This window comes from Sphingomonas aracearum (assembly GCF_003345355.1).
GTDB classification, from domain to species: Bacteria; Pseudomonadota; Alphaproteobacteria; order Sphingomonadales; family Sphingomonadaceae; genus Sphingomonas; species Sphingomonas aracearum.
In genome coordinates this window covers 1-57,671 of sequence record NZ_QQNB01000004.1, presented here as the reverse complement: position 1 = coordinate 57,671, position 57,671 = coordinate 1, and the positions used below count along the sequence as shown (strand labels likewise).

At 66.2% G+C, this 57,671-nt stretch carries 49 protein-coding genes (1 of these 49 running past the window's edge); 24 read left to right on the top strand and 25 right to left on the bottom strand.

Translation table 11 applies throughout. From position 1 onward, the window contains the following. From DVW87_RS15940 to DVW87_RS15925, 4 genes are all read right to left on the bottom strand, one after another. A protein-coding gene (locus DVW87_RS15940; RefSeq protein WP_114688827.1) for a phospholipase D family protein crosses the window boundary here: on the bottom strand, positions 1-410 show its 5' portion. 1,432 nt of this gene lie to the left of the window's left edge; only the first 410 of its 1,842 coding nucleotides appear in the window; it begins with the start codon at positions 408-410; its stop codon lies off the left edge, out of view. Further along, on the bottom strand, positions 407-1,600 hold the full coding sequence (locus DVW87_RS15935; protein ID WP_078462367.1) for a DUF6361 family protein: 1,194 nt from the start codon (positions 1,598-1,600) through the stop codon (positions 407-409). Before DVW87_RS15935 ends, DVW87_RS15940 begins: the two co-directional genes overlap by 4 nt. A 73-nt stretch (positions 1,601-1,673) precedes the next feature. After that, complete coding sequence (locus tag DVW87_RS15930; RefSeq protein WP_063690326.1) at positions 1,674-1,994, bottom strand: helix-turn-helix domain-containing protein; 321 nt, start codon at positions 1,992-1,994, stop codon at positions 1,674-1,676. A gap of 11 nt (positions 1,995-2,005) precedes the next feature. Next, positions 2,006-2,359: a type II toxin-antitoxin system RelE/ParE family toxin gene (locus tag DVW87_RS15925; protein WP_114688826.1), complete on the bottom strand. Its 354-nt coding sequence runs from the start codon at positions 2,357-2,359 to the stop codon at positions 2,006-2,008. Between the two features lie 306 nt (positions 2,360-2,665). Between DVW87_RS15925 and DVW87_RS15920 the strand changes: the two genes are divergently transcribed. Both DVW87_RS15920 and DVW87_RS15915 read left to right on the top strand, forming a co-directional pair. Then, the gene (locus DVW87_RS15920; protein WP_239017959.1) at positions 2,666-5,224 is read left to right on the top strand and encodes a PD-(D/E)XK nuclease family protein; all 2,559 of its coding nucleotides are present in this window, start codon (positions 2,666-2,668) and stop codon (positions 5,222-5,224) included. Then, positions 5,224-8,592, top strand: coding sequence for a UvrD-helicase domain-containing protein (locus DVW87_RS15915; RefSeq protein WP_114688824.1), 3,369 nt, complete (start codon positions 5,224-5,226; stop codon positions 8,590-8,592). Before DVW87_RS15920 ends, DVW87_RS15915 begins: the two co-directional genes overlap by 1 nt. Positions 8,593-8,961: 369 nt before the next feature. Here the strand turns inward: DVW87_RS15915 and DVW87_RS15910 are convergent, their stop codons facing one another. The 4 genes from DVW87_RS15910 to DVW87_RS15895 form a co-directional block, all read right to left on the bottom strand. Beyond that, the gene (locus tag DVW87_RS15910; protein ID WP_207774271.1) at positions 8,962-9,615 is read right to left on the bottom strand and encodes a recombinase family protein; all 654 of its coding nucleotides are present in this window, start codon (positions 9,613-9,615) and stop codon (positions 8,962-8,964) included. A 276-nt stretch (positions 9,616-9,891) separates the two neighbouring features. Continuing rightward, on the bottom strand, positions 9,892-10,320 hold the full coding sequence (locus tag DVW87_RS15905) for a DUF421 domain-containing protein (RefSeq protein ID WP_239017958.1): 429 nt from the start codon (positions 10,318-10,320) through the stop codon (positions 9,892-9,894). A 30-nt stretch (positions 10,321-10,350) separates the two neighbouring features. Further along, positions 10,351-11,778, bottom strand: a complete 1,428-nt coding sequence (locus DVW87_RS15900) for a L,D-transpeptidase family protein (RefSeq protein WP_114688823.1) — start codon at positions 11,776-11,778, stop codon at positions 10,351-10,353. Between the two features lie 43 nt (positions 11,779-11,821). Continuing rightward, the gene (locus DVW87_RS15895; protein WP_114688822.1) at positions 11,822-12,709 is read right to left on the bottom strand and encodes a mechanosensitive ion channel family protein; all 888 of its coding nucleotides are present in this window, start codon (positions 12,707-12,709) and stop codon (positions 11,822-11,824) included. A 160-nt stretch (positions 12,710-12,869) separates the two neighbouring features. Here DVW87_RS15895 and DVW87_RS15890 point away from each other — a divergent pair, with 160 nt between their 5' ends. The 3 genes from DVW87_RS15890 (at position 12,870) to DVW87_RS15880 (ending at position 17,052) form a co-directional block, all read left to right on the top strand. Next, entirely contained in the window at positions 12,870-13,250 is a 381-nt protein-coding gene (locus tag DVW87_RS15890) for a YidH family protein (protein WP_114688821.1), read from the top strand. A 64-nt stretch (positions 13,251-13,314) separates the two neighbouring features. Beyond that, positions 13,315-15,111, top strand: a complete 1,797-nt coding sequence (locus DVW87_RS15885; RefSeq protein ID WP_114688820.1) for an SLC13 family permease — start codon at positions 13,315-13,317, stop codon at positions 15,109-15,111. Between the two features lie 81 nt (positions 15,112-15,192). Next, positions 15,193-17,052, top strand: coding sequence for a glycoside hydrolase family 97 protein (locus tag DVW87_RS15880; RefSeq protein ID WP_181814874.1), 1,860 nt, complete (start codon positions 15,193-15,195; stop codon positions 17,050-17,052). A 5-nt stretch (positions 17,053-17,057) separates the two neighbouring features. Here the strand turns inward: DVW87_RS15880 and DVW87_RS15875 are convergent, their stop codons facing one another. Next, a complete protein-coding gene (locus DVW87_RS15875) occupies positions 17,058-18,017 on the bottom strand; it encodes a potassium channel family protein (RefSeq protein ID WP_239017957.1) in 960 nt (319 codons plus the stop codon). A gap of 297 nt (positions 18,018-18,314) precedes the next feature. Here DVW87_RS15875 and nhaA point away from each other — a divergent pair, with 297 nt between their 5' ends. From nhaA to DVW87_RS15845, 6 genes are read left to right on the top strand one after another with little or no spacing between them, the layout of a single operon-like run. After that, complete coding sequence (gene nhaA / locus DVW87_RS15870) at positions 18,315-19,496, top strand: Na+/H+ antiporter NhaA (protein ID WP_114688817.1); 1,182 nt, start codon at positions 18,315-18,317, stop codon at positions 19,494-19,496. Between the two features lie 33 nt (positions 19,497-19,529). Continuing rightward, positions 19,530-21,092 carry a DUF389 domain-containing protein gene (locus DVW87_RS15865; RefSeq protein ID WP_114688816.1) on the top strand — a complete coding sequence of 521 codons (1,563 nt, stop codon included), beginning with the start codon at positions 19,530-19,532 and terminating at the stop codon, positions 21,090-21,092. Next, positions 21,089-22,360, top strand: a complete 1,272-nt coding sequence (locus DVW87_RS15860) for a cation:proton antiporter (protein WP_114688815.1) — start codon at positions 21,089-21,091, stop codon at positions 22,358-22,360. Before DVW87_RS15865 ends, DVW87_RS15860 begins: the two co-directional genes overlap by 4 nt. Continuing rightward, entirely contained in the window at positions 22,357-23,763 is a 1,407-nt protein-coding gene (locus DVW87_RS15855) for a DUF2254 domain-containing protein (RefSeq protein WP_114688814.1), read from the top strand. Before DVW87_RS15860 ends, DVW87_RS15855 begins: the two co-directional genes overlap by 4 nt. After that, positions 23,760-24,968, top strand: coding sequence for a hypothetical protein (locus DVW87_RS15850; RefSeq protein WP_114688813.1), 1,209 nt, complete (start codon positions 23,760-23,762; stop codon positions 24,966-24,968). The genes DVW87_RS15855 and DVW87_RS15850 overlap by 4 nt, the downstream gene beginning before the upstream one ends. A gap of 37 nt (positions 24,969-25,005) precedes the next feature. Beyond that, positions 25,006-25,587 carry a DUF305 domain-containing protein gene (locus DVW87_RS15845; RefSeq protein ID WP_239017956.1) on the top strand — a complete coding sequence of 194 codons (582 nt, stop codon included), beginning with the start codon at positions 25,006-25,008 and terminating at the stop codon, positions 25,585-25,587. A gap of 43 nt (positions 25,588-25,630) precedes the next feature. Here DVW87_RS15845 and DVW87_RS15840 read toward each other — a convergent pair whose 3' ends face one another. Continuing rightward, positions 25,631-26,347 (bottom strand): recombinase family protein, encoded by a 717-nt coding sequence (locus tag DVW87_RS15840; protein WP_476712795.1) that lies wholly within the window; start codon positions 26,345-26,347, stop codon positions 25,631-25,633. 201 nt (positions 26,348-26,548) lie between these two features. Here DVW87_RS15840 and DVW87_RS15835 point away from each other — a divergent pair, with 201 nt between their 5' ends. Both DVW87_RS15835 and DVW87_RS15830 read left to right on the top strand, forming a co-directional pair. After that, the gene (locus DVW87_RS15835; RefSeq protein WP_239017955.1) at positions 26,549-26,803 is read left to right on the top strand and encodes an AbrB/MazE/SpoVT family DNA-binding domain-containing protein; all 255 of its coding nucleotides are present in this window, start codon (positions 26,549-26,551) and stop codon (positions 26,801-26,803) included. Then, complete coding sequence (locus tag DVW87_RS15830) at positions 26,796-27,194, top strand: type II toxin-antitoxin system VapC family toxin (protein ID WP_181814873.1); 399 nt, start codon at positions 26,796-26,798, stop codon at positions 27,192-27,194. Before DVW87_RS15835 ends, DVW87_RS15830 begins: the two co-directional genes overlap by 8 nt. 110 nt (positions 27,195-27,304) lie before the next feature. Here DVW87_RS15830 and DVW87_RS15825 read toward each other — a convergent pair whose 3' ends face one another. Beyond that, the gene (locus tag DVW87_RS15825; protein ID WP_114688810.1) at positions 27,305-30,247 is read right to left on the bottom strand and encodes a TonB-dependent receptor; all 2,943 of its coding nucleotides are present in this window, start codon (positions 30,245-30,247) and stop codon (positions 27,305-27,307) included. Positions 30,248-30,442: 195 nt separating this feature from the next. On the opposite strand from DVW87_RS15825, the gene DVW87_RS15820 reads away from it, so the two are divergent. The 3 genes from DVW87_RS15820 to DVW87_RS15810 all read left to right on the top strand — a co-directional run bounded on the left by DVW87_RS15820 (position 30,443) and on the right by DVW87_RS15810 (position 33,561). Continuing rightward, entirely contained in the window at positions 30,443-30,961 is a 519-nt protein-coding gene (locus DVW87_RS15820) for an RNA polymerase sigma factor (RefSeq protein WP_114688809.1), read from the top strand. After that, positions 30,958-31,926, top strand: a complete 969-nt coding sequence (locus DVW87_RS15815; protein WP_114688808.1) for a FecR family protein — start codon at positions 30,958-30,960, stop codon at positions 31,924-31,926. Before DVW87_RS15820 ends, DVW87_RS15815 begins: the two co-directional genes overlap by 4 nt. A 69-nt stretch (positions 31,927-31,995) precedes the next feature. Continuing rightward, complete coding sequence (locus tag DVW87_RS15810) at positions 31,996-33,561, top strand: alkaline phosphatase D family protein (RefSeq protein ID WP_181814872.1); 1,566 nt, start codon at positions 31,996-31,998, stop codon at positions 33,559-33,561. On the opposite strand, the gene DVW87_RS15805 is transcribed toward DVW87_RS15810, so the two are convergent. From DVW87_RS15805 to DVW87_RS15785, 5 genes are all read right to left on the bottom strand, one after another. Then, positions 33,533-34,006 (bottom strand): hypothetical protein, encoded by a 474-nt coding sequence (locus tag DVW87_RS15805; protein ID WP_147276290.1) that lies wholly within the window; start codon positions 34,004-34,006, stop codon positions 33,533-33,535. The two genes, DVW87_RS15810 and DVW87_RS15805, sit on opposite strands and share 29 nt — an antisense overlap. A gap of 62 nt (positions 34,007-34,068) precedes the next feature. Then, the gene (locus DVW87_RS15800) at positions 34,069-34,905 is read right to left on the bottom strand and encodes an NPP1 family protein (RefSeq protein ID WP_114688805.1); all 837 of its coding nucleotides are present in this window, start codon (positions 34,903-34,905) and stop codon (positions 34,069-34,071) included. Between the two features lie 98 nt (positions 34,906-35,003). Further along, a complete protein-coding gene (locus tag DVW87_RS15795) occupies positions 35,004-37,991 on the bottom strand; it encodes a TonB-dependent receptor (protein WP_114688804.1) in 2,988 nt (995 codons plus the stop codon). A gap of 210 nt (positions 37,992-38,201) precedes the next feature. Beyond that, positions 38,202-39,065: a FecR family protein gene (locus tag DVW87_RS15790; RefSeq protein WP_114688803.1), complete on the bottom strand. Its 864-nt coding sequence runs from the start codon at positions 39,063-39,065 to the stop codon at positions 38,202-38,204. Next, positions 39,062-39,631 (bottom strand): RNA polymerase sigma factor, encoded by a 570-nt coding sequence (locus DVW87_RS15785; protein ID WP_181814871.1) that lies wholly within the window; start codon positions 39,629-39,631, stop codon positions 39,062-39,064. Before DVW87_RS15785 ends, DVW87_RS15790 begins: the two co-directional genes overlap by 4 nt. 109 nt (positions 39,632-39,740) lie before the next feature. Here DVW87_RS15785 and DVW87_RS15780 point away from each other — a divergent pair, with 109 nt between their 5' ends. The 3 genes from DVW87_RS15780 (at position 39,741) to DVW87_RS15770 (ending at position 44,073) form a co-directional block, all read left to right on the top strand. Then, on the top strand, positions 39,741-40,811 hold the full coding sequence (locus DVW87_RS15780; protein WP_114688801.1) for a phosphatidylinositol-specific phospholipase C1-like protein: 1,071 nt from the start codon (positions 39,741-39,743) through the stop codon (positions 40,809-40,811). Then, a complete protein-coding gene (locus tag DVW87_RS15775; protein WP_114688800.1) occupies positions 40,811-41,527 on the top strand; it encodes an acid phosphatase in 717 nt (238 codons plus the stop codon). Before DVW87_RS15780 ends, DVW87_RS15775 begins: the two co-directional genes overlap by 1 nt. 296 nt (positions 41,528-41,823) lie before the next feature. Then, positions 41,824-44,073, top strand: a complete 2,250-nt coding sequence (locus DVW87_RS15770) for an AAA family ATPase (RefSeq protein ID WP_114688799.1) — start codon at positions 41,824-41,826, stop codon at positions 44,071-44,073. Between the two features lie 56 nt (positions 44,074-44,129). Here DVW87_RS15770 and DVW87_RS15765 read toward each other — a convergent pair whose 3' ends face one another. The 7 genes from DVW87_RS15765 to DVW87_RS15735 all read right to left on the bottom strand — a co-directional run bounded on the left by DVW87_RS15765 (position 44,130) and on the right by DVW87_RS15735 (position 51,013). Next, positions 44,130-46,754: an AAA family ATPase gene (locus tag DVW87_RS15765; protein WP_181814870.1), complete on the bottom strand. Its 2,625-nt coding sequence runs from the start codon at positions 46,752-46,754 to the stop codon at positions 44,130-44,132. Then, complete coding sequence (locus DVW87_RS15760) at positions 46,751-47,866, bottom strand: metallophosphoesterase family protein (RefSeq protein ID WP_114688797.1); 1,116 nt, start codon at positions 47,864-47,866, stop codon at positions 46,751-46,753. The genes DVW87_RS15765 and DVW87_RS15760 overlap by 4 nt, the downstream gene beginning before the upstream one ends. 45 nt (positions 47,867-47,911) lie before the next feature. Continuing rightward, the gene (locus tag DVW87_RS18250; RefSeq protein ID WP_220149837.1) at positions 47,912-48,217 is read right to left on the bottom strand and encodes a DUF5818 domain-containing protein; all 306 of its coding nucleotides are present in this window, start codon (positions 48,215-48,217) and stop codon (positions 47,912-47,914) included. Positions 48,218-48,223: 6 nt separating this feature from the next. Beyond that, on the bottom strand, positions 48,224-48,613 hold the full coding sequence (locus DVW87_RS15750) for a hypothetical protein (RefSeq protein ID WP_147276288.1): 390 nt from the start codon (positions 48,611-48,613) through the stop codon (positions 48,224-48,226). A 659-nt stretch (positions 48,614-49,272) separates the two neighbouring features. Beyond that, positions 49,273-49,770, bottom strand: coding sequence for a hypothetical protein (locus DVW87_RS15745; protein ID WP_037447094.1), 498 nt, complete (start codon positions 49,768-49,770; stop codon positions 49,273-49,275). A 34-nt stretch (positions 49,771-49,804) separates the two neighbouring features. Continuing rightward, on the bottom strand, positions 49,805-50,440 hold the full coding sequence (locus DVW87_RS15740; protein ID WP_037447097.1) for a zinc metalloprotease: 636 nt from the start codon (positions 50,438-50,440) through the stop codon (positions 49,805-49,807). Between the two features lie 12 nt (positions 50,441-50,452). Further along, positions 50,453-51,013, bottom strand: a complete 561-nt coding sequence (locus tag DVW87_RS15735) for a hypothetical protein (RefSeq protein ID WP_114688795.1) — start codon at positions 51,011-51,013, stop codon at positions 50,453-50,455. 552 nt (positions 51,014-51,565) lie between these two features. Here DVW87_RS15735 and DVW87_RS15730 point away from each other — a divergent pair. From DVW87_RS15730 to DVW87_RS15710, 4 genes are all read left to right on the top strand, one after another. Then, on the top strand, positions 51,566-52,162 hold the full coding sequence (locus tag DVW87_RS15730) for a recombinase family protein (RefSeq protein WP_062127319.1): 597 nt from the start codon (positions 51,566-51,568) through the stop codon (positions 52,160-52,162). Further along, a complete protein-coding gene (locus DVW87_RS15725; protein WP_114688879.1) occupies positions 52,155-53,807 on the top strand; it encodes a DDE-type integrase/transposase/recombinase in 1,653 nt (550 codons plus the stop codon). Before DVW87_RS15730 ends, DVW87_RS15725 begins: the two co-directional genes overlap by 8 nt. Beyond that, on the top strand, positions 53,807-54,787 hold the full coding sequence (locus DVW87_RS15720) for an ExeA family protein (protein WP_114688794.1): 981 nt from the start codon (positions 53,807-53,809) through the stop codon (positions 54,785-54,787). The genes DVW87_RS15725 and DVW87_RS15720 overlap by 1 nt, the downstream gene beginning before the upstream one ends. A gap of 343 nt (positions 54,788-55,130) precedes the next feature. Beyond that, entirely contained in the window at positions 55,131-55,571 is a 441-nt protein-coding gene (locus DVW87_RS15710; RefSeq protein WP_239017954.1) for a DUF411 domain-containing protein, read from the top strand. A 31-nt stretch (positions 55,572-55,602) separates the two neighbouring features. Here the strand turns inward: DVW87_RS15710 and DVW87_RS15705 are convergent, their stop codons facing one another. Together DVW87_RS15705 and DVW87_RS15700 are read right to left on the bottom strand one after the other, a co-directional pair. Continuing rightward, positions 55,603-55,824, bottom strand: a complete 222-nt coding sequence (locus DVW87_RS15705; RefSeq protein WP_058733717.1) for a hypothetical protein — start codon at positions 55,822-55,824, stop codon at positions 55,603-55,605. Between the two features lie 415 nt (positions 55,825-56,239). Next, entirely contained in the window at positions 56,240-56,992 is a 753-nt protein-coding gene (locus DVW87_RS15700; protein WP_041043302.1) for a MauE/DoxX family redox-associated membrane protein, read from the bottom strand. A 62-nt stretch (positions 56,993-57,054) separates the two neighbouring features. On the opposite strand from DVW87_RS15700, the gene DVW87_RS15695 reads away from it, so the two are divergent. Continuing rightward, on the top strand, positions 57,055-57,462 hold the full coding sequence (locus tag DVW87_RS15695) for a MerR family transcriptional regulator (RefSeq protein WP_114688792.1): 408 nt from the start codon (positions 57,055-57,057) through the stop codon (positions 57,460-57,462). Positions 57,463-57,671 lie beyond the last annotated feature (209 nt).

Here is a 57,671-nt window from a genome sequence, read left to right as displayed (position 1 = left end):
TTGCGGCTGCCGACCCAAAGCCGCCAGAACCGTCGCGGTCCCTCCGCTTGGTAGCAGATAAGCGCGGCTTTCGGGTGCCAGCTGTTCGCGCTTTCCCGATAGGGCATCTCCACCACGAACTGGTCGAGCACGGCCGCGATCTTCGGGAGCCTCGGTCCACGATGGATGCGGCCACGCTGGACAATGAAGCGTACCCGTTCGCGCAGCGCTTCGATCGCACCGGCGAAGTCGGACTTGTTGCCGCTCGCATTGTCGCGGCCGCGGGCGTGGAGGTTCAACAGGGCGCCCCCAAGAACGATCGGGTCGGCGGAGTAGGCGGCGAACAGAGCGAAGTGGGTTCTGGTCAGCTTGGGTGGCCGCAGGAGCTCAAGAAAGGCCTGGCCAGGGAAGTCCTTCGGCGCCGTTCTCATGCGCCGACGAGGTCCTGCAGCAGCATCTGCACCCGATCCCAGCGGTAATGAAGCGGCGCACCCTGCGGATGGTGATCATTGTCCCAGTCCGCACGCTGATCGACGCCGAATTGGCTGCGTGAGAGCCGCGCTCGTCGCCCCTTTCGCGCCTCTTCGGCGTCACGGTACACGCGCTCCAACCGCATCGGATCGGTGTGTCCGGCGCGTACCCATGCGAGCGTGTCGTGAAGTGCAACAGAGACGACGGGAGCCAACTCGGTCCGGTCCCTCATGTCGTCAAGAAAAGCTGGCCAGTCCAAGCGAGCAGCCTGGGACTTCCAGCGCTGGACGATGCCGGTCAGTGCCGCGCGTTGCGTATCTGAGCGCTTGCTACAGTCTAGCTCCTCGCACAGGGTCTCCACCTGAGCGGCGTAAACTCCGCGGCCGATCGCGGCGAGAGCAGCGGCGTGGCCGGACCGCTCAAGCGCTGGCCGTTCGGTTTCCGCAAGGTCCCGGACTTGTGGACCCCAAGCAGTACGGCTCGACGACACGTCGTGCCCGACCAGCAGCGAGAAGATCGATCTCGCCCCGGGATTTCTGGGCGACGTCAGGCTTCGCAGGCGTTTGGCGAGGAACTTCCGCTCGCTACGAGTGAGATCGAAGCTCAGCGTACCCTCGCCCTCCCCGTACCAATCGTCGGCCGGTTCCGGAACGACGAACGGCCAGGATCCTCCTCCGAGCGGCGTCCCTTCGTCGTCCTTCAGTAGCGCGCCCGGCTTACCCGCGACCATCCGCTCGACCTGATAGCGGCTAAGCGGACCGCTGCCTTCCTGCTCGCGCACCAGCCCCCAGCGTTGCAGCGCACCCCAATAGACCTGGCTGGGACGCTGCTCGACCGGAGAGGGATAGTTGCGGCTGCCGATCACACCGCCCGGCTCGTTGATCAGGCGCCCGGTAAGCAAATATTCGCGCCGCTTCACGCTTTCCTGTGCGCGTTGCCCCTTGGCTGGTTTGAGGTGCTCATCGCGGTAGAGCCAGGGCACGAAGAGGACATAGCGCAAGCGGGTATGCAGGACTGACGTGCCGGGAAAGAACCGATCGGCGTAACGCTGGTGGACGATCAGGAACCCGATCTCGTCCCGAATCCCTTTCTGGTCCGAGTTCATGAATTTGCGCGCCTCGCGCATCGCGTCCGGCGACAGATAGGTCATTCCAAAAGACGCCAAGCGTCACCCCCAGACTCTCTAGCCGCCCACAAGGAGAGCCGCTCACAGATCGACGCGGTTAGGCTGTTTCCAGCACCCGCACCGCGCCGATCCCCTCATGTCGCGGCCGGACCCAAATCTCGACATCGTGGCCGAGTTTCCGGAGCCCGTCGGTGATGTAAGCTTCGCTGATGCCGTCGAAACGGCCGCGGAGGATCTTGGAAAGCTTGGGCTGTGGCATGCCCATGCGAGCAGAGGCAGCGGTCTGCGTCAGCCCCAGTTCGCCCATGCTTCGCTGAAGAGCGGCGGCGAGCTTGGACTTCACCAAACGACCTTCCGGATCCGAAAGGCCGAGATCCGCGAAGACGTTGCCACTGGAGGTCACATGCTCGACTGCCATGTCGGGGTCCTTTATAAGGCTTGTTTGCGTAGCGCTCTCTTCTCGGCAGCCAATCTTTGAGCCGCTTTCAGTCGAGCTTCGATCGTTTCCTTCTGGTGCTTCGGAACGGCGATGCCGCTCGTCGACTTTTTCTGGAAGGCGTGGAGAACGTAGATATCGTCGTCGATCTTGACGTTGTAGATGCAGCGATAGGTGTCGCCGTCGTACCGCTCAATTAGCTCGATACTCGAGCCGTACGACTTGGCGTTGACGTGTCTCATTCCAAGCTGGGCTAGGTAGAGGCCGTGTCCAAACTCGCTTCGGACATCCTCGGGCATGTCGACCAGGTCGTCCCTGCTACTACCCATCCACTCCAGTTCGCGCATTCTCCATCTCCGTTGACGATGGAAGAAGGCCTATATCCATTTAGGTATAATGTCAACCGGGCTGACGGCAATCCGCTTGTTCAGGGCCCCGGACCTCGTCCGTTCTGAAGCCTTCAGTCCGCCTCGGGGCAGTTGGCGTTGATGCTATGTTCCGCTGCCGCTAGACTGCCGGGAACGGCGAAAACGCCGATAGCCGTAAAAGTGGGGTGGTCAGTGCAGCGCCAAACATTCGTCTCCCATGGCAGGCTGGCTGCTCGTGAGATCAGATTGGAAGCCGCGCGTGCCCAGCGGCACGGCGTCCAGGTCATGACATTGGAGCAGCTTGCGGCTCGACTGGCGGGTGGGTTCATCACCGGCATCGATCCGGAGGCGTTGCGCGACGCGATCCAGGCGTCGGTGACCGACAGCGACCTGGGCGAGCTCGACAACATCAAGGCCCTGCCCGGCTTCGTCAGTGCCGCGGCTGACACGCTGCACAAGGCATGGCGCGCTGGTGTGGATCTCTCGGCTCGTGCGGGCGAGGACCCGCGCCTCGCCGCCATTGCCGCGCTGGAAGACGCCGTCATCGGCCGTCTCCCCCACTCGATGCTGCGGCCCTGCGATCTCGTCACGCGTGCAACCGAGCGCCTCGCTCATGCCCCTGCCCTGTTCGGGAGCATCGACATCGTCGGTCACTCCGAACTCTCGCCCTGCTGGCGCGAACTGCTGTTCCTGTTGGCCGACGCGGTAGCGGTCCGCTGGCATGCTGGCCCCCGTTCGGTGCCAGACTGGCTTGCCGGGTCCGCCATCGAGGTGCTCAGATCCGACGCCGCCAGTCCGAGCCTTGAAGCGGTGACCTGTGCAACCGGTCATCATGAGGCGGTCGAGGCGATGCGCTGGGCACGCGAGCTGATTGCCAGCGGTGTTGCCCGCCCCCACGAGATCGCCATCGCGTCCGCGGCGCCAGCCGCCTATGACGATGTCTTCCTCGCGCTGCGCGCCGATGCCAATCTCGACCTCCACTTTGTTCATAGCGTTCCCGTTGTATCGACCCGGCCGGGCCAGGCAGCGGCCGCCCTCGCCGATGTCCTCGTGCGCGGGTTGTCGCAGGCGCGCATCCGCCGGCTGGCGTCACTGCTCGGCAGCGAGGCGGGACCGGTGGCCCAGCTGCCCGCGGGCTGGACGCGGCTGCTCCCGGGTGAGGCGCCGCTCAACTCGACCGGTGCCTGGGACAGGTTGATCGACCGGCTTACAGCGGAAGACTGGCCCGACGGTGTCGACCATGCGCCTGAGTTACGCGACATCATCGCGATGTTGGCCAAAGGTACGACGCTTGCGGCGGACACGGGCGAGAAGCTGCTTAGCGGTCCGGCACGCCGCATCTGGCGGCGCGCGCTTGGTCTCGGCAGTCCGGCCGCCATCGATATCACAATTGCGCAACTCCGCCTCGAGGACGAAAGCGAGCCCTGCTCATCGGTCGCCTGGATGCCGGCTGAGGCGCTCGCGGCATCACCACGGCCTTTCGTTCGCCTGCTGGGTCTGACGTCAACTCAGTGGCCGCGGCGTATCAGTGAGGATCGACTCGTGCCCGACCACGTCGTGCCGCTGGCAGACCTTGATCCCCTGCCCGTCTCTGCTGCTGACCGGCGTGACTTCGAAACGATCCTGGCCACCACCGCCAGCCAGGTCGTGCTCAGCCGGGCGCGGCGTGATGAGGAAGGACGCCTGGTAGGGGCCAGTCCGCTGCTTCGGGGAACTCCGCCGCCTGCCTATCTGCGGCGGAACCGGCGCCCCGACCACGCCATGAGCGAGACGGACCGGCTCGGAGCCCGACCGGGCGATGCTTCAGAACTGGCGCAGGCCGCCTCCGCTGCAACCTGTTGGACGAACTGGCGCTCGTCGCACGTGACGCCACACGACGGACAGGTCCGCCCGGATCACCCCGCGCTGGCCGCAGCGCTGGACCGCGTTCAGTCGGCCAGCTCGCTCAAGCTTCTCCTGCGAAACCCGCTCGGCTTCAGCTGGAAATATGCGCTCGGCCTCCGCGGTCCGGCCACAGCCGACGAAGCGCTCGTGCTTGATGCCCGAGCGTCGGGCGAGTTGCTGCACCACCTGCTCGACAACGCCGTGCGGCGGCTCGAGGCCGGTCAGGGGCTGGTCAGTGCCGACGAACAGGCCTGCGTGTCAGCGCTCGATGCGGCCTGTGCGGACGTCGCGGCGATGTGGGAGGCGGGTCAGGCCGTGCCGCCCGGTATTGTCTGGCAGCGGACCTTGGCGGACACCCGGCAAGTCGCGCTCGCTGCACTCGAGGGCCGACCCGAGCCCCTGCCCGGCCAACGCTCCTTTGCCGAAGCGCCGTTCGGCGGCCAGACCGCCAAGTCCGATGGTGCCCTGCCCTGGGCGGCCGACACGGTCGTGGAAGTCGCTGATACCGGCTTCCGGATCTCCGGCTACGTGGACCGATTGGACCTGTCAGACTGTGGCACAAAGGCGCGTGTCACCGATTACAAGGGCGGCAAGTGCCCGAAGGACGCTGTAACGCTGGGCGGCGGAAGCGAACTCCAGCGTTGTCTATACGCCTATGCGGTTCGCTCGCTTCTGGGCGATGACATGGAGGTGGAGGCGGCGCTCGTCTATCCGCGCGCGGGGGTGACCCGGCCGCTGCAGGACGCGAACGGCACGCTTGCCACGCTGGCCGGACATCTGCGCGCGGCACGTGCCAACCTTATGGCCGGGCGAGCGCTGCCGGGCCCGGATACGGGCGGCGACTATGATGACCTCGCCTTCGCTCTGCCGGCAATGGCGGACAAGGGTTGGTGCCGCCGCAAGCAGGAGGCGGCGACGGTAGCTCTCGGCGATGCCACCCTCGTCTGGGAGGCGGAGTGATGAACGTGATGGCACCCGTGCTTGCGGATGACCAGGCAAGGCTGACCGCGCTTACCGCTCACGACCGATCGCTGCTCGTCGAAGCCGGCGCAGGCTCGGGCAAGACCGCCGTGATGGCAGGGCGAGTGGCGCTGATGCTCGCCGCCGGCGTCGCGCCGAAAAGCATTGCCGCAGTGACCTTCACCGAACTCGCCGCCAGCGAACTGCTCGCGCGCGTGCAGGACTTCGTGGAAGAGCTGCTATCCGACCGCATCCCGCGCGAGTTAAGTGCGGCGCTCCCTCACGGGCTCTCGGACGAACAGCGCCAAGCGCTGACCGGTGCGTGCGAGAACCTCGATGAGGTCACCTGCTCGACCATCCACGGCTTCTGCCAGCGCCTGATCAAACCCTACCCCGTCGAGGCCAACATCGATCCGGGCGCGAGCCTCGTGGACCCGGTCGAAGCGGAACTTGCGTTCGGTGACACGTTGGATCGCTGGCTGCGTGCGACGCTGGACGGCGCTCTGCCAAGCCTAATTTCGGAGCTGGTGTACCACGAGCCGGTGGGGGGACTCGCTCTGGTGCGAGAGGTTGCCGACAGGTTGCGTCGACATCGCGTGCTGACAGGACCGCCGTCTCCAGCCCTCCCGCCTCTGATCGACGCCGCACGCGACGCGGCCGATGCCTACAAAGACTTCGTCACCACCACTCCCGCGCGGGAAGAAGAGAGCATCGCGGCAGCGGAAGCGTTCGCCGGCATGAGCGAACGGCTTCTGGCGGCCGGGCAAGGCCAGGACTTCAGGTCGTTGGTGGCGCTACTCACCGCCGAGCCCGACGCTTCGCTCCTCACCGGCTCCGGTTGGCGCAAGTATCAGAAGAAGGGGAAGTGGGAGGCTGCGGTCAAGCTGAAGGGCCTGCCCAAGGCACGCGGTGGCGAGTTGAACACCGAGGCTGAGCGTCTGCACAACGCTGCGCGTGATGCCTGGATCGACCTCAAGGGCGCGGTCGCAGCGCGGGTGCTTTCGGAGGTGTTGACCGCGGTCGCGCCCGTGGCGGACGGGTTCCGTGACTACAAGCGCGCAGCGGCCTTGCTCGACTTCGATGATCTGATTTTCGCCGCGCGTGACCTGCTGCGCGATCATGAGCCTGTCCGGCAGGCACTCGCGTCGCGGTATGCGCATGTCTTGGTGGACGAGTTCCAGGATACCGACCCGCTACAGCTGGAGATCTTCTGGCGCCTGTGCGGCAACCCGATGGACGGAGCCGATCCCGCCGACTGGCAGGCGTATCGGATCAGGCCCGGCGCATTGTTTCTCGTCGGTGATCCCAAACAGGCGATCTACCGCTTCAGGGGTGCCGATGTCGCCGCCTATGTCCGGGCACGCGACGCGATCCGCGCTCAGGGCGCGCAGGATCTGCTCAGCATCTCGACCAACTTCCGGTCCTGTGCGGGTATCCTTTCCTTCGTGAACGAACGGTTCGAACCGCATATGGGCGAGGACAAGGGGCAGCCGGGGTTCACCGCGCTCGATCCCTTTCATCCCGATCCCGCCCACGGCCTGTGCGTCACCGCCCTGCCGGTCGCGTGCGCGGGCGAGGACGGCAAAGCGTCGGCCGATCGGAAGCGCGACTGTGAGGCCGAGGCCCTCGCGGAGCTGGTCGCACGCCTGATCGGCAGCCATGAGATCGCCGACCGTCGGGCCGGGGTGCAGCGTCCGTGCCGACCCGGCGACATCGCTCTCCTTGCGCCAACCGGCAAGGACCTGTGGCGCTACGAGCAGGCGCTGGAGCAACGCGGGATCGCGGTCGCCACGCAGGCCGGCAAGGGCTTCTACCAGCGGCAGGAGGTGCAGGATCTGGTCGCGATCGCGCGCGTGCTCGCTGATGGCCGAGACACGCTCGCATTGGGTGCGCTGCTCCGGGGACCTCTGGTCGGGCTGACCGAGGAGGAGCTGCTCGACCTTGTCTGGACGCAGCCGCGCGCACCGGAGCGACCGGACGCTCTTCCTCGCCTGCACGTCAACATGGACCTGGACGCGATCGCGCATCCCCTCGCGAGGGACGTGCTGGGCAAGCTTCAGGGGCTCAGGCGCCGGATCAACGCGACCACCCCGCATCAACTGATCGCCGAGGCGATCGACACGCTGAACGTACGCGCGATCCTGCTGCAACGCCATCGCGGCCAAGCCGAACGTCCACTCGCCAACGTCGACCTGTTCCTGAGCCTCGCCCGGCCTTTCGGCGTTCGCGGCCTGAGGGCGTTTGCACAGTCGATGGCAGACGCATGGGCCGGGGAGGCGCGCTCGGCCGAAGGTCGGCCCGACGCACAGGAGGAGTCGGTGTCGCTCCTCACGGTGCACGCATCCAAGGGGCTGGAATGGCCGATTGTCGTCCCGATCAACTGCATGACGGCGACGATTGCGGTCGACAACACCGTCATCGATCGCGACGCCGGCATCCTGTTCATGCCGGTGCTGGGCAACCTACCCTCTGGCCACGCCGACGTGCACAGTGCTGAGAAGGCCGAGCAGGACCGCGAACGCACGCGCCTGTGGTATGTGGCTGCTACCCGCGCGCGCGAGCTGCTGGTGTTTCCACGGCTCGACGTCGCGGCAGGCTCGAACAGCTGGTCGGGGCTGATCGACTTCGGGCTTAATGAGCTCGAGGTTCTCGACTTCGACGCTTATCCCGACCAAGCGCCTTCCGGCATCCACGAGGACGACAATCAGCAGACCCGGGAGCGCTTCGCGGAAGAAGCAACCGCGATCGTCGACGCTACCGCGAAAATCGCTTGGAGCGCGCCGAGCAGGGACGAAGGGCGCGGAGTAGATGACCACTCGCAGGCTGAACCCGAGCTGGTGTTCGGAGAGGTGGCCGGTGCTGCTCCATCGGGACCGGTTCAAGGCGGGCGCGAGCGGGGGCTGATCATCCACAAGCTGTTCGAGGAGGTGCTTACGGGTGAAATCTTGGACGAGGAAGCGCACCTCGCAGACCGGGCACGCGAGCTGATCGTGCAACTCGGGCTTGAGCCGGCCGGGGCCGCGGCTACCGGCATCTCCGAACAGGAGGTGGCACGGGTTGTTGTGCGCACGCTGGCCCTCCCCGAGATCGTAGCGATGCGTGACCGCCTCGTGCCGGAGCTTCCGGTTCTCGCTTCGGAGGAGGTCGACGGCATAGAAGTCGTCACCGCCGGGATCGTAGATGCGTTGCATCTTGATGAGTCCGGACAGCCGCGCGCGGCGATCGACTGGAAGAGTGATGTCGATCCGGATCCCGCCGCCACCGAGCAGTATCGCGGTCAGGTGAAGCGCTACCTTCATGTAACCGGCATCTCGGAGGGTATGATCGTGTTCGTGACGCGCGGAACCGTCGTTCGAGTCTCGGCCTGATAAAACCAGCTCGCGCTTGCAGCTGCCGAAGTCAGGTCGGCGGAGCTGACTTCCGGCGAACTGTAGGTGTACGGTTGAGGGCGAAGCACCTTCCTGAAGTTCTGCGGCTCCGTCCTGACGATAATTCCAAACGGGACGGCCACCGTGCTCAGCGTACGACTTTTACCATCCTCTCACCGGCATCCTCATTGTTTCCTCTCTTGCTCACGTTCGAATCACGCAGCAAGGCGTTTGCACCCTGCAGGACCGCGACTAAGCATGGGACCAGAATTGGGCGAAGCACCGCAGTCGAAGTACATCGCGTACTCCGGATTGTAGACTACGGCTTCAACAGGGGAGGTTGAGCCATGGATACATGGTCCATTCGGTTCATGAGGTCGGCGCGACCGCAGCTGTCTTTGCACGGTGGAGCGCGGTCACTCTCTTGACGTGGGCGATACTGCATCCGGCAAGGACCGCCGTCTTCGCGATGCTCATGCCCGCCTCGCGCAGCCCAACTATCCGCCTGTGATGGGCAAGATCGGGCTTGCGGCCGGTGTACCGGCCTGCCCGCTTGGCGATCTCGATGCCCTCCCGCTGCCGCTCGCGCCGCGTTTCATAGTCATCCCGCGCAGTCTGGAGCGCGACGCGCAGCAGCATGTCTTGCACCGCTTCTAGCACGATCCGCGCGACGCCGGCGCTGTCCGCTACCAAGTCGGTGAGGTCCACAATGCCCGGCACCGCGAGGCGCGCGCCCTTCGACCGGATAGTCGCGACCAAGAGCTCGGCCTCAGACAGAGGCAGGCGGCTGATCCGATCGATCTTCTCGGCGATCACCACCTCGCCCGGCTGCAGGTCCGCCACCATGCGCAGCAGCTCCGGCCGGTCGGGTCGAGCGCCGGACGCCTTCTCCCGGTAGACGGCAGCGATATAGAAGCCGGCCGCTCGAGCACCGGCGACGATGCTTTCCTGCCGCGTGAGGTCCTGCTCGTCCGTGCTCACCCGCAGGTACACCCGCGCCGCTCGCACACCGCCATCTACCATCAGTTCGTCGCTCCTATGAGGCGTTTTTGGATATACTCAAATGAGCGATGGGCTAATTTGCCAGCTACGAAATCGACGGAGCCGAGAACAAAGTGGGACTCGTTGCTCTTTACTTCTGAACAGCTGGGTCAGCTGTTCAGGGTTACCGCTAGCGTCTATCCTGCATCGAATTAGCCGCTCACCTGTATCACTCGTGCTTTTGGGTGCGATCGGGATCGAGGGCGTGCTTCCGAGCAACGACGCTCATGCTGCCGTCCGTTTCCAGAACCACCAGGGCTATAGCGTCAAGACCATCGAACCCGGCACCCCGAACGGCGGCTTCAACCTCGTCCCCGAAGTGACTCTCTCGCGTTTCATGGCATCCGAAAGCATGATCCCCTTTTCGACCAGGATTGTCGGTTCGGCCTTGACCCAACTTCGGAAGCGCTTCGACCGCGTCGAGAGCCACGTGACGGCAAGCTGCGCGCCCGCCAGCATAACGAAAGCGGTTACACCTTCGGCAAGCGCGACGTCCTTGGACAGGATCACGGTGGCCAGGGTGGATCCAAGCGCTACGGTGACGATCAGGTCGAACGCGTTTATCTTCGACAGCGTTCGCTTGCCCGTCGTCCTCAGGACAAGGATGAGCAGGACGTACGCACACAGCCCCACCAACAGTGTTCGCCACACGCCCGGAGCTCCAGCGAAGAACATCTGCTCGCTCATCATGGCGCCCCCGTCCTCTGCGCAGAAGCGTCATGGACCGACATCGATTGCTTCCGGCTTTGCTACCGACGCCCCTTTACCGGAGAAGCCGAGGGCTGCCGCTATGGGCGCGTTCCAGCCGTACGGGTCCGTCCGATAGGCGACCTGGCCTTCGGATGCGACGAAGACGTTATGGTAGAGCATGCGCACCGGGATTTCTCGTGGCAAAGCGACGAACCGCTGCCGCCCGGTATCGCGGGCGCGCTGCCACTCGCTTGCCACGCCCTCCTGCTCGGCGAGCATCTCGGCGAAGCCAAGCGCATCGGCGACCCGGACGCACCCGTGGCTGAGATGGCGCTGACTACGCTCGAAGAGATGACGGGACGACGTATCGTGGAGGTAGATGGCGTGCTGGTTGTGCATGTCGAACTTGACGAGGCCGAGCGCATTGCCGCGTCCCGAACGCTGCACGATCCAGCCGCCCCGGCGAAACATGTTGTGCGCGCGTAGATAGCGCCGGCTGACCCCTGCGAGTTCGCCGTGCTGGATCGACTTTGGGATGGTCCATGTTGGATTGGCGACCAGCCGGTAGATGGGCGACGACAGCGCGGGTGTTTCCTTTCCTGACTCACCCACGATCACCTTGCGTTCGTCGACAAGTGCGCCGTCCCGGTAGTATCTCAACGTGGCCGCCGCGGTGTTGACGTCGATGCGGGTCAGCGGCGGATTGCGGGACAGCCAGCGTCGGCGCTCCAGTGCGACAGCCAAGGCTCGGGCGTGGTCACCGGGCCCGAGGTTCAACACCGCCAGGGTATCGGGGCCGACGATCCCGTCAGCCGCGATGCCGTAATCCCGCTGGAGCCGGGTGACGGCGTCCGCAAGCGCCGGATTGTAGGTCGATCCCGAGTAAGGCTGATCGAGATAGCCCTCTGCATGCAACTGCGCCGCAATCGGTATCACGGCTTTGCTTTCATCCCCGATGCGGAGCGGTTCGGCACTTTCCAACATCTCTGATCGACCTACCCCGCGCCGATCATTGGCAGCCATGTAGGCATCACTCAGGGCGTGATAGGCCGCATCTTGTGGTGCCAGGCCGTTCAGCCAGGCCGCAAGACGGTTTTCCTGAAGCGCGCGGTGGAGCTCTGCGGCGAGCTGCCTGTCTGTAGGTCGTGGGACGGTATAGATCGCGTGCAGCGAGGTGGGATCGACCACACCATCTGCCAGTGCGTGGGCATAGCCGAGCGCCGCCTTGTCGAGGCTTGTGGGTGAACCGTCCGGAACCGGAAATTGCAGGTGATCAAGACCGTGTCGGGCGCGGGCGGCAAGGGCGTCCCTAAGCGCCTCGCGGTTCTGCGACGACCAAAGGCTTTCCGCATCTGCTGCAGCGGATGGACTGCTGATCGGTGATGCCGCGGAAGCGGCTGAAAGGGAGGCAAGAAGTAGGAAGGCGGAAGAAGCAAAAAGTCCTGGTTTCGTCATGCAATGTCAACGATCGGGGACGTTGATCGGTCCTCCCGGAGGGTCATCCGACGGTACTGTCGGCTTGCCCCTCCGGCTTTGCTCGTGTGAGCGGCAACGGTTCCTTGAAGGTGAGCGTTCGATAGGGAAACGGGATTTCCATTCCGGCACCATCCAGCGCTCGCTTGATCGCGCGTACCACCTCGTCGCGGGACTGGTGCGCGTCGACCGGCTTCGAACCCGCCCACCAGCGTACGAGGAAGTTGATGGAGCTGTCGCCGAACTCCTTGGCGTACACTTCCACTGGCCGGTCCTCCTGCACGGGACCGACAGCGGCGATCGCGTCGCGAATCACCGTGCGGGCAGCGTCGAGATCGACGTCATAGGCCACGCCGACCTCCACCTCGTGACGCCGCTGCTGGCTGTGCGTGACCACCTCTACGGGGTTCTTGAACAGATAGGCGTTGGGCACGACGACGAGTTCGTTGCTGAGGTGGCGCAGATGCGTGTCTCGGAGGCTAATCATCTCGATCCGCCCCTCGACGTCCTGGCAGCGAATGAAGTCGCCGATCCGCATCTGCTTGCGCAGCATGATCAGCACACCGGCGAGGAAGTTCTCGAAGATGTCCTTGAAGGCGAAGCCGACCGCCACGGAGCCGAGCCCCAGCACTGCGAGGATGTTCGCGGGGGTTACCCCGGGCAGCACGATCGACATCGCGATCAGAAGGCCCAGAACCCAGATTGCCACGCCCACCAGTGTTTCGACCAGGTTGACGAGGGTCCCGCGCAGGTCGGTATGCGACAGCAGTCGCTCGGCGATCCGCCGGGCAGATTTTGCAATGAAGAAGGTTGCGACGAGCAGCAGCAGCGCGATTCCGAGCTGTGGAAGAATGCGGACGAACTCGGTCCCCATGTCCCGAACACGGCGGAGGAGGATGGCAACGATATCCATGTTCCCCTGGTACCCCGCTTGGAGCTCGTCTTGCAAAGGCGGATCCCACAACCGCACCGCTGCCATGCGCGGGCGATCGCCTAAAGACCGGACCTTACCTCGCGAACCATAGCGTCAGAAGCCGTTTGCCGAGGGTTCGGACTTCTCCCATGATGACGGCATGGGGAATGAGGAAAAATCCGTCCGCACTGACTTGGCCGAGGATCGCACCGACCTGGCGGAAGACCGCACCTTGCTCGCGAATGAGCGGACGTTCAGCGGGTGGGCGCGCACGGCCACGGCCTGTATCGGCATCGGCCTGGGCTTCAGCGCATTGTTCAAGCCGGTCGAGCCGACCTGGGTGGCGAAAGCGATCGCCACCTTATTCATCCTAGTTGGTATCTTTTTGGTGATCGCCGCGGAACGTCGGGCGCGCGGACTGCACGAACGACTGACGGCACACCACATAGCGGGCGTTTCTCCTATCAACTTCAGGGTCAGGGCCGTCGCAATCTCGGTTGCAGCCGTGGCGCTCATCGTTGCAATATGGTGGCTCACGTGACCCGCTGGCTGCGGCATCGCAAGGCGTGGAGCAATGATGCCGGCCTTGTTAAGGGCGCGGCACGATGATCGATGCTCCTTCCGCCCACGCCATTGCCGCCATGCTGGTCACGGTGGCGATGTTCTACGGCTTCGCATCGGGGCGGCTGAAGGTCGAGATCATCTCGCTGCTGACGATCAGCGTCATCGCGCTTGGCCTTTACTTGTACCCGTTGCCGGGAGAGCGACCAACAGATGGCTTGAAGCTCGCTTTCGAGGGCTTTGGTCATTACGCCCTGATAACGATCTGCGCACTGATGGTGATGGGTCGGGGGCTGGTGGCGACTGGTGCGCTCGATCCAGCCGCGCGCCTGCTGACCAGGCTTTGGCGCTTCAATCGGGGCCTCGGTTTCCTGACCACCCTGGTGCTCGCCATGATCATGAGCATGATGGTGAATGACACGCCCGTTCTCGTGCTGCTGCTCCCAATAATGGTGACGCTGGCGTCGCGCGGCGGGATGGCGGCGTCGCGTACGCTGATCCCCATCAACAGCGCGGTGCTGATCGGGGGCATGTCGACCACGATCGGCACCTCGACCAATCTCTTGGTCGTCTCGATCGCGACCGATCTCGGCATGCGGCCGATGGGGGTGTTCTATTTCACCCCGCTGGTCGTCATCGCGGCGCTGGTGGCGCTGCCTTTCATCTGGCTGGTCATGCCGCGGCTGCTTCCAGATAACTCAGTGCAGACCGGCCATGCCCCTCGCCGCTTCTACGCGTCGCTTCGGCTCGGGCCGCGCTCCCCCGCGCTCGGGCAGTTGCCGGCCGCTTTCCTCGCTCGCACCGCGCCGCAGGTCGAACTTGTCGGCGCTCCCGAAACGCCCGCGGCGGTCGACGATCGGATAGCCGTGCTCGCGCCGCACGAGGCGCTGGAGGACGCGATGCGGGCACTAGGAGCAACGACGGCACCGGCCGCGCTTCTGGACCGGGTCCATGCCGCGTCGCGCCGCAGCCGCGAAGACCTCGCGGTAGTGGAGATGTCGATCGGTGCTGACTCTACTTTGATCGGCAAGCGGATCGCCACATCCGGCCTTGCCGAAACCCATGACGTTGCCGTCATGGGCGTTCATCACGCCCGAACGGCATGGGAGTGGCGGGACGACAACCTGCTGGAAGCACCGCTCGATGAAGGTGACATCCTCCTGGTGACCGGCACAATGGCTGACATCACCGCACTCGCGCGCTCCGAGAGCCTGCTGATGCTGGACGGCGCCAAGGAGGTGCCGCGGACCGCGAAAGCCTCGCTCGCGCTGGCGATCATGGCCGGATCCGTCGGGCTTGCCAGCGTCGGACTGCTACCAATCGCGATCTCCGCGCTCGCTGGCGCTATCCTGATGTTCGTCACCGGCTGCGTGCGCTTCGACAAGGTCGGGCGGGCACTGTCGGCCAAGGTCATCGTCCTGGTCGCCGCGAGCATTGCGATCGGGCGGGTGATCCTGGAAAGCGGCGCTGCGGAGTGGCTCGGCCAGCTCATCGCACTAGGTCTGCATCATCTCCCTGCAGGCGGCGCGCTGGCAGCGGTAATGGTGTTCGTCACGATCCTCACCAACTTCGCCTCGAACACGACCGCCGCCGCGGTAGGCACCCCCATCGCCTTCAGCCTAGCGCAGAAGCTGTCCATCCCGGTTGAGCCCTTGGTCCTCGCCGTGCTGTTCGGCTGTAACCTCTGTTATGCGACGCCCGTGGCCTATCAGACGAACATGCTCATCATGACCGCAGGCGACTACAAGTTCGGCGATTACACCCGAACCGGCATCCCGCTGGTGCTCCTCATGATCGTCACGCTGTCGGCCCTGCTCGTCTTCAAATACGGGCTGTACTGAACGTTGCGCCCACTGGTGAAGCGCTGGTGGATCATCGCGCCAGCCTTTGCGGCGGGCTGTTCGCCTGCGCCCAGCAATCCTTTGGCGGCGCGCTCGCCGGACGGACAGGTCGAGATCGTGGCGGGCACCCTCTCCAATGGTAGCTTGGCGATACGGATCAGGCATCACGGCGCGGACGTGATCGCGCCCTCGCCGGTCGGCCTCGTCCTGGCGGACCAGCCGCTCGGCCCTATGCGGATCGAGCAGTCGCGACGTCCCGCCGGTCAGGCCGCGCAGCCCTACCGCGAACTGCTGGTCCAGGCACGCGAGACCGGAGGCAGCAGGCGCCCGCTTCTGCTGCACCTGCGCGCTTACGACAGCGGCGCCGCCATCCGGATCGAGCAGCCCCGCACTGCCACCACGCGCGAGACCCGGCTGACCGGGGAGGCAACGTCATTGCGCTTCCCGCGCAATTACCAGTGCCTCGCGGTGAGCCACACCGAATATCTCAATTCGCACGAAGGCGATTACGCTCCCGTGCGCGCCAGCACCCTTCGGTCCGGCACTCTGTACGACCTGCCGCTGAGCTGCCGCACCGGGCGGAGCGGCGAAGCCATCGCGCTGACGGAGACCGACGTCGAGAATTACCCTGGCGCGTATCTGGTCAAATCGAAGGATCTGGGCGTCGATCTGCGGCTTACGCCTCTGCCCGCGCGTGACCACCTTGCCGCGATCCTGCCCGAGAGCGGCCCTGCGCTCAGGACACCGTGGCGCGTGGTCATGATCGCCGACCGGCCCGAAAAGCTGATCGAGAATGACCTGGTGCAGCAGCTCGCGTCCCCCTCGCGCATCGGGGATGCGCGGTGGGTCAGGCCCGGCAAGGCGGCCTGGGCCTGGTGGTCGGGCATCAAGGCGTCCGGAGTGCCGAATGCCGGGTTCAACAACGCAACCTATCGACATTATGTCGACTTCGCCGCGCGGTTCGGCCTGCCCTATTTCGTGATCGACTGGGGCTGGGCTGCGCGACCCAATGGAGACAAGGGATTGGCGGACGTGACCGGCTTCCGGCCGGGCGTCGATATCCCAGCTCTCTCCCGCTACGCCGCGTCGCGCGGCGTTCGCCTGTGGCTGTGGACGAACTGGGACGCGATCGGACCCGACATGGATCGGGTGTTCGCGCTCTACCATGCGTGGGGCGTCGCCGGGATCAAGGTCGATTACGTCTACCGCCAGGATCAGGTTGCAATCGCCTACTATCACCGGCTGCTCGCGGCTGCCGCGCGCCACCAACTCATGGTCAACATCCACGGTGCGCCGGTGCCGCGCGGGCTGGAGCGCACCTACCCCAACCTGTTGACGCAGGAAGGCGTGATGGGGGCGGAGTACAACAAGTGGAGCCGCAAGGTGACGGCCGGCGCCAATGTCCGCCTTGCCTACAGCCGCGCGACCATCGGTCTGATGGACTACACGCCCGGCGGCTTCCGCAACGTCACACCTGCGCAGTTCAAGGCCCGACACGTTCTGCCGCTTGTGATGACGACGCGGGCGCAGCAGCTTGCCATGTTCGTGGTCTATCCGAGCCCGCTGCAATCACTGGCGGATGCACCGCAAGCGTATCTGGACGAGAGGGGCGCGCCGCGGCCCGGAGCGGGCTTCCTGCGCCTCGTGCCCGCATCCTGGGACGAGACGCGCGGGGTCGCAGGCGACTGGGGTCAGTGGATCGCGGTCGCGCGGCGCAGCGGCAAACGCTGGTTCGTGGGAGTGATAAACGACGAACAGCCGCGCACGGTGTCGCTCCCGCTCGCCTTCTTGACGAACGGGCGATGGCGCCTTCGAGCGCTGGTCGACGGCGCCACGCCTACGGCCGTCAAGGCGCATGGCGGCGTTGTACGTGCCGGCACCAGCCTCCAGGTGCCGGTTGCCGCCGGCGGCGGTGCAGTGGTCGTCCTCGAACCCGAATAAGGCGATCAGGCTCCGTCCTGCGGCAGGACCTCGATGACGGTGTCGCCCTCATGAACGATCGCGTCTTCCTCCCAGAAGCCGATCGCACGTCCGTCGCGATAAAGCCGGAGCCCCTGTCCGGGTCGCAGCTCCCGCAGATGAAGGCCGATATCCTGCGCTGCTGCAGCTCGTTCGCGCAGGGCGATACGGCCATGCGAGGTGACCAGATCGGAGACATAGTCTGCGATGTGCGCGCCGCGGCTTGCTCCGGCGAGCAGCTGCCCGCCGAAGCTCACGGGATTGACGATCACCGTCGCACCCGCATCGCTGGCCAGCACCTCGTTCTCCGTCGCCTGGATCGCCACGGCAACTGGCACGTGCGCCGCGAGCCGCCGCGCGGTAAGCGCAATGAGCACGGCGGTATCGTCGCGCCCGGGCGTGACGATCAGCGACCGTGCCCGCTCGATCCCCGCGGCCGCCAGGACGGCGTTGTGCGTGGCATCGCCGTGCACGGTCGCCAGCTCCTGGTCCACGGCCTCCTCGAGAGCGCTCTCCGACTGATCGACCACCACGATCTCACCAGGTGGACAACCGCGGCGCACCAGCTCGTCCGCGGCCTCCCGCCCGGTCGCGCCGAAGCCGCAGATGATCGTGTGATCGTGTAATCGCCGTTGGATGGCCGCCATGCGCCAACGCTCCCAGGTGTTGCGGAGAAGAAAACTATAGGCCGAGCCCAGAAAAATCAGCCAGACGAACACGCGTACCGGCGTCACCACGAATGTGTCGAACATCCGCGCCCGGTCGGTCACTGGCACGATGTCGCCGTAACCGACCGTCGTAACTGTGATCATGGTGAAGTAGACGACGTCCAGGAACGACACCACGCCATCCGTGTTGTCGCGCAGCCCCTCCCGATCGAACCAGTGTCCTGCCAGAGCGATGCCTACCAGCACCAGCGCGGCCGCAACCCGTGCGAGCAGGGTCACCGACGGTGAAAGAACGCTGCGGCGGTAGAAACGCGGCGTCGTGCGCGCACCTGGCTTTGCTGATCTCATTGCGAAGGCAGTAGATCATCGTTGGTCGCTTGTCGCTTGGGGGCAGTAGCCTGCCGTGACTTGCCCGCGCCAACCTCGCGTGGGATAGAGGCACAGGGTGTCCGGACGTTTGATCGGGCAGGTTGAAGCGCTGGTCGGGCCGCCAGCGCGTGTTGCTGCGCCCGAGGCCCATTCTTGTCAGATCTTCCCGCGCCTGCTGCGCCGGCCGTTGCCGTCGCCAAGAAAATCGTGGACACGGTGGTTCGTCCGCGATCTGCAATGCGCGCCTTCCTGCGCAGCGGTGCGTCGGGCGGAATCGTCCTGATCGTCGCGGCGCTCGCCGCAATGGCGATCGCCAACAGCCCGCTTGCCCCCACCTACTTCGCGGTGTTGGCGCAGCATGTCGGCCCGCTGTCGATCCTGCACTGGATCAACGATGGGCTCATGACGCTGTTCTTTCTGCTCGTCGGGCTCGAGATCAAGCGCGAGCTGGTCGACGGTCATCTGGCTTCCTGGTCTGACCGGGCGCTGCCGGCGGTCGCGGCGTTGAGCGGCATGATTGTTCCGGCTTTGGTCTACCTCGCCGTAGCCGCATCAACCCCGGGCCTCGCGCGCGGCTGGGCGATCCCGTCGGCAACCGACATTGCCTTCGCGCTTGGGGTGATGGCACTGCTCGGCAACAGGGCGCCGCCATCGCTCAAGCTCTTTCTGACCACCGTGGCCATTGTCGACGATATGGGAGCAGTCGCTGTTATCGCCGTCGCCTATACAAGTGCGGTGAGCGGCCCTGCCCTCCTCGCTGCGGCGCTGATCCTAGGTCTCATGTTCGTCTTTAACCGCTTCGGCGTTGTGCGGCTCTGGCCCTACCTGATGCTCGGCCTGCTGCTCTGGTTTGCGATCTGGTCATCGGGCATTCACGCCACGATCGCAGGCGTACTGACCGCCAGCCTGATCCCGATCCGCCGCTCGCCTGGCGCACCGGATGCGCGGGACTCTCCGCTTCACCGGCTTGAACATGCGCTGCAACCTTGGGTCGCCTACCTCATCGTTCCCGTCTTCGGCTTTGCCAATGCCGGCTTAACGCTCGTCGGCATCGGGCTTGCCACCTTGCTGTCACCCCTGCCACTCGGCGTTGCCGCCGGCCTGTTCGTCGGCAAGCAGGTCGGCGTGCTTGGCGCCGTCTGGGGAGCGGCGCGCCTTGGATTCGCCCGGCCGCCAGGCGGCGCGTCGTGGCCCCAGGTTTATGGTACGGCCCTGCTGTGCGGCATTGGCTTCACCATGAGCCTCTTCATCGCCGGGCTCGCATTTGCCAATGCTGACCTGGTGGACGAGGTGAAGGTCGGGATTATCACCGGCTCATTGCTGTCCGCCTGTGCAGGCTACGGCGTCCTTCGCCTTTGTGGATCCAGGTCACGGCAAGTCGAAGCGTGACCGCGTGCCTCATCTTGCCCATAAGACCGCACCATGGCTGAAGCACTCGGAAGCACCTCGGATCTGACCACGCGGTTGGCACAGCTTACGCTGTATCGCTGGTGGCGGCGTTCGATTGTTGGCCGCGTCGATCACGAAGCTGTGGTGGCCCGCATCGTGGAGGATAGCGGCTGGTCCGCGCGCTTCGCCTTCATGACCATGATGTCGGCAGGCATCGCGGTGCTTGGGCTGCTGCTTTCCTCCCCCGCCGTTGTGATCGGCGCGATGTTAATTTCGCCGCTGATGAGCCCGATCCTGGGTTTCGGCTTCAGCCTGGCGCTGTTCGATTTCGCAGAGCTGCGCCGCTCGCTGAAGGCGCTGGCGATCGGCGCGGGTGCGGCGGTCGCCTTCACGGCGCTTATCGTGCTGTTCTCCCCCTTGCAGGCGCCCACGGCGGAGATCGTCGCGCGTACGCGTCCCAACCTCTTTGACCTGGTGGTCGCACTGTTCGCCGCGCTGGCCGGCACCTTCGCAATCATCCGCGGGCGGGGCGAGACGATCGTGGGCGTCGCGATCGCGACCGCGCTGATGCCGCCGCTCGCGGTCGTCGGCTATGGCCTTGCCACCCGCAACGTTCCGGTAGGCGCCGGGGCGCTGGCCCTGTTCATCACCAACTTCATCACCATCGCGCTTTCGGCTACGGCGATGGCGCGCTTCTACGGCTTCGGGCACCATCTCTCCCGACGTCAGAGCTGGGCGCAGACGCTAGTCCTGATCCTCGTGTTCGTGGCGATGGCGGTGCCGCTCGGCATCTCGCTCAACCGCATCGGCCGCGAAGCCCTTGCCGTGTCGCAGACACGCGCGCTGCTAAACGAACGCTTCGGGGAGAAGGCGCGCGTCACCCAGCTCGACCTCGACTTCGCGGCCGCCCCGCTGCTCGTCCGCGCCGTGGTTATCACGCCGCGCGGCTCCATGCAGAAGACGCCCGCGCTCCAGGCGGCGCTGCAGGAGAAGCTCGGACGGCCGATCCGGCTCAATCTCGATCAGATCCTGCTCGAGGCGGGCGCAGGTGCCCTGGAAGCGCAGCGCGAAGAGTTGCGGCAGGCCGGGGATATGGCCGGTCAGGAGGCGCAGCGCATGACCGCGCTGAGCAAGATGATCGCTCTTGTAACAGGCGTTTCGGCCGATGACGTGACGATCGACCGCGATCACCGGCGTGCGACAGCAGCTGCCGCCGTCCTGCCCGGAGCCACCGTCGCTACCTATCGCACGCTTGAGGCCCGCGCCGCAGCCGAGACGGAGGGCTGGTCGGTCGTGATCGTACCGCCCCAGACCCCTCTGCCGGAGATCGCATTCGCCGATAATGTCGATACGCTCGACGCCGCTGCGCAAAGCGCTGTGCTGACGTCTGCCTGGGCTGCCCGCCGCTGGAACATGCCGGCGCTCGGCGTGCCCGGCCTTCCGCCCGGAACGCCGCCCGACCGGCCCAATCTGTCGCAGCGCCGTGCGCTGGCGATCGCCGCCGTGCTGAAGGCGAACGGCCTGGCCGCGATTGCGGCGCCCTCTGCCGGGCAGCGCTTCGCGCTGCTGACCGGTGTCTCGGTGCCCGCACCATGATTGGCGGTCTTGCGCTCACGCCGTTTGATGCTGCGGCGATCCTGATCGTGCTGGCGGCGGCGCTCGGCTATCTCAACTACCGTTTCCTCAAGCTGCCCTCCTCCATCGGCCTCACCATCATGGGCGCGATCGCATCGCTGATCGTCGTCGGGCTGGACGGCCTCTTTCCGGGTGCCGGGCTCGGCCACGACATCGTCGGCTTCATCGCGGGCATCGATTTCCATACAACGCTGATGGAGGGCATGTTGTCGTTCCTGCTCTTCGCCGGCGCGCTGCACGTCGATTGGCAGGAGATGGCCCGCGGTCGCTGGCCCATCTTGGTCCTCAGCACCATCGGGGTGGCACTCTCGACGGTGCTGGTCGGCAGCGGTTTCCTGTTTCTCTCGCGCCTGGTCGGCTTCGAACTGCCCGCAATCTGGTGCTTCGTTTTCGGCGCGCTCATCAGCCCGACCGATCCGGTTTCGGTCATGGGCGTCCTCAAGCGCGCCAACGTCTCGCCTGCGCTGGAAGCGACGGTCGCCGGCGAGAGCCTGTTCAACGATGGCGTGGGGGTGGTGATCTTCACCATTCTGCTGTCCTCCGCCATGTCCGGCGAACCCTTCTCGATCGCGCATGCGGCCGAGCTGTTCGCGGTTGAAGCCGGGGGCGGCGTCGCGCTTGGGCTCGCGATCGGATGGATCGCGTTTCGCGCGATGCGCTCGATCGACGAGTACAAGGTCGAGGTGCTGATCAGCCTCGCCGTGGTGATGGGCGGATATGCAGTCGCCCGCCCGCTCCATGCCAGCGGACCGGTGGCTATGGCCGTGGCGGGTCTCATCATCGGTAATGCTGGCGTCGCGCATGCAATGAGTGAGACCACCCGTGATTATCTCCACAAATTTTGGGACCTGATCGACGATATCTTGAATACCGTGCTGTTCCTGCTGATCGGGCTGGAGGTGGTCACAATCCCGGGCGACCTGCGCCTGCTCGTGCTCGGCTTGGCCGCCATTCCGCTGGCGCTTGCCTGCCGCGCGCTGTCGGTCGTGCTCCCCTTGCGCGCGATCCGGCCGACGCATCGTTACGGGCTTATTGCACCGGTGACGCTGATCTGGGGCGGCCTGCGCGGCGGAATCTCGATCGCACTCGCGCTCGGCCTGCCGGATGGGCCGGCGCGCAGCGTCATCCTCGCCGCCACCTATGTGGTGGTGCTGTTCTCAGTGATTGGTCAGGGCGGCACTATCAAGCGCGTGCTGGAGCACCTGACCGCGCGAGAGGCGCGGACGTGAGAGCCCGGCTCACCCGCTTCGCCAACACGCTGAGCGAGAGCTACTGGTTCGTTCCCACGATCATGGCGCTAGCGGCGCTGCTACTCGCCGCGGCGATGATCTGGCTCGACAGCCACCACGCGACAGGCTGGATGGACCGCCTGCCTTGGCTCTATGCGGCCCGGCCGGATGGAGCTCGCAGCCTCTTGTCTTCGATCGGCGGGTCGATGATCGGGGTGGCGGGCACGACCTTCTCCGTAACCATCGCGGCCGTGGTCTATGCCTCCGGCCAGTACGGACCGCGCCTGCTCAGCAACTTCATGTCCGATCGTGGCAATCAGGTTACGCTCGGCACCTTCATTGCGACGTTCCTCTACTCGCTCGTCGTGGTGCGCACGATCCGCTCCCCAGGCGAGACACCTGGAGAGCCGGGCTTCGTGCCCCAGCTCGCGGTGCTGGTCGGCGTGCTGCTGGTGCTCTGCTCCATCGCGGTGTTGATCTACTTCATCCATCACGTGCCCAGCCGCATCCATATCAACAGCGTGATCGAGCGGATCGGCGACCGGCTGCTGGCGGAGATCGACAGCCGCTTCCCGATCTGCCTCGGCGAGCCGCTCGACGACGATGCGGACGACGATCGCGTCATCTTGGCTTTCTGCGCCGACGCAACCGCTGCCGACGCTGCCAAGCGGGCCGGCGTGCGCGCAGAGAAGACGGGCTATGTCCAGCTGATCGACGCCGGCGCGATCATGGAGGTGGCGGGCGACCGCGGGACCATCCTCCGCCTGCAATATCAGGCGGGCGATTTCGTGCACCGCGGCAGCGTGCTTCTGGAGGCTTCTCCGCCCGAGGCGCTAGATGACGATGCGGAAGCGAAGCTGCGCGACGCCTTCGCCGTCGGCGCGCGCCGCACCGCCTTGCAGGACTTGCGGTTTCTCATCGACGAGCTGGTCGAGATTGCAGCGCGTGCGCTGTCGCCCGGGGTCAACGATCCGTTCACCGCCAATTCGTGCCTCGACTGGCTGGGCGCCGCGCTGGCCGATCTCGCGCGGCGCGACTTGCCCTCGCGGCTGCGCGCGGACGAGGACGGCACGCTGCGGGTGATCGCGCACCCGGTCTCCTTTGCAGGCTTCGTCGACCGTGCCTTCGGCGCGCTCGCGCAATATGCCAGTGCCGATGCGCTGGCGGGCAAGCGCTTCATCGCGGCGCTGGGCGACGTCGCGCTCGGTTGCGACGCGCCGGCCAGGCTCGGCGTGCTGCGCGGTCAGACACGCGCGTTCCGCGATCTCGCCGATCGCGCGCTGGTGGGCGCCAGCCGCGATGCCGTGCTGGCGCGGGCCGATGTACTGCTGCGCGCGCTGGCCGAACCGGATCACAAGCGCAGGCTGCGCGATGGGCAGGCCTGGATGGGGGGAAGTGCATGATCGTCGCCATCGCGCTCGTCGTGGCGCTCGCCGTCACCTTGGCGCTCACCTTTGGACGGTTCGCGCGCAGCGACAGCTGGCGGGCGACGGTGACGCCGCTCGCCTCGATCATTGGTTCCGGCTTCCTTATCTGCGGCCCGCTGCTCGCGCGCGAATTTGGGAGCGCGGCGATCCTCGCCATGGCCGCGCTGCTGGCCATCGCTTATGCGGCCGGCTGGGTAATCCGCTTCAACATCCTCCATGTCGAGGATCACCTTGCCAGCGCCCACTTCCACGACCGGATCGCTTGGACGGCCCGCATCACCCAAGGGGTGCTCGCCCTCGCTTATGCCGTGTCCGTCGCCTATTATCTGAAGCTGCTCGCCGAGTTCTCGCTCAAGCCGATCGCGATCGAGCCCGCTTGGCAACCATGGGCGGCAAACGTGATCGTCACCGTCATCATCGGGCTGATGACGCTGCTGGCGCTGGGTGGCAGCCTGCGCCGGGTCGAGCATCTCGCCCACGGCACCGTGTCGGTGAAAATCGGGATCATCGCCGGTTTGCTGGTGGCGCTAGCGATCGCCTGGGCGCGCCGCGGCATTGTCGATCCCCTGCCCCCGGTGCGCATGTCCTTTGCCAGCATCCCCATGCTGCTCGGCCTCATCATCACCGTGCAGGGCTTCGAGACCTCGCGCTATCTCGGCCATGATTATCCGGCCGGCCTCCGGATCCGCACCATGCGGCATGCTCAGTGGATCGCCTCGGCAATCTACCTCGCCTTCATCGCCCTGCTCACCCCCTTCCTGTCACGCGCCGCGGCGACCGAAGGGGTGGCGGGCATCCTCGACATCATGGAGCTGATTGCGCCGGCCCTCGGCATCTTCGTGCTCGCCGGCGCGGTGTCCAGCCAGCTGAGCGCGGCCGTGGCGGATTCGATCGGCTCGGGCGGGCTCGTCAACGAGGTGTCGCGGCGCCGGATCAGCGTGCCGCTGGCCTTCACGGTGGCGGGGGCGCTGGCGGTGCTGGTGGTCTGGCTGACTGACCCGTTCGAAGTCGTGGCCCTGTCATCCCGCGCCTTTGCCCTGTTTTATGGGCTCCAGTGCGCGTTGGCGGTGATGGTGTCGCTGCGGCACCGCAGCGCCACCAGGGCGCAGCGCGTCGGCTTCGTGCTGATCGGGCTGATCTGCCTGGTCGCGGTGTTCGTCGGGGCGCCGGCGGAAGGGTAGAGCGTTGAAGTGCAATCGTCTGGCAGGGAGAGGAACCATGGACGACAAGCAGATGCGCGGCATGAGCTATTGGCGGTTCGCCGCGATGATCGCGACCTCCACCGTTGTGATGTTCGGCCTCATGTACCTCAACACCTATGCGATCAGCCACGTCGAATTCAGCCAGACACGGACGTGGATGGCCGTCGTTATGGGCGCGGTCATGGCCGTAATCATGATCGGCTTCATGTGGGGCATGTATCCGAACCGACGCGCCAACATCGGGATCGTCGCCGGCGCTGCGCTCGTTTTCGCAGGGGCGCTGTGGCTGGTACGTAGTCAGGAGACGGTTGGAGACGTCGCATACATGAAGGCGATGATCCCACATCATTCCATCGCAATCATGACCAGCGAGCGCGCTCACATCCGCGACCCCCAAGTACGACGGCTTGCCGATGGCATCATCGACGCCCAGGTCCGCGAGATCGCCGAAATGAAGCGCATGATCGCGAGGCTGGAAGCGCAGCCCGTGCCCGGCGATGCACCGGACCTTCCTTCCTACCGCGATCTCGGGGCAGCCCCGCCGCCTCCCGAAACAGATGCCGACGCCGGTATAAACACGCTGGCGCCGATCCGTTAGGATCGTCACGTCGATCGCGCGAATCCCATGATCGGGGGGCTGCTTACGGGTCAGCGGGGGGCTGGCCGGCCGCGATCGCCTTTGCGCGGTGCATCGCCGTCACGCGCTTGACTTGCGCAACGCTGCACCCCGCCAGCTCCGCTGTCCTGGCGATGCTCATGCCTGCTTCGCGCATGCTGATGATCCGACGGTGATGAGCTAGGTCGGGCTTGCGCCCGGTATACCGCCCTGCCCGCTTAGCGATCTCGATGCCCTCGCGCTGGCGCTCTCGTCGGGTCTCGTAATCGTCGCGCGCGGTCTGAAGCGCTACGCGCAGCAGCATTTCCTGCACGGCTTCCAAAACGATTCGGGCGACGCCGGCGCTGTCGGCGACCAGATCGGTAAGGTCGACGATGCCCGGCACCGCGAGGCGCGCGCCCTTTGCCCGGATCGTCGCCACCAGCAGCTCCGCCTCGGCGAGCGGGAGACGGCTGATCCGGTCGATCTTTTCGGCGACCACCACTTCCCCGGGCTGGAGATCGGCAATCATTCGAAGCAGCTCCGGCCGGTCGGGCCGCGCGCCGGAAGCTTTTTCGCGGTACACTGCCGCCACGTAATAGCCCGCTGATCGGGCACCTGCGACGATCGCCTCCTGTCGGGTAAGATCCTGCTCTTCGGTGCTGACGCGAAGGTACACGCGCGCGGCGCGGATCGGGACGGGTGTGCTGTCGTTCGTCATGGCCAATCTACATATACCCGTAAGCGCCACCTCTGCCGGCACCGGCTCCGATAAGCAAGGACCGGGTCTGTCGCGCCTAGCTAAGCAGGCCGGCTCTGCGTAGCCGTTTTCGACCGAGATGAACGGGTTTGGTGCAGGCGTGCTCGCCGTTGCTTGCTTTGATCGAACATGATCATCTAGCGATGGCAGCTCTGCATCTATTCTGGTACGTAGGTGACTGATTAGGTCACACGAGCAGGACTGGTGCAGGTGGAAGCGCAGCGGGTTAAGATTGTGGACGGTGGCAAACTGGTCATCCCGGCATCGATGAGGCGTCAGCTCGGGATTGGCACAGGTGACACCGTTCTAGTCGACGTCGACAACGGGGAGCTTCGGGTACGGTCGGTGACGCGGGCCATCGAGCGTGCCCGCGCCATCCTGCGCAAGCACATACCCGAAGGGACAGGCTTGGCCGATGAACTGATTGCCGACCGGCGCCGCGAGGCCGAGCGTGAGTAGCAAGGTCGTCCTTGACGCATCCGCGCTGCTCTGCCTGCTCAACGACGAGGCCGGTGCCGACAAGGTGATCGGCGTCCTGACGCGGTCCGTGCTGGGCACGACCAACCTCGCAGAGGTCGTATCCAAGCTGCGCGAGCGCGGCCTGTCGTTGGAGGAAGTTCGAGAGGCGCTGGGCGGCCTACACCTGGACGTTCGGCCGTTGTCGCCTTCTCAGGCCATGACCATCGGCGACCTGAGGTCGGCGACCAAGCCGCTGGGCCTGTCGATGGGTGATCGAGCCTGTCTGGCGCTCGCCTTGGACTTAGGCGCTGAGCTGTTCACGACGGACGCGGACCTCGCGAGCGCTGACGTGGGCGTTATTATCACCGACATACGCCGATCGTCAGAATGACCCATAGTCGGCCATTCAGGGGTCCTCGGCCGTGTCCCAAAACCAGACGCTCGTTCACTTCGCCTGACAATAAGGCGTCGGCTCGTTTCCATGCCGACGCCCTCATCACCTCAGAAGCGCATCGTCGCGCCGAACAGGATCGTCCGCCCGCTCACCGTATTCGTCATCATCCGCCGGGCATCGCGATCGGCATATTGCACGATCCGCTGGTCGCTGATGTTCAGCGCCTCCAGCGTGAACTTCAGCTGCTCGGTGAGGTTGAAATAGGCCGAGGCGTCGTAATTGGTCTGCGGCGCGAAGAATTCGCCGATATTGCCGTTACCCCCGCTGCCGCCACGATAGCGGCTGCGCGTCGCGACCGAGCCGCGGATGCCGAAGCGATCGGTGTCGAAATACAGCGTCGCATTGGTCGATAGTTTCGACAGCGCCGTCAGCGGCAAGGTGATCGGCACGCCCGAATAGCTCACGTCGGTGCTGCCGTCCGCCAGCGTCAGGTTACCCAACGCGCCGAGATGGCTCAGGAACCCCGGCAGGAAGTCGAAATCGCGCTTGCCCGCGATCTCGATCCCCTTGATGTTCGCCCCCTCGCCGTTCACCGGGCGGGTGTAATTATAGACGATCGACGGATCCTGTCCCGGCAGCAGCAGCGAGGTGGGGAAGCCCGTGGTGTTGTAGGGCACCGGGGTCGTCTCGGTGGTGATGAACGACTTCATCTTCTTGTAGAACACGCCGATGGCCAGCGAGCCGCGCTTGCCGTCATAATATTCGAGCGAGGCATCCAGCGAATCCGCGATGAACGGCGCGAGGTTCGGATTGCCCGCGCTGATCGTGCCGCCGAAATTCGCAACCGAGATCGAAGCGGCAGCGCGCATGTCGTTCAGCGCCGGGCGGCTCAGATTGCGGTTGGCATTGATGCGAAACACCAAGGAGCGGGTGAGATCGAACGCGACGTTCGCCGCGGGCAGAAACCCGTCATAATCGCTGCTGATGCTCACCGGTGACAGCGTCGCGCCGACCAGCGCATTGCCCTCGGAAAGCAGGTTCGTGCGATAGTAGCGCAGGCCCGCATTGGCGCGCACGCCCACGGTGCCGATGTTCGTGTTCAGATCATATTGCACGAAGCCGGTCCAGCTCCGCTCGCGCAGCCGAAAGTCGCTGCCGGTGGTGATGTTGGCGGCGGTGAGCGTATTGTCGAGCCCCAGCACCTGATACGCGCCGTCTATGTCGGCCAGCACATAGGGCGTGAAGCTGCTGTACGCCGTCAGCCGGGTCGGCACGTCGGGCGCGGTGGCGCGGTTGAAGTTGAACGTCTTGCGGCGCTCCCACGCCGAGTTGGTGAACTGCTTGAACGCCGCACCCGCCTTCAGCGTCGATCCGCCGCCGAACGCCCAGGCCAGTTCGCCCTTGGCATTGTAGAATTCGCTCGCGATCCGGTTCGCCTGGCTCTGCGCCTGCATCGGATCCCAATAGGAGGCGTCGCTCACGTCGAAACCATAGGTGTTGCGCGGCTCGTCGGTATCGAGGTTGGAAAAGGTGTAGCTCTGCCCCGTCGCCTCCATGAACGCCTGATCGTAGCTGGAGTTGAACACCGACTTCGACCAGCCCGCCAGCGCCGTGGCGCTCAGGCGATCGGTGATTTCGGTGCGGGCGTTCAGCGCCACCTGCCAGAAATCGGTCTGGTCGCCGGTGTCGCGTGCCTCGGAGCGCATATCGACACCCGAAAACGATGCTGACGTGATGCTGTTGAACCGGTCGATCGTCACAGCGGTCAGTCGCTGCGTACCGCGAATGTCGTTCGACGAGACGTTGTTGGTCCCCGCCGCGCCTAGCGCATTGGTCTCGCGCTGGTTGCGCAGCCGCCCGTAGAGCACGTCCAGCGTCACGTCGGTGCGATCACCGGGATGATATTGGAACGCCGAGGAAATGCCCAGCCGCTCGCGCTGGTTATACCAGGTGGCATAGGTCTGCGCGCGGCTGTTCCATACGCGATTGGCACCCGTGGCGCCGACCAGCGTCGCGCGCACGTCCGCGGGAATATTCGGCCCGACATTGACCGCGCCGAAATTGATCTGCGACCAGTTCCAGTTGCGATAGCCCCATTCGATCGTATCGGCCTTGGAATAGGCCACCGAGACCAGCGCGCCGACATCGCCCCAGCGCCCCGAAGCGAGGCCCACCAGCCGCGGCGTCAGCTTCTTGGTATATTGGTTCACCTGCCCCTTGGCGGAGACCACCAACGTGTTCTTCGTATAATCGAACGGCTTGGCCGCGCGCAGCCCCACCGTGCCGCCGATGCCGCCCTCGTCCTGCTCAGCCGCATAGGACTTCTCCACCGTCACGCGGTTGAACAGCTCCGAGGCGAAGATGCTGTAGTCGAACGAGCGGTTGCGGCTCACCGTGCCGCGGCTGTCCAGCCCCGAGGAGGTGTTGGTCAGCACCTCCATGCCGTTTAGCTGAGTGCGGGTGAAATCGGGGCCGAGCCCGCGCAGCGAAATCTGCCGCCCCTCGCCGCTGTCGCGCGTGATCGCGACGCCGGGGATGCGCTGGAGCGATTCCGCCAGATTCTGGTCGGGAAAGGCGGCGATGTCCTGCGCGAGGATCACGTCGGTCGTGCCGACCGCGGCGCGCTTCAATTGCTCGGCCCGCGCGAGGCTCTCGCGATAGCCGGTGACGACGATATCGTCCGCACCCGACGCTTCGGCCAGTTCCGGCGCGGCGGTCGGCGCGTCGGTGGCGCTCAGGCGGCGGTCGATCGTCACCGTATCGCCCACGATCCGCGCGCTGACGACGCCCCCGGCGGTCATCCGCTGCAACGCCTCGGCGGCGCTCATCCGGCCGTGCAGCGCACCACTGCGAAGCCCGTCGACCACCGTTGGCGAGGTCGCCACCTGCAGCCCGGTGATGCGCGAGAAGATGACGAGCGCATCGCCCATCGGCTGCGCGGGCAGATCGAAATCATATTGCCGCTGAACCTGCGCGGCGGCCGGCAGGGATACGGCCGAGACCGCAGCGGAACAGAGCAGCAGGGACGCGAAGCGACGTGCGGCGAACATTGGTGACCCCCGGAAATTATGCTGGTTTCGGGGAGCAGACGGCCGGGGAAGCAATAACCCGACACGATTTTGTTGTTACAGATTCGTGAACCTTCCGCCCTCCGATTTTCGCGCAATTCCGCCGATTTTCGTCCTCAATCTGTAACGAACAGCCCCTAGCTGGCGCGCCATTCCGTACCGGATTCGCCCGTAACCATGTCGCTGCTCCAGTTCGACGATCGCGCCGACGCGCCGCCCGAGGAGGATTGGGCGGCGCTCGGCACGGCGCTCGGCCGCTATGCGCGCGCGCGCACCAACCGCGCCGATCTGGTCGAGGACGTGGTGCAGGAAACTTTGTCGCGGCTCGTCCAGCAATGTCGGGATCGGCGGCCCGTCAGCGTCTATGCTCTGGGCTTTCGCATTGCCGCCAATCTGCTGGTCGATCATCATCGCCGCGATCGGCGCTATGCGGGCGAGCCCGAGGAACAGCAGCCGAGCGACTCGCCCTTGCCCGATCGGGTGGTGGCGGGTCGGCAGGAACTTGTCGTCTTGCAGGCGGCGCTGGCGGCGATGCCGCCGCTGCGGCGCGAGGTGGTCGTGCGGCGGCGGCTGCACGGCCAGAGCTGCGCGGCGATAGCGAATGATCTGGAGTTGAGCCTGAAAGCGGTCGAAAAACATATCACGCGGGGCCTCGCAGACCTCCATCGCGCCCTCGCCACGGGGGACGAGGCATGACGCGCGACCGCCACGCGGCCGACGATGCCGCGACCTGGGTCCACCGGCTCGACCAGCCCGCGATGGACACGGCTGCCGGCGCGGCGTTCGACCGCTGGATGGACGCCGACGCGCGCCACCGCGACGATTTCGCCGACATGCAGGCGCTATGGCATTCCGACGCGCTGGCCGAGGCGTTGCGCGCGCACGCCGTCGCCACCCCGCCGCGCACCGTCGCCGCGCCGCTGGTGCGCCGCTTCCGCCCGGCGCGCTATGCGATGGCCGCCTGCGCCGCGCTCGTCGCGATCGGGCTGGCGACGCCCGCGCTGCTCACCACCACCTATCGCGCCGGGCATGGCGCGGGCCGCTCCGTGACGCTGGCGGACGGCTCGCGCGTCGACCTGAGCGGCGACGCCGAACTGCGCGTCCGCCTGCTGCCATGGCGGCGTGATGCGACGCTGGCACAAGGCGAGGCCTTTTTCGACATCCACCACGAGGCCGATCGCCCCTTCACCGTCCACAGCGGCAGCACCGACGTGCGCGTGCTCGGCACCGCCTTCAACGTCGACCGGCAGGCCGACGATCGCATCACCGTGCAGGTCTATCGCGGCGCGGTGTCGCTCGACTCCGCGCATGGCGAGCAGGTCGTGCTGCGCATGGGCCAGGGCGCACGCGTCGTCGCCGATCGCCTCGCCGCCAAGCCCGCCGCCTTCGACCTCACCCAGCATCGCGCGCCGGACTGGCGCTCGGGCTGGTTCGAGGCATCCGACGTGCCGATGGGCGTGCTGGTGGACAAGGTGCGGCGCTACGCCGACCAGCCGATCCGCTTCGCCGACCCCGCGCTGGCCGACCGCCGCGTGAGCGGCCGCTTCCGCATCTCCGACCCCGACCGCGTACTCGGCGCGATCCGCGCGGCTTATGGCGCGGAGGTGCGCCGCAACGGCGAGGAAATCGTGATCACGTCCAACGAGGCGGCGCACGACTGAGACGAGCCGATTGTCTGGTTACCGCCGCCTCGCCCGTCTTCCCTTCGCCGGCTGATGCGGAGGGTGAAGATGGGTAACGTGAAATTCGATCGCCGCGGGCTGCTCCGCGCCGGGATCGGCCTGTCGCTCGCGGGCGCGCTCGAACCCGCCCGCCTGCTCGCCGCACCGCGCTTCGCGCATTATCCCTTCACCCTAGGCGTCGCCGCCGGCGACCCAGCCCCCGACGGCTTCGTCCTGTGGACCCGCCTCCTGCCCGAACCCGGCACCCCCGATGGCGGGATGCCCGCGGCGGACGTGGCCGTACGTTGGGAAATCGCCGAAGACCCCAAGTTCCGCACCATCGCCCGCCACGGCAGTGCGATCGCCGACGCCAGCCTCGCCCATTCGGTCCATGTCGAGGTGACCGGCCTGCGCCCGCACCGCCCGTACTGGTATCGCTTCATCGTCCCCGGCGCGGACCCGAGCCCGGTCGGCACCGCGCGCACCGCGCCGGCCCCCGGCACCACCCCCGATCGCGTCCGCATCGCCTCGGCCGGCTGCCAGAATTACGAGGCTGGCTATTTCACCGCCTTCGCCCATCTCGCGCGCGAATCCGATCTCGACGCCATCTTCCACTATGGCGACTATATCTACGAACAGCCCAGCAAAGGCCGCGCCACCCCGCGCCGCCACCCCGCGACCGAGCCCTATACGCTCGCCGACTACCGCCAGCGCTACGAACTGTACAAAGCTGACCCCGACCTTCAGGCGGCGCACGCCGCCGCCGCCTTCATCATGTCGTTCGACGATCACGAGATCGACGACAATTGGGCCGGCGCGTTCGACAAGGACGGCAGCCCGCCCGAGGTCTTCGCCCGTCGCAAAGCCGCCGCGCTCCAGGCCTGGTATGAGCACGTCCCCGTCCGCCGCGCGCAGCGCCCCGGCAAAGGCGCGATGTACCGCCGGCTCGATTACGGCACCCTGCTGCGCATGCATGTCCTCGACACCCGCTCCCACCGCAGCGACCAGCTATGCGAGGCTCCCGGCATGACCCGCGCCGAGCTCGACGCCTGCATCCCCATCGACCAGCCCGGCCGCACGATGCTCGGCACGGCGCAGGAAGCATGGTTCGACCACGGCCTCGCCAGCGACACGCGCTGGAATTTCATCGCCCAGCAGGTGCTGATGATGCCCTATGACGCGCGCAAGGACGGCACCACCACGCCGATCATCGGCAAGGACAATTGGGGCGGCTACTCCCTCGCCCGCCAGCGGCTGGTCGACAGCATCCGCGCGCGCAAGCTAACCAACGTGGTCGTCGGCAGCGGCGACATCCACCAGCATATCGTCGGTTCCGTCACTACAGACCTCGCCGATCCCACCAGCCCCGCGATCGCCAGCGAATTCCTCGCCACCTCGATCTCCTCCAACGGCACCGGCGGCCCTCGCTACCCCGGCGAACTGGAGACGCTGGACCACAATCCCAACGTGCAACTGCTCAACAACCAGCGCGGCTACCAGCTTTACACGGTCACGCCGGGCCACTGGCACGCCGAGGTGAAGGTGATCGATCAGGTGGACCGTCCGGACGGCAATGTCGCGACGCTAGCCCGCTTCGTAGTGGACCCTAAGCGGCCGGGGCCGCAGGCGGCGTAACGCGCGGGATTTCCGCACGCAGGCGGAAAGTGTTGCTATCGATCTCGTCGAGCTTCACCGGTCCCTCCGTGCGATAGCCATGCGCCGCAAGGATCGCGGCGAGGCCGCCGAGCAGCATTTCCTGCCGCTTGTCGAGATAGGCCTGATCGGTCGGCGGCAGGATCAGGCCGGTGAGAGCGCAACGCATGGCGTCGCAGGACAGCACGGGGTCGCGGAGCAGCGGATAGGTGGCGCGGATTTCAGCGAGCGCGGCGTCGCGCGGCGATGCGGTCGGACTGGGGGCAGGGGAGGGGGGAGCGCGATGCGGCGCGGCAGGGGCGGCGGCGACGACCGCGATCCCGGTCTCCGGTGTGTCGGCTGCATCGCCGGCTTGCGTGAACCAGCCGATTGCCCCAACCAGCGCCAGTGCGACGAAGCCCAGTGCGAACGGGCGCAGTGCGGGCATGCGATCCTCCATCGAACATAACCCGCCCCGCGCCACCCTGAGGCAACGCGGGGCGGCGTCATTCAGCAGATCGTCGAGCCGACCGGGCAGCCCGGCGAGTTCACGCCGCTGTCGAGGTTCGGATTGAACCCCGGCGCGACATTGCTCTGGTTGGCCTTGGCCAGCGTGTTGGCGAAGCGCGCGTCCTTCACCTCGAAGTTCGCGCCGCCGAAATTGCCGTTCACGATCGCATTGCGCACGGCGAGCGAGGGATAGCCGTTCCAGCTCACCAGCGGCTGGACCAGCCACTTGCCGGTGCCGTTCTCGGGCGGCTCGTCCCCGCCGTTGGTCTTGGCGAAGCGGAACAGGTGCGAGAAGCCCCAGGTCTCGTAGTGGAACACCACCTTCACATGCTTGCCGGTGCCATCCTCAAGGAAGCGCAGCTGGCCGCCGCTCGTCTTGCGCGTATCCCAGTCGCCATGGTCGCCGCGCGACACGCCGACGATCTGGCTGTCGATGCCCGCTGCCGTCGTCCAGACGATGATCGTCTCCCAGTCGAACGCGTGCGAGAAATCGGACTGCCAGAAATAGCTGTACACCCGCGCACAATAGCCGTTGTTGCAGCGGCTGCGCGAATAGACGTTGCTCTTCGTGCGATAGCTGCCGGTGCGGCAGGTGGCCGGCGGGTTCGTCATATAGGTGGAGGCGGCCGGGCTGGTCGCGCCCGACGCATTCACCGCCGGCACGTTGAAGCATACGTCGGTGTCGAAATCGATCGCCGGCTGGAACTTCTTGTCGATCGCGGTGGCCAGTTCGGGCAGCGGCGCCACCGGGGCAGGCCAGCCCTGCGCCATGGCCGGTGCGGCCGGCGCGATCAGCGCGGCAGCGGCGGCGACGCGCCATGAAAGCTTGATAGTCATACCATCACCCGTGATGTGTCGAAATGTACGCAGCACTCTCCCGGCCCCGCGCCGGTCGGTGGCGCGGGGGTGGGGTTGGTTCGACCGCCCGGAGGCGATCAGAAGCTGGTGGTGACGCCGAAGGTGAAGATCCGGCCGCTGTTGGTGTTCACCAGCGTCCGGTCGGCGACGATGTCGGTGAACTGCTCGATCGACTGGTTGGTGATGTTGATCCCCTCCACCACGAAGCGCAGGTTCGGCGTCGGGCTGTAGCGGATCTGGAAGTCGACATTGTTGGTCGCGCGGATGCCGGTGCCGATATTGGCGTTGCCGCCCGCGCCGGTCAGATACTTGTCGCGATAGGCGGTCGAGATGCGCGCACCGAACTTTACCGTCTCGAAGTACAGCGTCGCATTAGCCGCCCATTTCGACAGGTCGAACAGCGGAATACGCTCGCTCACGCCGTTGTAGATCGCATTCTGGTCGCCATCGATCCAAGTGCCGTTGGCGTTCACGCCGAAGTGGTTGAACGGCTCGGGCAGGAAGGTGAAGTCGTGCTGCACCGCCAGCTCGACGCCGCGGATGCTCGCGCCGTCGCCGTTGATCGGGCGGGTGTAGTTGTAGGGCGTGGTGCCGTCCTGACCCGGCAGCAGCAGCGACACGGGGAAGCCGGTGGCGCTATACGGCACCTGCGACGTCTCCGAGGTGATGTTGCTCTCGATATCCTTCCAGAAGAACCCGGCCGAGACGAAGCCGTGGCGGCTCGGGTAATATTCCAGCCCCGCCTCGGCCATCGTCGCGCGATACGGCTGGAGATAGGGGTTGCCAACCGAGACAGTGCCGCCGAACGGCGCGACCGTCAGCGTGCCCGCGGCAGCGAGCTGCGGCAGGCCCGGCCGGTTGACGTTGCGGCTGGCCGACACGCGCGCGACCAGATCCGGGCGCAGGTCCAGCGCCACGTTCAGCGCGGGCAGCCAGTCGCTGCTGGTCGTCTCGACGGTCACCGGCTCCAGCGTGGTCACGCCGTTGGTGGCGGTGGCGAGCGACCCGCTGGAGGTGAGCGCGGTGTGGTAATAGCGCACGCCCGCATTGCCGCGCAGCTTCATCGAGCCGACGTATGTGTCGAGATCGAATTGCGCGAAGCCGGCCCAGGTCTTCTCGACGATACGGAAGTCGCTGCCCGCGGTCAGGTTCGCGCGCGTGAGGTTCCGGTTGTTGCCGAGCAACTGGTAGATCGCATCGACATCGCCGCCGATATACGGGATCAGGCTGTCGCGGTTGATCACGTACTTCATCGAATCCGGCACCGATCGGTCGCTGGTCGCGGCGGTGCCGTAGAAGATGTTGGTCAGATACTGATAGCCGCTGTTGGTGAAGCGCTTGAACTCGCCGCTCAGCTCCAGCTTCAGGATCGGCGTGAGGTCGTAGATCGCGGTCAGCTGCCCGTTGGTGTAATCGGACTTGATCGCATTCTCCTGCGTCACCAGCCGCTGCACGTTCCAGGCGGCGGGGTTGGTCAGGTCGAACGCATAGCTGTTGACCGGCATCGTCGGCCGCATGTCGTAACTGAAGCCGGTATTGCGCGCCTGCATGAAGATCTTGTCAAACGTCGGCTGCACGAAATTCGACTTCTGATAGCCGGCCAGCGCGGTGATCTTCAGCCGGTCGGTCGGCGTCCAGGTGGCGTTCGCGATCGCCTGATAGAAATCGTTGCTGTTGACGACGGTGTGATGCTCGGTGCGCTGGTCGACGCCGGTGTAGCTCGCCGCGACGAGCGAATTGCCCTCGATCGTCGCCGAGCGGATCACCTGCGTACCGCTGACATTGCCGGTCAGCGCGTTATAGCCGCCGGTCGCGATCGCCCAGTCGTCGCGATTGTCGGCAAGCCGCCCGTAGAGCAGGTCCACGTCCAGCTTGAAGTTATCGCCGGGGTGATATTGCAGCGCCGCGGTGACGCCGATGCGCTCGCGATCGGTGTACCAGGTCGAGGGCGATTGCGCCTGCGGGGCGAAAATGGTGCCGCCGCGCAGCAGCGCGCGGGTGTTCGCGTCGATCTCCGGCCCGATATTGTTCGCGCCATAGGTGACCTTGCCCCAGTTCCAGTTGCGATAGCCGAACTCGTTGTTGCGGATCTTCGAGTACGCAACCGACAGCAACGCCCCGAAGTCGCCCTGCCGCTGCGACACGAGCGCGACGATGCGCGGCGTCACGCCGGTGGTGTTGGTGTTATGCTGCGCCTTGGCCGAGACGACGAACTTCGCACCCGCATAGTCGAACGGCTTGGCGGTGAAGAGGCCGACGGTGCCGGCGATCCCGCCCTCGTCCTGATTGGCGGCATAGCTCTTCTGCACCGTCACGCGGTTGAACAGTTCGGAGGCGAACAGGCTGAAATCGAACCCGCGCGTGCGGCTGACGTTGCCGCGATTGTCCATGCCCGAGGCGGTGTTGCCGAGCACTTCCATGCCGTTGAGCTGCGTGCGGGTGAAATCCGCGCCGAGGCCGCGCAATGCGATCTGGCGACCCTCGCCGGTGTCGCGCGTGATCGCCACGCCCGGAACGCGCTGGAGCGCTTCGGCGAGGTTCAGATCGGGAAAGGCGGCGATGTCGGAGGCGAGGATGTTGTCCTCAGTGCCGACCGCGCGGCGCTTCAGATCCTGCGCGGCGAGGAGGCTCTCGCGAAACCCGGTGACGACGATATCGTCGCCGCCGTCCTCCGTGATCGGAGCGGCGGCCATCTGCGCGGGCACCGGCTCAGGGGCGGGTGCGGCTTCGGCAACGCGCTTCGCCGCGCGGACGGCGTCGGCGCGCAACACGAGCACGCCGTTGCTCTCCACCGAGCGCAGCCCGGTCGCGCGCAGCAGGATCGCGAGCGCCTGATCCGCCGAATGGCGACCGCTGACGCCCTGCGTCTTGCGCCCCGCGACCAATGCCGGCGCGGCGACGACCTGCTTGCCGGTGACGCTCGAATAGCGCGACAGCGCGCCCGCGAGATCGCCCGCAGGGATCGCGAAGGAGAGGTCGCTGGCCGGCCGTGCCTGCGCCGCAGCCGGCGCGGCGAGCGCCACCAATGCGAGGGTGAGTGCCGATGCCCCGTGAAAACGCTTCATGTCGAATGTTCCCCATTCTGGCGCTCCCGGTGCGCCACCGTGCGGAAGACGGGCGGGGCTGGGCGATCCGGACAAAGTTTTTTTGATTTCTGTTCCCCGGCGAAGGCCGGGGCCCAATTGGGGGACGCTCATTGGAGAACGCTGCGCTCCGTTACTGCAACCTTCCCAACTGGGCCCCGGCCTTCGCCGGGGAAGTAAGGGTGGGGAACATCACCCAGCCGGCTCCAGCGTCAGCCGATCCCCCGCATCCCGCACCCTGAACCCGAACCCCTCGCCCATCGCGCCCAGCAACTGTCGCGGATTATCCGTCCGGAAGCGCCCGAACACCCGCGTGGACGCCAGCGGCTCCCGCGGCGTCGCGATCCGCACATTCCCCTGCCGGTCGAGCATCTCCGCAAGGTCATCGAGCCGCATCCCGGCGGTATCGATCCACCCCTGCCGCCAGTCGGGCAGCTCGGGATCGAACCGCACCGGCGCGGCGGCCACACCGCCCGCAATATTGCTGCGATACCCCGCGCGCACCACGACGCCCTTGGGCTTGCGCGCGGGATCGACCGGATCGAACCCCACCGCCCCGCGATACACCGCCAGCGCCACCTGCCGCCGCGTCAGATCGAGGTCGAACGCCGTGCCCAGCACGCGCGTCTCGCTCGCCCCGGCGCGCACGGTGAACGGCCGCGACGGATCATGCGCCACATCGAAATACGCCTGCCCCGCGAGCAATTGCGCGCTCCGCTGGTTCCCCGCGTACCGCACGCGCACTTTCGTCGCCCCGCTCAGCTTCACCGTCGAGCCATCCGCCAGCCGCAGCGTCCCCATCTCGCCCGCCCGCGTCGCGAGCGTCCGCTCCCACACCGCAGGCGCAATCGGCGCAGGCTTCAGCCAGTCCGCCCCCACGAACGCCAGTGCGAGCGCGCCAGTCGCGGAAGCCGCCATCGTCACCGCGGTGCGCCTGCGCCGCCGCATCGCGCGAATCTGCTCGTCGGACAGCCGCCCGTAGCGCGAGGCTGCCGCCTGCAACGCATCGGTTAGCGCAGCCGGCTCGACCGGCTCGGCAACGGCGGCGCGGTTCATGCCCCGTCCGCCATCGTGAATCCGCGCTTCGCCAGCGCATTTCGCAGATCGGCAAACGCCCGCACGACATGCTTCTCCACCGCCGCGAGGCTCATGTCGGTCGCCCCCGCGATCTCGGCGGTGGTCAGCCCGTCCAACCGCTTGCGCAGGAAGATTTCGCGGCGCAGCGGCGGCATCCGGTCGAGCGCTTCCACCATCACCTCCACCGCGCGGCGATAGGCCAGCACGCGGTCCGCCAGCGGCATCGGGCACACCATCGCCTCGTCCAGCTCGACATGGGCGCGGTGCCGCGCGGCGCGATGGTGATCGAGCAGCAGGTTGCGCGCGATCGCGAAGCACATCGCCTTCACGTCGTTGACGCGCGAGGCCGCCTGATAGCCGAGCAGCCGCAGGAACGTCTCCTGCACCAGATCGTCACCATCGGCATGCCAGCCGCCGAGCCGCCCGTGGACGAACCCGCGCAACGCCTGCGTCAGCGCGGCATCGGGAAAGTCGAGCGCCATCGCCGATTCGCCAGCGCGAACGCCGCCGATCTCGCTACGATAGCCCGCCTCGCTGCCCAACACTGCCCCCGCACTCCGTGTTGAGGGGCGACCTATGGGCGGTTCGTGAAGCCTGCGTGACAGCGGGCCACTGTCACGCCTCCGCAACGTTTCCCCGCCACCAGCCGCGCGCATGTCGCATCTCAAAACCACGCTCGCGCTCGCGCTGAGCCTCGCCGCTACCTCCGCCGCGATCGCCGCCCCCGACGACACGCTGCGCCTCAACGACATCGCGGTGATCGGCACGCACAACAGCTACAAATTGCCGATGCCCGCCGAGACGATGGCGAAGGTCCGCGCCGCCGCGCCGCAGATGGCCGACGCGCTCGACTACGGCCACCGCCCGCTGGTGGAGCAGCTCGACGCGGGCGCGCGTCAGCTGGAAATCGACGTGAATTACGATCCCAAGGGCGGGCATTACGCCGCCGGCTCCACCGATCCGCGGCTGGCGAAACCCGGCTTCAAGGTGCTGCACATTCCCGGCATCGACAATTCGTCGAGCTGCGTCCTGCTCACCGAATGCCTGACGATCATCCGCGACTGGTCCGCGAAACACCCGCGCCACGTGCCGATCCTGCTGATGTTCAACGCCAAGGACGGCATGAACGCGAAAGACGGCGGCATCGACGCATTGCCGTTCAATGAGGCAGCCTATGATGCGCTCGACGCCGAAATCCGCAGCATCCTCGGCCCGAAGAAGCTGGTGACGCCCGACGACGTGCAGGGCCGCTACCCCACATTGCGCGAGGCGGTGCTGGCGAACAACTGGCCGACGCTGAAGGCATCGCGCGGCAAATTCCTCTTCGCGCTCGACGAGCCGCCCGCCAAGGTCGCGGTCTATCGCGGCAAGCGCAAGTCGCTCGAAGGCCGGGTGTTCTTCATCAACACCGACGAGAATTCTCCCGCCGCCGCCTATCTCACGCTCAACGATCCCGTAAAACAGGCCGACCGCATCCGCGCCGCGGTGAAGGCGAACTATCTCGTCCGCACCCGCGCCGACGCCAACACCGTCGAGGCCCGCGCCAACAACACTACCCCGCGCGACGCCGCGCTCTCGGGCGGCGCGCAGTACGTGTCGACCGACTACCTCTGGCCCGATCCACGGTTCGAAGGCGGCTATGTCGTAACCAAGCCCGAGGGCCTCACCGCCCGCTGCAACCCCGTCCGCCACCCGCAGCCCTGCGGCGATCTGGAGTCCAAGTAATGCGTATCGCCCTCCTCGCCCTCCCCCTCGCGCTGATCGCCGCCGACAAGGCCCCGACGCCGTACCTTGCGGGCGCGAAGGTGCCCGATCTCACGAAGATCCTGCCGCCCCCGCCCAAGGACGGCGACGCGCGCAACCAGGACGACCGCACCACCTTCACAACCACCCGCGCCCTCGCCAGCACCCCGCGCTGGAAGATGGCGACCAGCGACGTCACCGACGATCGCTACACCGTGTACGCCTGCGCGATGGGCATGACGCTCGACGCGAAGAAGGCACCCGCGCTCGCCCGCATCTTCGCCCGGCTCGGCGGCGATAATATGGTCGGCCACGCCAAATCCACCTTCGCCGTCCGCCGCCCGTACCTCAACCAGCCCGGCGACATCTGCGAGGCGAAGACCGATCACCTCGCCGGCAATGGCGATTACCCCTCCGGCCACACCAGCAACGGCTGGCTGACCGCGCTGATCCTCGCCGAACTCCTCCCCGACCGCGCCACCGAGATCCTTCGCCGCGGCCGCGAATATGGCGAGAGCCGCTACATCTGCGGTTCGCACAGCCGCAGTGCGGTGGAGGCCGGCTATATGTCCGGCGCGGTAATCGTCAGCCAGCTCCACGCCAAGGCCGACTTCCGCGCGGACATGGATGCCGCGCGCGCCGAACTGGCGCGGCTGGCGAAAGGAACAATCAATCGGCTGGCCTGCCCGACGAATTAAGGGCGGCAACAATGGGCCAGCATCGTCTGTCTGGTCGCGACTGGTCAGACCTGAACGCGGCTGAACAGACGGCGGCATCGTCTGAATTTCGCTCCAAGCCGGCCATTCCGCTTTCCACCCCACCTTGCCATTGAGCCGAGCTCCTACCTACGCGGGAAACGGACGCGGACGGTCGCGGTCGGACGCTTATCGCCGCTGACGTTCAAGCGCTGCGCTGCACGGCATCGAGAGGCGTCGCGCAAGATGCCCTCGCTGGCCGGTCGAGCCGCTGCTATCGCGGTCAGCGGAGGCGCGTGATGCTGACGCAAATCAAGAAGATCAGAGGTCTGGGCGTATTCGACAATTACGCGGCTGTGGCGGATCTGCCGTCGTTCGGCCGCTACAACGTCATCTACGGCGAGAACGGCGCCGGCAAGACCACGCTCTCGCGACTGCTCGGCTGCCTCGAGGCGGGACAGCACGCCGACCATCCCGATCTCGACTACACGATCGAGACGCCCTCCGGCGCCCTCGTCCGAGGCACCAGCTATGGACACCGGGTGCGGGTGTTCAACAGCGACTTCGTGGAAGCGAATATAGGCCGGCTCGACGGTCCGTTGCGTCATATTCTGATACTCGGCGAAGAGAACAAGGAGATAGCGGCCGAGTTGGAGGTCGAGATCGCCACGCGCGATCATCGTATCCGGAAGCTCGATGAGCTCGATGCCACGGTGACGAAAACGGAGAACGAGAGGGGCAAATTGTTCTCCGCCATTGCCAAGACCATTGGCGAGGCGACCAGCGGATCATCTCTCCGAAGCTATCGAAAGCCGGATGCACAGACGGCCTATACGAAGCTGAAGGCGCATGTCCCGCTGGCGGCGACCGCGCTGGAGCAGCACCGCGCGACCATTCGGCAGGAGGCGATGCCACCGATCGGTGAGTTGCATCCGCCGGAGATGAGGTCAGCCGACGGTGAAGTTGTGGAGCTGCTGGCACATGTTGCGGCAGCCGGCGCGCGCGCGGAGACGCTGATCGCTCGCTCAACGCACGCGGCGGTCATCAATCGCCTGGCAAAAAATCCCGATATCTCGACATGGGTCGAAGCGGGGTTCCACCTTCATGCCGCACACGACCGGAGACGATGCGAATATTGCGATCAGCTCACGCCGGCGGAACGCTACGAGGCGCTCGCCCGCCACTTCAGTGACGAAGATCAGATCTTGAAGGGTGAGATCGCAGCGGAGCAGGCTGACCTGCAGAGAACGGCGGCGGCACTGCAGCGCTTTCCCACCCGGGAAACGGCAGCACTCTATTCCGAGCTGCGCGACGCTTGGACGGAGGCGAGCGAGCGCCGCGATCGAGCGATCGAGGACGTTCTGTCGCAGTTGGAGATGGTCTCCGCCGCTCTGCTGGAGAAGCTGACGCGGCGGACCGAGGCCTACCGAGTCGACCTTGCAGTCGACGTCGAGCCTTGCCGCGTAGCGCTTGACGCGCTGGTGACGATCGCGGGGCGGCATGATGCGAAGACCGAGGATTTCGGGAAAGCACGCGAGGAGTCCAGAGCGGCGGTGGAGGCCCATTATCTGGCCTCCATCCACGATCAGGTCCAGCAGCTCGACGCGCAGCTTGCGGGCTTTCAGGCCGAAATCGGACTGCTCAGGACGGGCGGTGCGGCGTTGGAGGACACGCGGGGACTGGAAGCCTTGGAAGCCTCGATCCGGGAAAAGCAGGCCAAGGTCTCAAGCGCGCATGCCGGGGGCGAAGACCTGACGACCCACCTGGTGCAGTTCCTCGGACGGACCGATCTACGCTTCGAGTCAGGAGGCGACGGCTATCGTGTGCTGCGGCGCGGTAAGCCGGCCAAGCGCTTGAGCGAGGGTGAAAGGACTGCGATCGCGTTCCTCTATTTTCTCGTCCAGCTCCGGGACCAACATTTCGATCTCGCGCAAGGCGTGGTCGTTGTGGATGACCCGATCTCAAGCCTCGACGCGTCAGCTATCTACCAGGCATTCTCGTTCCTGAAGAATGAGACCCAAGGCGCCAAACAGCTCTTTATCATGACGCACAATTACGAGTTCCTGCGGCTGCTGCTGAATTGGATGAAGAGCACGCCGAGGGCGATTACCAAAAGCTATTGCATGGTGCTTTGCGCCGAGACCGCCGATGGCCGATCGGCCCGGCTTGCCCCATTGGACAAGCTCCTGATCGAGCATGCCACCGAGTACCACTACCTGTTCAAGGTGCTTTATAGCTTCAGGTCCGACGGAACGATCATGGGCTGCTACCATGTTCCGAATATTGCCAGAAAGGTTCTCGAGACCTTTCTCGACTTTCACGTGCCCTCGAACCGCAGCCTCTACCAGAAGCTCGAGGAGACGGCTTTCGACCAGCATAAGAAGACGGCGATCTACAAATTTGCGAATGACCTCTCCCACCACACCGGAAAAGCGTTCGATCCGGCGCTGGTCGCAGAGACCCAGAAGAACGTCACCTATCTTCTGGAGATGATCGAGACAGTGGCGCCACTCCACTTCGCCGGATTAAAGGCCCTCTCAGAGGCCTGACAATCGTTTTGGAGGAGCGGGGGCTAGTCCCATGTCGTCCGCGGACGCGGGAGTCCTCAGGCGGCCAGCAGGAGTCGGTTCCCGCCGACGTGCCGGAAGGCACGCTCGCGGCAGGTAAGAAGGATCACCTGCATGCGTTCGGCCGCCCGGGTCAGGATATCGGTCATGATCTCCAGCCGGGCATCGTCCGAGTAGACCAGCGGGTCGTCCAGAATCAGCGACACCGGCTCGCCCTTATCGAGCAGCAGATCGGCAAACGCCAGCCGGGTGAGCACCGCCAGCTGTTCCTGCGTGCCGCGGCTGAGGTCGCCGCAGCCCTCGCTGACGCCGCTGCGCGCGATGGATGTCAGCCCCAACTCCTCGCCGAATGTGACGTCGCAGTCCGGCAGCACCCGACGGACATACTGGACGGCGCGCCTCGTGACCGGTCCCAGGAACGTCCGCGAAGCCGCCTCCTGTGCCTCGCGCAGCGTGGTCCGCAGCAGATCCAACGCGTCCGCCTCTGCGGTCAGGCGCCCGACCGCCTGTTCTGCCGCGGCCTCCTCCTCACGTGCAGCGTCGAGTTGGCCTGCCAGACCCTTTGCACCCTCGCTCGCGATCGTGGCCTCCAGGCCGGCGATCTTCTCGATCAGCGCCAGCCGACGGTCGCCGGCACCGGCCGCTGCCTTGTCGATGTTCGCGAGCCTGAGTCTCAGCCGATCCAGGTCGAACGCGCCGACCGCCTGTTCGGCCGCGACCCGGTCGCGCAGGCGCTCCACCAACTCGCCCTCGGTCGCGACCAGATCGGCTTCCAGGTCGGTCCGGCTCCTTGCGCCGGTGAGCGCTGCCAGCTGCGTCCGCGCGTTCGCTAGGTCACGAGCCGCCCCTGCCGCCTCGAGCCCGAGCTTGCGCGACGTCTCCTGGGCGGTACGGAGCTGCTCGACCGCTGCGGTGTGCCGTCCGATTGCGGAGCGCTCCTCCTCCGAGCGAAGGATCTGCTCGGCCTCAAGGCCGGGCACGTCGACAGGCGTGTCCTCTTCGGCTGTCTCATCAGCCTCTTTCGCCAGCAGCGCGCGAAGCGCCGCGCTGCCTGCCGCCAGCCCGATCGTCGGATCGGCGACGCACAGGGTGTCCACCTGCCGCTTCAAGCCCTTCACGGCCTCTCCGGCCAACCTGGCATCGTTGGCGCGCGCGACCGCGTCGGCATAGCTCGCGACGCCGAGCCGAGCCTCCGCGGCCGCAAGCGCACCTTCGGCAGCCTTCAGCTCGGCCGCGGCCGAGCCGGTGCCGGGGGGCACGACGTGTATCTTCGCATGACGGCCCACCGCGATCAGCGATGGCGCGGTGACCTCTCGCGCCGCATCGCCCATCGGCTCGCCGTCGATGGTGACCGGGGTGCCGTCCAGGCTCGTCACCTCCACCCGAACCGCGCCCGCCGATAAGACCGCGCGGGCCTCCACCACGGTCTTGTCGAGCCGGGCCAGCTCCTCCAGCTGCTCGGACGCGATCGCCTGATCCGCTACACGTTGCTGCCCGGCCAGCTCGGCTTCGAGCGCGTCGAGGCTCGTCATCCGCTCCCGCGCACGCGCGATCGCCTCGGACCGCTGCCGGCTCGCGACTGCGGCGCGACCCGTGCGGAGTGTCGCCTCGGCCGCGTTGCGGGCCTCGCGGGCACCGGACAGCGCGGTCCGGGCGTCTTCCTCGTTCCGGATGGCCGCTTCCCGCTCATCGCCATGCCGCTCGACCGCGGCATTCGCGGCGGTCTTGGCCGCCTCGGCTTCCTCCACCGCCATCTGCGCCGCGTCGATCGCGGCAAGCTTCTCCGTCAGCCGCTCCACGGTGCCGTTTGCCGTGTCGTACCGCGCCTGGGCCGTCACCAGACGCTCGGCCGAGGACTCGGCGAGTTTCAGGTCGGCCGCGAGCCGGTCACGCAGCGCGGCCCGCTCCTCGTCCCCCAGTTCGCGCTCGATGCGACGTCGGGCGGCGCGCGCATCCTCCAGCTCGGTCAGCGTCGCCTCGTGCGACTGGGCGAGCGTTTCGATACCGGTACGGTGCTCGCGCGCTACGGTGAGCCTATTCTCGGCCGCGGCGAGCCGGCCCGTCGCCTTGCCGCGGCTCCCCGTCCTGAATTCGGCGTAAGCCTCCTCGACCCGAGCACGGACGGTGTCGAAGCGCCGTCCACCCGTGATCGCGCCCACCTCGCCCTCCAGCGCGGTGCGGACGTTGTCGCGCACCAGCCGGTTGGGCGCGTCGACACGAAGAGCACTGGCCTGCTCCACCCAGAGCAGACCGAGCGCGCCGCGCGTATCTGGGTCGGTGCCGCGATTGTTGCCGCGTTCGAAGCCGAGCAGCGCCTGCAGCTGCTCTTCCGCTGAGTCGCTCTCGAAGCGCCCGCGCGGGCCGGTGAGCTGCACCCTATGCGAGCGTAGGAATTGCTTTTCGACCTGCCAGCGCTCGCCCGCCACCTCGAACTCTACCGCGACCCTGGGCGCCACGTCGTCTCCGATCGGGCAGTAGGAGCGGGTCAGCTCCGTCCTGGCCGAGTGACGGATGAACAAGGCCGCGCGCAGCGCCTCCAGCAACGTCGACTTGCCGGTTTCGTTAGGCTCGACGACCACGTTCAGGCCCGGCTCGAAGCCGTCGAGCCGCAGCGGCCGCCGGAACCGACGAAAATTGTCCAGTTCGAGCGAGACGATCCTCACCGTGCGCCCTCCGTCGCCCGGATCGCCTCGACGTAGAGCCGCTCTAGAGCCGCGGCCGCTACCGGGTAGTCCGCACCGCCCGCGTCGACTCGTGCTTTCAATAACAATGTGGCCGTGGCCAGCGCGCCTTGAATGTCGATCGCGGCGATGTCGTCCTCGGTCGGCTGAGCGGTCAGTTCAGTATCGTCGACGTCGAGCCAGCGCAGCGCATGGCTGAGATCGTCCGAACAGGTCCGCCCGACCGCAACGCGGTCGGCGAGGGATAGCGTACCCGAAAGCACGAGCCTCACCAGGGTGGAGGCCTGATCCACCGACGCCCGCAAGTCCCGCAGCTCGCGCTCGAAATCATCGAGACCGGCCAGCGTCCAATGCCGCTCAAGCCAGCGGTAGCGGCCTGTTTCCACCCTCTCGATCACGGGCGTGGCGCCGCGACGCACGTCGGCGAAAATGACGCCGCCCGGCTCGTCTCGCCCGAACCGGTCCACCTCCGGCGTGCCGCTATAGGCGGCACGCTCACCGATGGGCATGAAGCCGTGCCAGTCGCCCAGCGCCAGATAGTCGAGCCCGGAGCGCTGGGCACGGTCGGGCGGGATCATGTTGTTCGCTTCGCCGCGCGCGCCGAAGTCGACGACCGAGCCGTGCGCGAGCCCGATGCGAAGGGCACCGTCCGGCGTCGCCATGCCGTCGAACGCACTCGTCGGGTCATCGCGGGTACGCCGGTGCTCCAGCGGAGCGGGCAGCAGCCACGCGTCTTCCTCCATCTCAACCGGCTCGGGCGTGTCGACCACGCGTACGTTGGCCGGCGCCGCACGGCGCACGCGCGACCACAGTCCGTCCGATCGGGCATGATCATGGTTGCCGGGCAGCAACCACCAGGTGCAGGGTGCCCGACCCATGCGGGTCACCGCCTGCACGACCTCGCGGTCGGCTGGACCGGTGCTGTCGAACACGTCACCCGCGACCAGGACGTGAACGGCGTCACGCTCCCGCGCGAGCGCGCCGATCCTGTCGATCGCATCGAAGCGCGCTTCGCCCAGCGCGGTCCTGACCTCCTGCGGAAAGCGGCCGAACGGCTTGCCGAGCTGCCAGTCGGCGGTGTGGATCAGGCGCATGGGCGCTGCGCCGCAGTCGTGGCATTTCCCGTCATGCTCAGCACTCTAACGCGGCGAACGATTGGGGAACAAGGCCGACGTGCAGCGGCGGATCACGCTGGCTCTGACGCTCGGCACTCGAGCAGCGGATTTGTGTCCACCGATGTGTCCGTCAACTGCTTCGAAGGACCGCACCGCGAGCAGGTCGAAGCCGTCGCGCGTGCCCGTGACCCGGACGCGACGGCCAGCAAGTTTGCCCGCCCCGCTTGGCGCATCGAGACGCCACTCGCCGCCATCGTCGTTACGAAGGATTAGCGAACGCCCGTTCCGCAGCAGCAGTCCGATCAGATCATGAGCAGTCCCGCGCGGCACCGCCGTTCAGCTTTTCAGGTTAAGGTGACGCAGCAGCGCCTGCCGGTTCGCGTCGTCGGCATCGTACAGCGTCAGCCAACTTGCGGCGAAGTCGTCCGAGTGTCGTTTCCAAGCGGCATAGGCGTCGTCGGGCGATACGGTGATCCGCTCCGCCGCGAGTGCGGCGACAAGGCGCTCTACGTCATCATCAACCGACCGCCGGCGAGCGTGCTTGTCAAGGTCGGGTTCCAGACGGGCGTGAACCGGTTCCTTAGCGCTCTGCGCCGCTTCGGCTGAGTCAGACGCCGCCACAAGGCTGGTGTTCGAGGGGCTGCCGGTCTGGTCGTTTCCCATAGTTCCGACCGATCGTTGGTCGAGGTCGGCGAGTCGCGTGTACTCCTCAACTGGCATGATCACGAGCAGGGCAACGCCGTCCCGCTCGACGGCGACTGCACCATTCTCAGCCGCTGATAGGCATGCACGCACCTGTGCCGGTGTGGTAGGAAAAGAGATGCTTCGCATCGCTACATCGTAGCATCGTGTTTTTAGCCGAACGAGCCTCAGCAGAAGCAAAACCGCAGACGGGTTTGCGGCGCGCGCCACTCGTGCTTTCAGTATTTCTATGTCTGACCCGCCCTGCTGCAGGCAGGTCGGCAACATGGCTATTGTAGCCCGGGGTAATCGGTGGATCGGGACGCACGAGTGCTGGCGAGGATAACGCTTGAGGTCAGGGGTGGCGTCGCATACTTACCTGGCCTCGTACTCAAAACCTTAAGCGTGACCTGCACAGCCCCACGGGATGTCAAGCAACTCGCTGAGTTCGCCGATGCCGCACTATTTTTCTCCCGTCCCGATCAAGGTGACAAGTGCGGTCCCGACGCGAGAACATACCTACTTAGGTGTAGCTGCTCGCAATCGGATGGGCTCCTGCTCGCAAACGGATCACCTTTCTGCTCGGATTAGCTGACAGTAAGCGCGCGCGCCTGCTCACGCTTTTCGATAATGTGCTCGCGATCTCCCGCGGCTGCTCGCAATCAGCGCGCCGCGCTCACGCTTAGCGCTACTGACGGGAATGGTCAGAATCTGATCCCCTCAACCAACCGAGCTGCGGCCTGGCAGTTCGCGGTGGTGGCGCACCAAGCCCTGACTTCAAGGCCCGGGCTCCGAACACGACGACGTTGCGCCTCCGCATCGAGAGGGACGATAGCGGCGTAGAGGAGATCGGGCTCTTTCTGTCCGGGGCTTGCTGGCCTGAACTTCCGGAGAGTCACCCCATCGATGTTGAGCGTCGAGGGCGCGGCCGCGGAAAGGGGCCGGCGAGCCAGGCCGTTCCCGAACGAAATCTCCACCCGATAACCGTCCCCCTCGACCATGCGGCCGTCCACGTCGCCCTCCAGCTTAGTGGTTCGCGCCTGTCCCACGTCGAACGTGCAGCAGCCGGCGATCAGCAGGCGGTCGCCGGCCACATTGCGGGGGTGGATCGAATACTCGGTTCCGACGGGGCCGGAGAGCTCGGTGGGCCGCGGCTCCTTCTCGGAGCCGCGGTCGCACCCTGCCAGGGCGATGAAGGCCAAAAGCCATCCCGCCCCGGTAGAGGCTTTGCCTCGGTCAGCCATAGAACCCGACCAGCAGCGCCCGCTCGTCAGAGCATAGGCTCCGCTTGATCTGCCCAGGGTTGAGATAGGTCGTCATCAAGCATGGCCCTGTCGAACCATCGGTGCGGTGGTCCATTCCTTTCACGTGACCCATCTCATGCGTCATCGCGGACTGCCAGTCGATATGCTGGCCGATGTTGCTCGGCGTGATCGACGAACCGCAGATCAAATCGGTCGATTGCGCCGTGTCGCCCGTGTCGTAGTAGATGCGGTCGGTATTGACGTACACGGTCGCGTCGATCGCCTGCGCAGGCGCTGGCCCGGAATAGCCGTAAATGATGGTCCGCATGATCGCCGACATGCTGGAGCCGTCCTGGATGTTGATGAAATCCGGGTCCTCGGTCGCCGAGTAGTAAGTCGACGTGTAGTTCTGCGTCGTTCCGGTGAGCTGGAACGAGCGCCCTGCGGCGTTGATCGTGTCGACCGCGGCCTTGGTGTTGGCGTCGCAGGCGGCCGGAAGCGCATAGTTGATCTTCACACCCCGCGACCCGTTCGGGAAGTAATAGGGTTGCGGGATCGGCCCGGCGAACGCCGGTGCGGCGTTGGCGAGGGCAAGCACGCAGGCGAGCAGCGCAGATTTCCTGATCACTTTTCCTACTCCTTACTTCGTGGCAGCGGTGAGGGCGTCGAGGGTGGTGGCGGTCGGATATCCGCCGGTCGGAACCAGCGACTGTCCGTTCACCAGAAAGACGGGCACGACCTCGACGACACAGCTGGGGCACCGCGCGCTTCCACCCTGAGGAGCAAGCTCCTTTTCGTAGCGCGAGCGCGACGCGAGCAGGGCAACCGGCGCACCGTTCGCCAACGGATCCTCGTCGCTTGCCGAGAGCCGCCGCCCATCGGGCAGCTTACCGCTCGTCCGCCGAAGCTTGAGCGTGTCGCCCACCTTGGCCTTGCCCCTCAGCACCTGGTCGACGACCACCGACACAGAGGACGACGCACCGTCGTCGAGCTGCTCGGCTTCGTCGGTTCCCGAGACATGACCGATCACCACGGTGTCGGCGAGCAGCGCTTCCTGCCCAACCGTGGCACCACCCCTGATATGTGCCGCCGCGGCTTGAACGAATGCGGTGGACGCCTCAGCCGACCGTCGCAGATCGCCCGCGTGAAGCCCATAGATTGAAAGCGTCTGCGCCACGTCGACGAGGAAAGCGTCGTTCAACGCCGAACGGGCGGCGTCGTCGGTGACGAACCGTGGCGAGGGTGGCGTGAGCCGGGGCCGCTTTCACGATTGCGTTCACCTGTCCGAAGTCGGCCAGGTCGCCCAGCTTGCCCGACCGACGCTGTTGGACGTCGCGTTTGTGGGCAAGGAAGGCTTTCGTGCTTTCCTCTTGTGAGCGCTCGCCCTGATCTTGGGCGCTCGCCGCCACTGTGCAGAGCAACAGCGCGGAGCCAAGCATTGTTCGATAGAACCGAGTACGCATCACTCACTCCTTCAAGCGTCAGTTTCAACTTGGTCCGCTCCTTCACCTGAAGCGAACCAGCCCGACTCATCTTGAGCACGGAACAAAGGGTGAACGATTTAGAATCCTACATTGCAAGCCTTTTTTCAGGGTCCCGGCCCAGCTTCTCTGAAACGAGGGTTTCTGACGAGCGCTCGTCGCCAGTCAGGTCCCAACGGGTTTCCGCGGGTCGCACCTTCTCAAAACTGTTCTGGAATCCTGCTTCGCAGAATGCTACGCCCGTGACGGGTTTGTAGAACAATCGAGGGCCGATGCGGGTCGGGTACGCCAGGGTGAGCACGATCGACCAGTCGCCCGAGCTCCAGCTTGAGGCGCTGCGCCGCGCCGGGTGCGAGAAGGTGTTCACCGAAAAGGCGTCCGGGGCCAAGGACGATCGCCCCGAGCTGGCGCGCATCTTCACCGACGTGCTGCGCGCGGGCGATACGCTGGTCGTGTGGAAGCTCGACCGGCTCGCCCGGTCGCTGAAGAAGCTGATCGCGACCGCGGAGGAGCTGGAGCGCGAGAAGATCGGCCTCGTGTCGCTGACCGAGAGCATCGACACGACCACGCCGGGCGGGATGCTCACCTTCCATGTGTTCGGCGCTATCGCCCAATTCGAGCGCGCACTGATCCGGGAGCGCACTACCGCGGGGCTGACCGAGGCCAGGCGGCGTGGCCGGAAGGGCGGACGCCCGCCCTCGATGCGCCCGGCCGACATCGCCGCGGCCAAGGCGCTGATGAAGGAGGGCAGCTTGCCTGTGCGCGACATCGCGCGCCGGCTCAACGTATCCGTCGCTACCCTGTACCGGTATGCCGGCAAGCGCGGGGGGCCTGCGGACGGGGTGGAGGCTGACCGGCTGCGTGCCTGATCGGGCAAAGCGGCCGCCCGGCGAGGCGCTGGTCGACCTGCGTCGAAGGCTGTCGCTCTTGCCCCCGCGCGACGCGGGGCGCACCGAGATCATCGGTCGCGCCGCTCATGCCTACGGCATCTCGGTCCCGACCATGTACCGCGCGTTGCGCGAGCTCTCCCGCCCCAAGTCGATCCGGCGCGCCGACCACGGCCGGACCCGGGTCGCCCCGCAGGCGGAGATGGAGCGCTACGCCGAGATCGTCGCGGCGATGAAGCTCAGGACCCTCAACGGCAAAGGGCGGCACCTCTCGACCGCAGAGGTGATCCGCCACCTGGAGGAGACGGGCGTCGAAACGCCCGACGGGCTGGTCAGGGCACCGCCCGGGCTGCTCAAGCGGGCGACGATCGACCGGCTTTTGCGCGCGACCGGGCTGGACCTTGCCCGCGCCACACGCCCGACCGCGGCCGTGCGGTTCCAGGCACGGCGTTCAAACGAGCTGTGGCATTTCGACATGAGCCCGTCCGACCTGAAGCAGGTCGCCACCCCGCTCTGGGTCGAGGAAGGCCGCGGAAAGCCGACCCTGATGCTGTTCTCGGTCGTCGACGATCGTTCGGGCGCGACCTACCAGGAATATCGCTGCGTCTATGGCGAGAACGCCGAAGCGGCGCTCCGCTTCCTGTTCAACGCCATGTCGGCGAAGCCGGAACCCGAGCTGCCCATCCAGGGCATCCCGGCGACGCTGCACATGGACAAAGGCCCGGTCAGCCGCTCGGCCGTGTTCCAGTCGGTGATGGGCAGCCTGGGCGTGCGCGTGCTCACCCATAGTCCGCCCGACCCGCAGGAGCGCCGCACGGCCGCTCGCGCCAAGGGCAAGGTCGAGCGGCCGTTCCGCACCATCAAGGAGGTGCATGAGACGCTCTATCACTTTCACAAGCCGAAGGACGAGGAAGAGGCTAACCTGTGGCTCAGGCGGGCGCTCGTCACCTACAACAACGGCGGCCATCGCTCCGAACCGCACCCGCGCATCGAGGACTGGCTTCGACACCTGCCCACCGACGGCGTGCGCGCGATGTGCTCCTGGGAGCGGTTTTGCGCATTCGCGCGCGAGCCCGAGCGGCGCACCGTCGCGGGCGACGCGACCGTCTCCGTCGAGGGCGCCTCCTATGAGGTCGAGCCCGAGCTCGCCGGCGAGACCGTGACGCTGCTTTGGGGCCTGTTCGATCAGGAGTTGTTCGTCGAGCATGACGGGAAGCGGTTCGGGCCGTTCCAGCCGTCGCGCGGCGCGGTCCCTCTCTACCGCTACCGCAAGTACCAGAAGAGCAAGGCGGAGGAGCGGCTCGACAAGGTGGTCCGGCTCGCCGACCAGCTCGGGCTGCCCCGCGCCGCGGTGACGGGCGGCGACCGCCCGCTCCCGTCGTTGCCGTTATCAGCCCGCGATCTGGCGGTGCGGACAAGGCCGTTTCCGGAGCCGGTCGTCGAGAAGGCCCATCCGACGGCGCTGGCGGCCCGTCAGGCCATCGCGGCTCAGCTATGCCGGCCGCTCGGATCGCTGCCCGAGGAGGACCGGCGGTTCATCGTGGAATTGCTTTCCGAGACGCTCGACAAGATAACGGTCGCCGACCGCGTTCGCGAGCGGCTTCAGACCCGACGAAGGGAAGGTTGATGCTCGCCGACGTGCAACAGGCTTACGGGCTCGCCAGGCCGTTTCAGGGTGCCGGTAACTTCGAGACCGAACACCAGTCCATGCTCGTACGCGAAGTGTGCGCAGCCGTGCAGACCGGCCGCCTGGTGGTCGTCTCCGGGCTGGTCGGCTCGGGCAAGACGCATCTTCTCCGGCGCATTGAGGACGAGCTCACGCGCGCGGGCAAGGTGACGGTCGCGAAGTCGCTTGCGGTCGACAAGCGGCGCACGTCGCTCACCTCGCTGATCGAGGCCATGTTCTACGACCTCTCACCCGGCGACCGCGCCCAGGTGAAGATCCCCAAGCAGGCCGAGCGTCGCGAGCGCGACCTTCGCGATCTGATGAAGAAGGGCAGGCGCCCGGTCGTACTCGTGGTCGACGAAGCGCACGATCTCCACCACAAGACGCTGACCGGCCTGAAGCGGCTTATGGAGGTGGTCGCCGACGCCGGCGTACTCCTGTCCGTCCTCCTAGTCGGCCATCCTCGCTTGCGGAACGATCTCAGGCGTCCGCAGATGGAGGAGATCGGCTACCGCACCACCATCTTCGACTATGAAGGCATCGGGGCCGACCAGCGCCGCGACTATGTGGCCTGGCTGCTCGGGGCCTGCGCGGCCGAGGGGGTCAAGGTCGCCGACCTCATGGACGAGGACGCGGTCGACATGCTCGCCGAGCGGCTCCGCACGCCGCTCCAGATCGAGATGCATCTCACGCTCGCGTTCGAGCAGGGGTTCCGGCTCGACGCCAAGCCGGTCACTGCCGACATCGTCGAGCAGGTGCTCAGCCGCGCGATTGACGACCTCGAGCCCACGCTGACCCGCAACGGCTACGACGCGACCGCGATCGCGCAGCAGTTCAACGCCAAGCCGTCGGAAGTGCGCGCGTTCCTGGCGGGCTCGCTCGACCCGGATCGCGGCCGCGAGCTGACCGAGCAGCTCCGGCAGGCGGGCGTGCCGGTGTGAGATACCCCGTGTTGCTCGGGATCATGCAATGTGAGCATGAGGGCACCGATATCGAGCAAGCTACGCTGAATGCGAGCACAGCGTCGTTGAGCGCGAGCACGCGCGGTCGCCCGTTCTCACCAAGGGTGAGCAGGAATCTACGCTGATTGCGAGCAAGACAAGCTAGGAGTGCGAGCGCCTACACCTAAGGTTCGTCAGATGGCCACCAAGACGATCGCAGAGCAGACCCGCGAGGTCGGCGAGTTGAACGCCTGGCTGCGGGCGCATGGCAAGCGCGCCCAGTAATCGACTATCGTCCTCCCCCCGTCAGCGTGCGGGGGGATGGCCACTCGGGAACTCAGATATGGATCGGTTTCGCCTTCTTGCCGCCGCGCTGGCGGTCGCTACCCCTGCGGGAGCTCTCGCCGCGGGCCCCGTCCTGATGCACCGCGATCCAGGCTGCCCGTGTTGCGAGAAATGGGCGCAGCAGGTGAAGGCGCAGTTCGGCCGCGCCGTGCGCGTCGTCGACGATGCGAACCGGCCGGCGTTTATGAAGGCACGCGGTGTGCCTCAGGACCTCGCCTCGTGTCACACTGCCATCATCGACGGTATGGCCTTCGAGGGCCACGTCCCGATCGCCGACATGAAGCGCGCCCTTGCCACGCATCCGAAGGGCGTCACCGGCCTCGCTGTCGCCGGAATGCCGATGGGCTCACCCGGCATGGAAATGCCGGGCATGAAGGCCCAGGCCTATGACGTGATCGCGTTTGGGCCGAGCGGCCGCAGAGTGTTCGCCCGCCATTGAAAAAGGGAGGCGCGAACGCCTCCCTCTCCGCTTACTTCTTCTGCATGCCCGACATGTCGTGACCGGCGTGCTCGCCGTGCTTCATGTCCTTCATGTCGGCGCAACAATCCTTCTTCGCGCCGTCCTTGTCCTTGCAGCAGTCGGCGCCATCCTTGCAGCACTCCTTCCCGGCGCAGCAGTCAGCGGCGGCAAAGGCCGTGGCGGGAACGAGCGCGAGCGCGATGGCCGCGCCGATGAACTTGATGGTCTTCATGTGTAATTTTCCTCGAATGCACTGATTGATCGGAATCCACGTCGATCAGGCGGTTCGAGGAGGTGGCGGCGCAGGACCGCCCGAGCGACCAACAAGGGCATGAGGCTCGGGTGCGGGCGGGTCCGTCCGCACGGCGAGCTGCGGCGCGGGAGACGGGTGAATATCGAGGGCCGTTGCGATGCAGGCTCCAACGCAGTCCACCAGAGGGGCCTTTTTCACGGGAGCGGGCGGCGCGCGATCGCAATCGGCCATTCCGGCATGCGCCTCCGCAGGCGGAGCCGCCTGCGCGATGGCCTCGCACATTGGGCCCATCCGCACGAACAGCATCGCGCCCAGCAGGAGCAGCGCGAGTGTGCGGGCGAGGCGGCCGAAGCTCATGCAGCCCTTCTAGGCTGCGCCGGGACGCCGCACCGGATCAGTGCGCGACGCCCAGCACCATCCAGATCGCCATGGCGACCATCATCACGTTCTCGGTGAGCGACAGGAAGCCCAGCGGCACATTGCTGTCACCGCCCACGCACGCGCATTTGAGCTCGCGCTTGTCGACATACACGGCCTTGATGACCGAGACCGCCCCGATCGTCCCGATCACCAGCGCGATCGGCACCGACAACCAGGTCAACACGCCGGCCGCCATCAGCACGCCCGCCGCGCCTTCCGCGTAGGGGTAGATATAGGAGTATGGCACCCAGCGTTTGGCGAGCAGATCGTAGTTGAGGAACATGGTCGCGAACTTCTCGACGTTCTGGAGCTTCAACAGCGCCAGCACGCACATGGAGAAGGCGATGAACCACTCACCGGCGCGTACCGTGAACGGTGTGCCGAGCACGGCATAGCTGGCCGCCAGCGCCATCAATGCCGTCATCGCGAACACAACCGCAACCGGCCGGTAGGTCACCGCCTTAGGGTCGGCCACGGTCTTGCCGAAAAACCGGCGCAGATCGTCGTAGCCGCCTACCCGCTCGCCACCGATGAAGGTCTGCGGTGTCGTTTTGACCCCGTGCTCGGCTTTGAATGCGTCGGTTTCCTCGCGCGTCGTCAGCCAATGGTCCTCGACCTCGTAGCCGCGTCGGTGCAGCAGGTCCTTTGCCTTCAAGCCGTAGGGGCAGGTGTGCGTCGGCATCACCATGCGGTAGATCGTTGCCTTCTTGGGCGCCGCGGTCGCCATGTTCTTCTCCACCATGTTCGCGACACCTATATAGGGGCCGTACTATGGTACGGAGTCAAGGCATGGCCGACGTGACAATTGCGGGGCTCGCGCGCGAGGGTGGCGTCGGTGTGGAGACCGTGCGCTATTATCAGCGCAGAGGATTGCTTGAGACGCCGGAAAGGCCGGAAGGGTCGGGCTCGAATGGCGGTATCCGCCGCTACACAGCGGACGATGTTCGGCGGCTCCGATTCATCCGATCGGCGCAGGCCGCTGGCTTTACGTTGGAGCAGATCGGAGAACTGGTGGCGCTGGACGCGACCGACGATCGCGCTCGGGCACGCCAGCTTGCCAACGAGCGGATTGCGGCGCTGGATGCGAAGATCCAGGAGCTGAAGCGAGTCCGCGCATCGCTCCAGCGGCTTGCTCGCGAATGCGGGTCCGGCAGCGGAGGCCCCTGCCCGATCTTAACGGCCTTCGAGGCGGATTGAGACCAGTGCCATGCTGCTAGCTAGCTTAAGAGGTCCTCCTTTCTGCCCGGGTCCGAGGGCCGGCATGAGCGTCAGAACCTCTCGAGGCTGTTGAAAAACGGCTGCTTGCGACGGTGACGAGGGCGTGATTCACTCCGGCAAAGCGGTGGGGGGATCACGGGCATGATGGGTCGGCAGGTGGCGCAGGGGGCGCTGTTCTACGGCTTCCG

Excerpts from the sequence above, each read along its gene's own strand:
- DVW87_RS15805 (WP_147276290.1), bottom strand. The coding sequence starts at position 34,006 with ATGCCCGCACTGCGCCCGTTCGCACTGGGCTTCGTCGCACTGGCGCTG.
- DVW87_RS15905 (WP_239017958.1), bottom strand. The coding sequence starts at position 10,320 with ATGAGCGAGCAGATGTTCTTCGCTGGAGCTCCGGGCGTGTGGCGAACA.
- DVW87_RS15850 (WP_114688813.1), top strand. The coding sequence starts at position 23,760 with ATGATCGTCGCCATCGCGCTCGTCGTGGCGCTCGCCGTCACCTTGGCG.
- DVW87_RS15920 (WP_239017959.1), top strand. The coding sequence starts at position 2,666 with ATGACATTGGAGCAGCTTGCGGCTCGACTGGCGGGTGGGTTCATCACC.
- DVW87_RS15825 (WP_114688810.1), bottom strand. The coding sequence starts at position 30,247 with ATGTTCGCCGCACGTCGCTTCGCGTCCCTGCTGCTCTGTTCCGCTGCG.
- DVW87_RS15800 (WP_114688805.1), bottom strand. The coding sequence starts at position 34,905 with ATGACTATCAAGCTTTCATGGCGCGTCGCCGCCGCTGCCGCGCTGATC.
- DVW87_RS15925 (WP_114688826.1), bottom strand. The coding sequence starts at position 2,359 with ATGCGCGAACTGGAGTGGATGGGTAGTAGCAGGGACGACCTGGTCGAC.
- DVW87_RS15935 (WP_078462367.1), bottom strand. The coding sequence starts at position 1,600 with ATGACCTATCTGTCGCCGGACGCGATGCGCGAGGCGCGCAAATTCATG.
- DVW87_RS15860 (WP_114688815.1), top strand. The coding sequence starts at position 21,089 with ATGATTGGCGGTCTTGCGCTCACGCCGTTTGATGCTGCGGCGATCCTG.
- DVW87_RS15815 (WP_114688808.1), top strand. The coding sequence starts at position 30,958 with ATGACGCGCGACCGCCACGCGGCCGACGATGCCGCGACCTGGGTCCAC.
- DVW87_RS15890 (WP_114688821.1), top strand. The coding sequence starts at position 12,870 with ATGGGGAATGAGGAAAAATCCGTCCGCACTGACTTGGCCGAGGATCGC.
- DVW87_RS15885 (WP_114688820.1), top strand. The coding sequence starts at position 13,315 with ATGATCGATGCTCCTTCCGCCCACGCCATTGCCGCCATGCTGGTCACG.
- DVW87_RS15780 (WP_114688801.1), top strand. The coding sequence starts at position 39,741 with ATGTCGCATCTCAAAACCACGCTCGCGCTCGCGCTGAGCCTCGCCGCT.
- DVW87_RS15730 (WP_062127319.1), top strand. The coding sequence starts at position 51,566 with ATGCGGGTCGGGTACGCCAGGGTGAGCACGATCGACCAGTCGCCCGAG.
- DVW87_RS15895 (WP_114688822.1), bottom strand. The coding sequence starts at position 12,709 with ATGGATATCGTTGCCATCCTCCTCCGCCGTGTTCGGGACATGGGGACC.
- DVW87_RS15705 (WP_058733717.1), bottom strand. The coding sequence starts at position 55,824 with ATGAAGACCATCAAGTTCATCGGCGCGGCCATCGCGCTCGCGCTCGTT.
- DVW87_RS15820 (WP_114688809.1), top strand. The coding sequence starts at position 30,443 with ATGTCGCTGCTCCAGTTCGACGATCGCGCCGACGCGCCGCCCGAGGAG.
- DVW87_RS15770 (WP_114688799.1), top strand. The coding sequence starts at position 41,824 with ATGCTGACGCAAATCAAGAAGATCAGAGGTCTGGGCGTATTCGACAAT.
- DVW87_RS15720 (WP_114688794.1), top strand. The coding sequence starts at position 53,807 with ATGCTCGCCGACGTGCAACAGGCTTACGGGCTCGCCAGGCCGTTTCAG.
- DVW87_RS15795 (WP_114688804.1), bottom strand. The coding sequence starts at position 37,991 with ATGAAGCGTTTTCACGGGGCATCGGCACTCACCCTCGCATTGGTGGCG.
- DVW87_RS15700 (WP_041043302.1), bottom strand. The coding sequence starts at position 56,992 with ATGGCGACCGCGGCGCCCAAGAAGGCAACGATCTACCGCATGGTGATG.
- DVW87_RS15930 (WP_063690326.1), bottom strand. The coding sequence starts at position 1,994 with ATGGCAGTCGAGCATGTGACCTCCAGTGGCAACGTCTTCGCGGATCTC.
- DVW87_RS15760 (WP_114688797.1), bottom strand. The coding sequence starts at position 47,866 with ATGCGCCTGATCCACACCGCCGACTGGCAGCTCGGCAAGCCGTTCGGC.
- DVW87_RS15845 (WP_239017956.1), top strand. The coding sequence starts at position 25,006 with ATGGACGACAAGCAGATGCGCGGCATGAGCTATTGGCGGTTCGCCGCG.
- DVW87_RS15775 (WP_114688800.1), top strand. The coding sequence starts at position 40,811 with ATGCGTATCGCCCTCCTCGCCCTCCCCCTCGCGCTGATCGCCGCCGAC.
- DVW87_RS15695 (WP_114688792.1), top strand. The coding sequence starts at position 57,055 with ATGGCCGACGTGACAATTGCGGGGCTCGCGCGCGAGGGTGGCGTCGGT.
- DVW87_RS15865 (WP_114688816.1), top strand. The coding sequence starts at position 19,530 with ATGGCTGAAGCACTCGGAAGCACCTCGGATCTGACCACGCGGTTGGCA.
- DVW87_RS15790 (WP_114688803.1), bottom strand. The coding sequence starts at position 39,065 with ATGAACCGCGCCGCCGTTGCCGAGCCGGTCGAGCCGGCTGCGCTAACC.
- DVW87_RS15710 (WP_239017954.1), top strand. The coding sequence starts at position 55,131 with ATGGATCGGTTTCGCCTTCTTGCCGCCGCGCTGGCGGTCGCTACCCCT.
- DVW87_RS15810 (WP_181814872.1), top strand. The coding sequence starts at position 31,996 with ATGGGTAACGTGAAATTCGATCGCCGCGGGCTGCTCCGCGCCGGGATC.
- DVW87_RS15910 (WP_207774271.1), bottom strand. The coding sequence starts at position 9,615 with ATGGTAGATGGCGGTGTGCGAGCGGCGCGGGTGTACCTGCGGGTGAGC.
- DVW87_RS15900 (WP_114688823.1), bottom strand. The coding sequence starts at position 11,778 with ATGACGAAACCAGGACTTTTTGCTTCTTCCGCCTTCCTACTTCTTGCC.
- DVW87_RS15915 (WP_114688824.1), top strand. The coding sequence starts at position 5,224 with ATGAACGTGATGGCACCCGTGCTTGCGGATGACCAGGCAAGGCTGACC.